At 67.6% G+C, this 56,758-nt stretch carries 56 protein-coding genes and 1 tRNA gene (2 of these 57 only partly in view); 37 read left to right on the top strand and 20 right to left on the bottom strand.

Annotated elements, in window-relative coordinates:
- Positions 1–505, top strand: partial view of a GNAT family N-acetyltransferase gene (locus ABZ004_RS16155; protein WP_355680632.1) — the 3' portion only. The gene continues 47 nt to the left of window position 1, outside the view; the window shows 505 of its 552 coding nt (coding positions 48–552); its start codon lies beyond the left edge, outside the window; it ends in the stop codon at positions 503–505.
- Positions 506–509: 4 nt separating this feature from the next.
- Here ABZ004_RS16155 and ABZ004_RS16150 read toward each other — a convergent pair whose 3' ends face one another.
- Both ABZ004_RS16150 and ABZ004_RS16145 read right to left on the bottom strand, forming a co-directional pair.
- Entirely contained in the window at positions 510–1,139 is a 630-nt protein-coding gene (locus ABZ004_RS16150; protein WP_355680631.1) for a hypothetical protein, read from the bottom strand.
- Between the two features lie 69 nt (positions 1,140–1,208).
- Positions 1,209–1,625, bottom strand: coding sequence for a hypothetical protein (locus ABZ004_RS16145; RefSeq protein WP_355680630.1), 417 nt, complete (start codon positions 1,623–1,625; stop codon positions 1,209–1,211).
- An 8-nt stretch (positions 1,626–1,633) separates the two neighbouring features.
- Between ABZ004_RS16145 and ABZ004_RS16140 the strand changes: the two genes are divergently transcribed.
- Positions 1,634–1,825, top strand: a complete 192-nt coding sequence (locus tag ABZ004_RS16140) for a hypothetical protein (protein WP_355680629.1) — start codon at positions 1,634–1,636, stop codon at positions 1,823–1,825.
- Between the two features lie 190 nt (positions 1,826–2,015).
- Here ABZ004_RS16140 and ABZ004_RS16135 read toward each other — a convergent pair whose 3' ends face one another.
- From ABZ004_RS16135 to ABZ004_RS16120, 4 genes are read right to left on the bottom strand one after another with little or no spacing between them, the layout of a single operon-like run.
- Positions 2,016–3,530, bottom strand: a complete 1,515-nt coding sequence (locus ABZ004_RS16135; protein WP_355680628.1) for a precorrin-2 C(20)-methyltransferase — start codon at positions 3,528–3,530, stop codon at positions 2,016–2,018.
- Positions 3,527–4,159, bottom strand: coding sequence for a precorrin-8X methylmutase (locus ABZ004_RS16130; protein WP_355680627.1), 633 nt, complete (start codon positions 4,157–4,159; stop codon positions 3,527–3,529). The genes ABZ004_RS16135 and ABZ004_RS16130 overlap by 4 nt, the downstream gene beginning before the upstream one ends.
- Positions 4,156–5,382: a precorrin-3B synthase gene (locus ABZ004_RS16125; protein WP_355680626.1), complete on the bottom strand. Its 1,227-nt coding sequence runs from the start codon at positions 5,380–5,382 to the stop codon at positions 4,156–4,158. Before ABZ004_RS16125 ends, ABZ004_RS16130 begins: the two co-directional genes overlap by 4 nt.
- A gap of 45 nt (positions 5,383–5,427) precedes the next feature.
- A complete protein-coding gene (locus tag ABZ004_RS16120; RefSeq protein ID WP_355680625.1) occupies positions 5,428–7,776 on the bottom strand; it encodes an MFS transporter in 2,349 nt (782 codons plus the stop codon).
- Positions 7,777–7,983: 207 nt separating this feature from the next.
- Here ABZ004_RS16120 and ABZ004_RS16115 point away from each other — a divergent pair, with 207 nt between their 5' ends.
- The 4 genes from ABZ004_RS16115 to ABZ004_RS16100 are packed head-to-tail and all read left to right on the top strand — an operon-like array spanning position 7,984 to position 10,926.
- Positions 7,984–8,232 carry a DUF664 domain-containing protein gene (locus tag ABZ004_RS16115; protein WP_355680624.1) on the top strand — a complete coding sequence of 83 codons (249 nt, stop codon included), beginning with the start codon at positions 7,984–7,986 and terminating at the stop codon, positions 8,230–8,232.
- A 59-nt stretch (positions 8,233–8,291) separates the two neighbouring features.
- Positions 8,292–8,774, top strand: coding sequence for a MarR family transcriptional regulator (locus ABZ004_RS16110; protein ID WP_355680623.1), 483 nt, complete (start codon positions 8,292–8,294; stop codon positions 8,772–8,774).
- 48 nt (positions 8,775–8,822) lie between these two features.
- Positions 8,823–10,268 carry an MFS transporter gene (locus ABZ004_RS16105; protein ID WP_355680622.1) on the top strand — a complete coding sequence of 482 codons (1,446 nt, stop codon included), beginning with the start codon at positions 8,823–8,825 and terminating at the stop codon, positions 10,266–10,268.
- A 25-nt stretch (positions 10,269–10,293) separates the two neighbouring features.
- Positions 10,294–10,926, top strand: coding sequence for a TMEM175 family protein (locus tag ABZ004_RS16100; RefSeq protein ID WP_355680700.1), 633 nt, complete (start codon positions 10,294–10,296; stop codon positions 10,924–10,926).
- On the opposite strand, the gene ABZ004_RS16095 is transcribed toward ABZ004_RS16100, so the two are convergent.
- Positions 10,893–12,494, bottom strand: coding sequence for a carboxylesterase family protein (locus tag ABZ004_RS16095; protein ID WP_355680621.1), 1,602 nt, complete (start codon positions 12,492–12,494; stop codon positions 10,893–10,895). The genes ABZ004_RS16100 and ABZ004_RS16095 overlap by 34 nt on opposite strands.
- A 74-nt stretch (positions 12,495–12,568) precedes the next feature.
- Positions 12,569–13,318, bottom strand: a complete 750-nt coding sequence (gene cobF / locus ABZ004_RS16090; protein WP_355680620.1) for a precorrin-6A synthase (deacetylating) — start codon at positions 13,316–13,318, stop codon at positions 12,569–12,571.
- Positions 13,319–13,528: 210 nt separating this feature from the next.
- On the opposite strand from cobF, the gene ABZ004_RS16085 reads away from it, so the two are divergent.
- Positions 13,529–16,804, top strand: coding sequence for a trypsin-like serine protease (locus ABZ004_RS16085; protein WP_355680619.1), 3,276 nt, complete (start codon positions 13,529–13,531; stop codon positions 16,802–16,804).
- A gap of 30 nt (positions 16,805–16,834) precedes the next feature.
- Here ABZ004_RS16085 and ABZ004_RS16080 read toward each other — a convergent pair whose 3' ends face one another.
- Positions 16,835–17,755 carry a helix-turn-helix transcriptional regulator gene (locus ABZ004_RS16080; protein ID WP_355680618.1) on the bottom strand — a complete coding sequence of 307 codons (921 nt, stop codon included), beginning with the start codon at positions 17,753–17,755 and terminating at the stop codon, positions 16,835–16,837.
- 71 nt (positions 17,756–17,826) lie between these two features.
- On the opposite strand from ABZ004_RS16080, the gene ABZ004_RS16075 reads away from it, so the two are divergent.
- The 3 genes from ABZ004_RS16075 (at position 17,827) to ABZ004_RS16065 (ending at position 19,892) form a co-directional block, all read left to right on the top strand.
- Positions 17,827–18,210, top strand: a complete 384-nt coding sequence (locus tag ABZ004_RS16075) for a nuclear transport factor 2 family protein (protein WP_355680617.1) — start codon at positions 17,827–17,829, stop codon at positions 18,208–18,210.
- Positions 18,211–18,241: 31 nt separating this feature from the next.
- Positions 18,242–19,120 (top strand): aminoglycoside phosphotransferase family protein, encoded by an 879-nt coding sequence (locus tag ABZ004_RS16070; protein ID WP_355680616.1) that lies wholly within the window; start codon positions 18,242–18,244, stop codon positions 19,118–19,120.
- A gap of 151 nt (positions 19,121–19,271) precedes the next feature.
- Entirely contained in the window at positions 19,272–19,892 is a 621-nt protein-coding gene (locus ABZ004_RS16065) for a collagen-like protein (protein ID WP_355680615.1), read from the top strand.
- 5 nt (positions 19,893–19,897) lie between these two features.
- On the opposite strand, the gene ABZ004_RS16060 is transcribed toward ABZ004_RS16065, so the two are convergent.
- Entirely contained in the window at positions 19,898–20,071 is a 174-nt protein-coding gene (locus tag ABZ004_RS16060; protein ID WP_355680614.1) for a hypothetical protein, read from the bottom strand.
- Between the two features lie 311 nt (positions 20,072–20,382).
- Here ABZ004_RS16060 and ABZ004_RS16055 point away from each other — a divergent pair, with 311 nt between their 5' ends.
- On the top strand, positions 20,383–21,255 hold the full coding sequence (locus tag ABZ004_RS16055; protein WP_355680613.1) for an LLM class F420-dependent oxidoreductase: 873 nt from the start codon (positions 20,383–20,385) through the stop codon (positions 21,253–21,255).
- Positions 21,256–22,821: 1,566 nt separating this feature from the next.
- Here the strand turns inward: ABZ004_RS16055 and zwf are convergent.
- Both zwf and ABZ004_RS16045 read right to left on the bottom strand, forming a co-directional pair.
- Positions 22,822–24,324 carry a glucose-6-phosphate dehydrogenase gene (gene zwf, locus ABZ004_RS16050; RefSeq protein WP_355680612.1) on the bottom strand — a complete coding sequence of 501 codons (1,503 nt, stop codon included), beginning with the start codon at positions 24,322–24,324 and terminating at the stop codon, positions 22,822–22,824.
- Positions 24,325–24,402: 78 nt separating this feature from the next.
- A complete protein-coding gene (locus tag ABZ004_RS16045) occupies positions 24,403–25,479 on the bottom strand; it encodes a serine hydrolase domain-containing protein (protein ID WP_355680611.1) in 1,077 nt (358 codons plus the stop codon).
- Positions 25,480–25,573: 94 nt separating this feature from the next.
- Here ABZ004_RS16045 and ABZ004_RS16040 point away from each other — a divergent pair, with 94 nt between their 5' ends.
- From ABZ004_RS16040 to ABZ004_RS16025, 4 genes are read left to right on the top strand one after another with little or no spacing between them, the layout of a single operon-like run.
- Complete coding sequence (locus ABZ004_RS16040; RefSeq protein ID WP_355680610.1) at positions 25,574–25,906, top strand: YciI family protein; 333 nt, start codon at positions 25,574–25,576, stop codon at positions 25,904–25,906.
- Positions 25,903–27,075 carry an RNA polymerase sigma factor gene (locus tag ABZ004_RS16035; protein WP_355680609.1) on the top strand — a complete coding sequence of 391 codons (1,173 nt, stop codon included), beginning with the start codon at positions 25,903–25,905 and terminating at the stop codon, positions 27,073–27,075. The genes ABZ004_RS16040 and ABZ004_RS16035 overlap by 4 nt, the downstream gene beginning before the upstream one ends.
- 51 nt (positions 27,076–27,126) lie before the next feature.
- Entirely contained in the window at positions 27,127–27,756 is a 630-nt protein-coding gene (locus tag ABZ004_RS16030; RefSeq protein ID WP_355680608.1) for a maleylpyruvate isomerase family mycothiol-dependent enzyme, read from the top strand.
- Entirely contained in the window at positions 27,753–27,875 is a 123-nt protein-coding gene (locus ABZ004_RS16025; protein WP_355680607.1) for a hypothetical protein, read from the top strand. The genes ABZ004_RS16030 and ABZ004_RS16025 overlap by 4 nt, the downstream gene beginning before the upstream one ends.
- 7 nt (positions 27,876–27,882) lie before the next feature.
- Here the strand turns inward: ABZ004_RS16025 and ABZ004_RS16020 are convergent, their stop codons facing one another.
- Positions 27,883–29,430 (bottom strand): serine hydrolase domain-containing protein, encoded by a 1,548-nt coding sequence (locus ABZ004_RS16020; protein ID WP_355680606.1) that lies wholly within the window; start codon positions 29,428–29,430, stop codon positions 27,883–27,885.
- Positions 29,431–29,533: 103 nt separating this feature from the next.
- On the opposite strand from ABZ004_RS16020, the gene ABZ004_RS16015 reads away from it, so the two are divergent.
- On the top strand, positions 29,534–30,076 hold the full coding sequence (locus ABZ004_RS16015) for a helix-turn-helix domain-containing protein (RefSeq protein ID WP_355680605.1): 543 nt from the start codon (positions 29,534–29,536) through the stop codon (positions 30,074–30,076).
- Positions 30,077–30,128: 52 nt separating this feature from the next.
- Here the strand turns inward: ABZ004_RS16015 and ABZ004_RS16010 are convergent, their stop codons facing one another.
- Entirely contained in the window at positions 30,129–31,142 is a 1,014-nt protein-coding gene (locus ABZ004_RS16010) for an aldo/keto reductase (RefSeq protein WP_355680604.1), read from the bottom strand.
- 116 nt (positions 31,143–31,258) lie between these two features.
- Between ABZ004_RS16010 and ABZ004_RS16005 the strand changes: the two genes are divergently transcribed.
- Positions 31,259–32,122, top strand: coding sequence for an AraC family transcriptional regulator (locus ABZ004_RS16005; RefSeq protein ID WP_355680603.1), 864 nt, complete (start codon positions 31,259–31,261; stop codon positions 32,120–32,122).
- Positions 32,123–32,191: 69 nt separating this feature from the next.
- On the top strand, positions 32,192–33,025 hold the full coding sequence (locus ABZ004_RS16000; RefSeq protein WP_355680602.1) for a hypothetical protein: 834 nt from the start codon (positions 32,192–32,194) through the stop codon (positions 33,023–33,025).
- Here ABZ004_RS16000 and ABZ004_RS15995 read toward each other — a convergent pair.
- On the bottom strand, positions 33,022–33,168 hold the full coding sequence (locus tag ABZ004_RS15995; RefSeq protein WP_355680601.1) for a hypothetical protein: 147 nt from the start codon (positions 33,166–33,168) through the stop codon (positions 33,022–33,024). The two genes, ABZ004_RS16000 and ABZ004_RS15995, sit on opposite strands and share 4 nt — an antisense overlap.
- A 35-nt stretch (positions 33,169–33,203) precedes the next feature.
- Here ABZ004_RS15995 and ABZ004_RS15990 point away from each other — a divergent pair, with 35 nt between their 5' ends.
- The gene (locus ABZ004_RS15990) at positions 33,204–33,677 is read left to right on the top strand and encodes a hypothetical protein (RefSeq protein WP_355680600.1); all 474 of its coding nucleotides are present in this window, start codon (positions 33,204–33,206) and stop codon (positions 33,675–33,677) included.
- Between the two features lie 64 nt (positions 33,678–33,741).
- Here the strand turns inward: ABZ004_RS15990 and ABZ004_RS15985 are convergent, their stop codons facing one another.
- Positions 33,742–33,870, bottom strand: coding sequence for a hypothetical protein (locus tag ABZ004_RS15985; protein ID WP_355680599.1), 129 nt, complete (start codon positions 33,868–33,870; stop codon positions 33,742–33,744).
- A gap of 228 nt (positions 33,871–34,098) precedes the next feature.
- Here ABZ004_RS15985 and ABZ004_RS15980 point away from each other — a divergent pair, with 228 nt between their 5' ends.
- Entirely contained in the window at positions 34,099–34,764 is a 666-nt protein-coding gene (locus ABZ004_RS15980; protein ID WP_355680598.1) for a DUF4097 family beta strand repeat-containing protein, read from the top strand.
- A 255-nt stretch (positions 34,765–35,019) separates the two neighbouring features.
- Here ABZ004_RS15980 and ABZ004_RS15975 read toward each other — a convergent pair.
- A tRNA-Arg gene (locus ABZ004_RS15975) sits at positions 35,020–35,091 on the bottom strand.
- 257 nt (positions 35,092–35,348) lie between these two features.
- On the opposite strand from ABZ004_RS15975, the gene ABZ004_RS15970 reads away from it, so the two are divergent.
- The 13 genes from ABZ004_RS15970 (at position 35,349) to prmC (ending at position 48,865) form a co-directional block, all read left to right on the top strand.
- Positions 35,349–35,534: a PspC domain-containing protein gene (locus ABZ004_RS15970; protein WP_355680597.1), complete on the top strand. Its 186-nt coding sequence runs from the start codon at positions 35,349–35,351 to the stop codon at positions 35,532–35,534.
- 50 nt (positions 35,535–35,584) lie between these two features.
- Positions 35,585–36,127, top strand: a complete 543-nt coding sequence (locus tag ABZ004_RS15965) for a hypothetical protein (RefSeq protein ID WP_355680596.1) — start codon at positions 35,585–35,587, stop codon at positions 36,125–36,127.
- A gap of 82 nt (positions 36,128–36,209) precedes the next feature.
- The gene (locus tag ABZ004_RS15960; RefSeq protein WP_355680595.1) at positions 36,210–36,716 is read left to right on the top strand and encodes a hypothetical protein; all 507 of its coding nucleotides are present in this window, start codon (positions 36,210–36,212) and stop codon (positions 36,714–36,716) included.
- Positions 36,717–36,764: 48 nt separating this feature from the next.
- Positions 36,765–37,178 carry a hypothetical protein gene (locus ABZ004_RS15955; protein WP_355680594.1) on the top strand — a complete coding sequence of 138 codons (414 nt, stop codon included), beginning with the start codon at positions 36,765–36,767 and terminating at the stop codon, positions 37,176–37,178.
- 80 nt (positions 37,179–37,258) lie between these two features.
- Complete coding sequence (gene argS / locus ABZ004_RS15950; RefSeq protein WP_355680593.1) at positions 37,259–38,920, top strand: arginine--tRNA ligase; 1,662 nt, start codon at positions 37,259–37,261, stop codon at positions 38,918–38,920.
- Positions 38,917–40,323, top strand: a complete 1,407-nt coding sequence (gene lysA / locus ABZ004_RS15945) for a diaminopimelate decarboxylase (protein ID WP_355680592.1) — start codon at positions 38,917–38,919, stop codon at positions 40,321–40,323. The genes argS and lysA overlap by 4 nt, the downstream gene beginning before the upstream one ends.
- On the top strand, positions 40,320–41,609 hold the full coding sequence (locus ABZ004_RS15940; protein WP_355680591.1) for a homoserine dehydrogenase: 1,290 nt from the start codon (positions 40,320–40,322) through the stop codon (positions 41,607–41,609). The genes lysA and ABZ004_RS15940 overlap by 4 nt, the downstream gene beginning before the upstream one ends.
- A gap of 3 nt (positions 41,610–41,612) precedes the next feature.
- Positions 41,613–42,701, top strand: a complete 1,089-nt coding sequence (gene thrC, locus ABZ004_RS15935) for a threonine synthase (protein ID WP_355680590.1) — start codon at positions 41,613–41,615, stop codon at positions 42,699–42,701.
- Complete coding sequence (gene thrB, locus ABZ004_RS15930; RefSeq protein WP_355680589.1) at positions 42,698–43,771, top strand: homoserine kinase; 1,074 nt, start codon at positions 42,698–42,700, stop codon at positions 43,769–43,771. The genes thrC and thrB overlap by 4 nt, the downstream gene beginning before the upstream one ends.
- A gap of 321 nt (positions 43,772–44,092) precedes the next feature.
- Complete coding sequence (gene rho / locus ABZ004_RS15925) at positions 44,093–46,408, top strand: transcription termination factor Rho (protein WP_355680588.1); 2,316 nt, start codon at positions 44,093–44,095, stop codon at positions 46,406–46,408.
- Between the two features lie 172 nt (positions 46,409–46,580).
- A complete protein-coding gene (rpmE, locus tag ABZ004_RS15920; RefSeq protein WP_355680587.1) occupies positions 46,581–46,787 on the top strand; it encodes a 50S ribosomal protein L31 in 207 nt (68 codons plus the stop codon).
- Between the two features lie 150 nt (positions 46,788–46,937).
- Complete coding sequence (prfA, locus tag ABZ004_RS15915; RefSeq protein WP_355680586.1) at positions 46,938–48,014, top strand: peptide chain release factor 1; 1,077 nt, start codon at positions 46,938–46,940, stop codon at positions 48,012–48,014.
- The gene (gene prmC / locus ABZ004_RS15910; RefSeq protein WP_355680585.1) at positions 48,011–48,865 is read left to right on the top strand and encodes a peptide chain release factor N(5)-glutamine methyltransferase; all 855 of its coding nucleotides are present in this window, start codon (positions 48,011–48,013) and stop codon (positions 48,863–48,865) included. The genes prfA and prmC overlap by 4 nt, the downstream gene beginning before the upstream one ends.
- On the opposite strand, the gene ABZ004_RS15905 is transcribed toward prmC, so the two are convergent.
- From ABZ004_RS15905 to ABZ004_RS15895, 3 genes are read right to left on the bottom strand one after another with little or no spacing between them, the layout of a single operon-like run.
- Positions 48,856–49,812 carry a hypothetical protein gene (locus ABZ004_RS15905; RefSeq protein WP_355680584.1) on the bottom strand — a complete coding sequence of 319 codons (957 nt, stop codon included), beginning with the start codon at positions 49,810–49,812 and terminating at the stop codon, positions 48,856–48,858. The genes prmC and ABZ004_RS15905 overlap by 10 nt on opposite strands.
- 46 nt (positions 49,813–49,858) lie before the next feature.
- Entirely contained in the window at positions 49,859–52,720 is a 2,862-nt protein-coding gene (locus ABZ004_RS15900) for a BTAD domain-containing putative transcriptional regulator (RefSeq protein ID WP_355680583.1), read from the bottom strand.
- A 42-nt stretch (positions 52,721–52,762) separates the two neighbouring features.
- Complete coding sequence (locus ABZ004_RS15895) at positions 52,763–53,782, bottom strand: adenosine deaminase (protein ID WP_355680582.1); 1,020 nt, start codon at positions 53,780–53,782, stop codon at positions 52,763–52,765.
- Between the two features lie 119 nt (positions 53,783–53,901).
- Between ABZ004_RS15895 and ABZ004_RS15890 the strand changes: the two genes are divergently transcribed.
- The 4 genes from ABZ004_RS15890 to ABZ004_RS15875 all read left to right on the top strand — a co-directional run.
- Complete coding sequence (locus ABZ004_RS15890; RefSeq protein ID WP_355680581.1) at positions 53,902–54,729, top strand: L-threonylcarbamoyladenylate synthase; 828 nt, start codon at positions 53,902–53,904, stop codon at positions 54,727–54,729.
- Positions 54,729–55,847 carry an MraY family glycosyltransferase gene (locus tag ABZ004_RS15885; protein ID WP_355680580.1) on the top strand — a complete coding sequence of 373 codons (1,119 nt, stop codon included), beginning with the start codon at positions 54,729–54,731 and terminating at the stop codon, positions 55,845–55,847. Before ABZ004_RS15890 ends, ABZ004_RS15885 begins: the two co-directional genes overlap by 1 nt.
- Before the next feature lie 282 nt (positions 55,848–56,129).
- Positions 56,130–56,531, top strand: a complete 402-nt coding sequence (locus tag ABZ004_RS15880; protein WP_355680579.1) for a hypothetical protein — start codon at positions 56,130–56,132, stop codon at positions 56,529–56,531.
- Positions 56,532–56,645: 114 nt separating this feature from the next.
- On the top strand, positions 56,646–56,758 hold the 5' portion of the coding sequence (locus ABZ004_RS15875) for a hypothetical protein (protein WP_355680578.1). It continues 103 nt past the right edge of the window; only the first 113 of its 216 coding nucleotides appear in the window; its start codon is at positions 56,646–56,648; its stop codon lies beyond the right edge, outside the window.

Here is a 56,758-nt window from a genome sequence, read left to right as displayed (position 1 = left end):
GATGCTGCACGCGGACAGTTGGCGACGCCACTACCGCGGTGCGTTCGCCGACTCGTTCCTCGATGGAGACCTCGAAACTGAGCGCCGAGCGGTTTGGTCGTCGCGACTTGCCGCGCCCGAAGGTACTGCGACCATCGTTGCCGAGGAAGGCGAGCAATTGGTCGGCTTCGTCCACGTCGAGTTCGACGCGGATCCGAAGTGGGGGAGTCTGGTCGACAACCTGCACGTTCGGCACGACCAGCGCCGTACGGGCGTCGGCAGGCAACTGCTCGCCCGGGCCGGACAGGCGGCCGCCGACCAGGCGAGCAGCGACTCGATCTACCTGTGGGTCCTCCAGCAGAACACCGCTGCGCAGCAGTTCTATCTGGCCGTCGGAGCCACCTGCGTCGAGACCGCGCCGGTGTCACCACCGGGCGGAGACCCGGCCCGCCTCAATGGCGCACCCGACAGCCTCCGCATGGCCTGGTCCGACGTCAACCAGCTGGCCGGGACGTCAGCCGGCTGATCGATCAGTCCCAGCTGTTGTCGATGCGCCGGTGGTACCGCTGTCCAGCCTTGCCGCCGACGATCGCCGCGAGCAGCGTCACCACCAGCAGCGCGGCAGCGGCGATCACGCCACCGGTCGTCAGATCAGCGTCCGAGATCGGCACCGACGGCAGATCCAGGCGATTGACCAAGTCGTACTGCGAATCGGCCAGCACCCCGAGCCCCACGGCGATCAGTACGACGACCAGCCCGATCGCCCACACGCCGAAGGCCTGCCGAGCCCCGTCGAACCGGGCCAGTCGACCGGCGACGTACCCGCCGTTGTAGCAGGCGATCGCGAGCATCACGATGACCACCGCGGCAGTCGCGATCGCGATGACGCCGGCGTGCGCATCGAAGGTGCTCCGCTCGAACGTGACCGCATAGTCGACGGCGGCCGCGACGGCAACGAGGATCCCGGTGATCAGCACGGTCAGCCCGACCGCGATCAGCCATCCGAAGAACGCGGCTCCGCCCTTGAACCCGCGATACGCCGGATCGACCTCGGCCTCGCTGGCGATCTTCACATCCGCCCGGTGTGCAGCGCGCCGCTCTTCTTCCGGCTGGTAGTCCGGTACTGCAGCAACCGGCTCGTGAACTACGGTGCGTTCCATGTCAGCCTCTCCTCACAAGACGGCCCCGTCTTGTAACTCCCTGTACCCCAGGGCACGGCCGCACATGCGTCAGTCGAGCAGAGCGTCGATCTTGTCGTGGTAGCGCTGACCCGTCTTGCCTCCGAGCAATGCGGCGAGTAGGGGCAGCATCAGGACTGCTGCAGCGGTGATGAGCCCGCCGGTGAGCAGACTGTCGTTGGTGAGCGGCACATCCGGCCGATCCACCCGCCCAGCCAGGTCGTACTGACTGTTCAGGAACGCACCAGCGCCGGCAGCGACCATCACCAGCAGTAGCGAGATCATCCAGACCCCGAACCCTTGCCGCGCTCCGTCGAACCGTGCCAGCCGTCCAGCGACGTAGCCGCCGATATAGAAGGCAAGACTCAGCACCAGTACGAAGACAGGCAGCGGCAGTGATGGCTGCTGGGCCTGCCTGCTCCTTGGCGTCGGCTTTGGTGTGGTCCAGAACAGAGCTGGCGCCGGCACCGAGTCCAGTGACGACAAGCGTCAGCAGCACGATCATCGACAGCATGATCAGCCAGCCGAAGAACGCAGCGCCGTACTTGAACCCCCGGTACGCCGGGCGCTCGTCCCCGCTGAGCGTCGTCTCAGTAGGCAACGGCTTGTCCGGGACCAGCGTCACGCTGGTCATCGCCCGATGGGCAGCCGCCCGCGCCTCCTCATAACGCTGAGTACTAGCCACCGGCTCAACACTCGCCACAGGCAAAGCACTCGCTACGGGTATCGAGCTGCTCGCTACCGGCTGCGTCAAGGTGTCACTGTCGCCGTACTGATTCACTGTCATTCTCCTCACGGGGGTGCGCCCGCAGAGGCCCTACCCTGCAAGGCAACAGCTCATGCAGCCGGCCCGCGGATTTAACCGACGCCTTGCCCACCCGGATACCGCCGAGGCGTGAACACCAGCGGCCCCGACGGCCTCCGCACGGTCTGCGTCTGCGACGACCCGATCAACAGCAGGCAGCGCATGTCGACCTGATCGGGCTCCAACTCACCCAACGTGGTGACAGTGACCGTCTCCTCAGCCCCACCGACATTCCGCCCGATCACCACCGGCGTACCAGGCTCCCGGTGCTCGAGCAGAAGCTGCTTGGTAGCAGCGACCTGCCAGGTCCGCGACTTCGAAGCAGGGTTGTAGATAGCGATCGCCAGGTCAGCGGTAGCCGCCGCAGTCAGCCGTGCAGCAATCACGTCCCACGGCTTCAACCGATCCGACAGTGACAACACGCAGTAGTCATGCCCCAGCGGCGCACCCACCCGACTGGCCACCGCCTGCGCAGCAGTCATCCCCGGCAGCACGTTCAAAACGACATCGGCGTACTCCGGTTCGCCCGCCACCTCGGCGACAGCGCTCGCCATCGCGAACACCCCTGGGTCACCAGACGACACCACAACGACCCGCGAACCCTTCCGCGCAAGGTCGAGCGCGAACGCGGCCCGCTCGGACTCGACCTGGTTGTCCGACCCGTGCTTCCGCTGCCGAGCACGGTCCGGCAGACGATCGACGTACGGTCCGTAGCCGATCAGATCGTCAGCGGCGGCGATCGCGGCCCGCACCTCAGGCGTCATCCACTGCGGACCAGCAGGCCCCAGCCCGACCACCGTCACGGACCCCTCGCCGTCCACCCGAGGCGCGGTGGCAGGTGCGACGAAGTTGTTGATCGGACTGGGCAGGAGAGCCAGTGAGAAGTACGGGACCGAGTCCGGATCCACATCGGCCAGCGGAGCGGTCCGCTGCTCGCTAGTGGTCGCGCGTTCGACGTACCAGGCCTCGTCCAGTCGCCCGGAGAGCTCAAAAGCCTCCCGTACGCCGGCGAAGGTGCGCCCGAGCTTCATGACTGCAGCCGCGTCGGTAGTGCGCAGCCGCTCCGCCAGTACGTCGGGAGGCAGCGTCCCTGGCAGCACAGTCAGCACCTCGTCGCGCTCACACAACGGACGACCCAGTACTGCGGCAGCAGCGCTCACCGAGGTCACCCCAGGCACCACCTCGCACTCGTACCGATCCGCGAGCCGCTTGTGCATGTGCATGTAGGACCCGTAGAACAGCGGATCGCCCTCAGCCAGTACGACGACGTCGCGGCCGGCATCGAGATGCGCAGCGAGCCGGGTGGCGCACTCGGCGTAGAAGTCGTCCATCGCGCCCTGGTAACCGCCTGGATGATCAGTGGTCTCAGTGGTCAGCGGATACACGAGGTGTTCCTCGACCTGACCGTCACGCAGGTACGGCGCGGCCACAGAGCGGGCGATGCTGCGCCCGTGCCGCGCACTGTGGAACGCGATCACATCCGCGGCGCCGATCAGCCGGGCAGCCTTCACCGTCATCAGTTCGGGGTCGCCCGGGCCGAGCCCGACGCCCCACAGCCGTCCGGTCATTCTTCCTCGCTCGCTATCGCGTTGATCGCAGCCGCGGTGATCGCGCTGCCGCCCCGCCGGCCCCGGACCACCAGGTATTCCAGTCCGAGGTCGTTGTCGGCCAGGGCTTGCTTGGACTCGGCCGCGCCGATGAACCCCACCGGGATCCCCAGTACTGCGGCCGGCCGCGGCGCGCCGTCGCGGATCAACTCGAGCAACCGGAACAGCGCGGTCGGAGCGTTGCCGATCGCAACCACTGAACCTTCGAGCCGATCGGCCCAAAGATCGAGTGCCGCCGCACTTCTCGTTGTCTGCAAGGCTTCCGCCAGCTCCGGAACCGACGGATCACTCAGCGTGCAGATCACCTCGTTATCGGCCGGCAACCGTCGCCGGGTCACGCCGGCCGCAACCATCGCCGCGTCGCAGAGGATCGGCGCACCGGCCTGCAGCGCGGCCCGGGCCGACTTCACGACCCCTGCAGAATAAGAAATATCCGCGACCAGGTCGGTCATCCCGCAGGCATGAATCATCCGTACGGCGACCTGCGCGACGTCGGCGGGCAGCCCGTCGAGCGCCGCCTCCGCGCGGATCGTCGCGAACGACTGCCGATAGATCTCGGCACCGTCCGTCACGTAGTCGTACCTGCTCACCGTGCTCCTCTCGCGGCCGCAACGGCCTGCGCCAACTCATCGTCCACCGGTACGCCGTCGATCGCATACCCCTTGCCAAGAGCAACCAAATCGACAAATCCACCCGTCGGCTTGCCACACCGCCGCTCACAACCAGACCAGTGCACAGCCTGCCGGCCGGGAATCCGCGGCATCACCTCACGCGCATCCGCGCGGACATCCGCCAACGCCTTGGCACATCCAGGCTTCCCGGCACATGCCGTCACCCCGTTCCACGGCGACTCACTCTCAACCACCAGTCCTGCAGTCACCAACTCCGCCACCGCGTCAGCCCCAACCCCAGCCAGTACTACGGACCGCCAAGGCGTAACCCGCACCTCATCAGCCAGCTTCGACAAGACCGCGGCCTGCTCTTGCGACAGGCTCCCCAGCGGCACGGCAACCACCAGCGCCCGGCCGTGCGAACCAGCAAGCACGACCGACGAACCGGGCTCCACCGACACCGTTGGCGTCAGACCCAGCCGCTTGTAGATGGCCTCAGCGCCACCGGCCAGCTCAGCGATGCGCCAAGCCTCAGAGCCCTGCGCAGCGCGCTCGGCAAGGAACGCCTCGGCGGCTGCGACCATCGCCGACGGCACCTCTTCCAGCTGAACCCGCGACCCGCTTGGCTCGCCGCTCCGCGGCGGGAGATCCCCGCCTTCGCCACGCTGCGGAGCAGCTTGTGCTCCGCCGAGCAGCAGTGTCGCGTGGCTACCGCCGGGGAGCACCCGGACAGCAACGTCTGCTCCTTGAGCTGACATGTCGCCTCGGCCGTCGTCCAGGGCGAAGAGGAAGCGGCCGGGGAGGGCAGCGAGCGCAGGGGTAGTGCACACGAGGCTGTCCAGAGCGGCGGCGAGCGGGAGTACGTCGTACAGGCTGTGCTCGTCCAGGCCCGAGAGTGGTGAGGCGAGGATGTTGCGTACGCGCTCGTGCGTGATCGACGGCAGCAGCCCAGCGGCGTACAGGCGGTCAGAGAGCAGCCGCGGGGCTCCGGGTCGCAGCGCGCGGATCTGGATGTTCCCGCGCGACGTCAACTCCAGGTTGCCGTCACCCAGCTCGCTGGAGGCAGCGGCGAGCACCCGCAGCTGGGCGGAGCTCAGGACCCCACCAGGCAGCCGCACGCGCGCCAGCCCGCCATCTGCTGCCTGATGGACGGCCAGAACCCCCGGACAACGGTCCGGTTGGGTCCTGCCCGAGCTGTTCACAGCCGTGATGCTACGTCCCGGCCACCTGGTGTGTTTCCGGTCACTTCACAGCAGGGCGTGCGGGTACTCCGGGGAGCGGCCCTGGAACGACAGGATGCCCGGGTTCTTGATCCGCCCGTGCTGGATCTCGATGGCCCGGCGGATCGTCTCGTCGGCCTGCCAGGTCTCGGGGCCGCCCAGGACTGGTTCGAGGTACGGCAGGAGGGCTTCGCTGATCTCCCAGCTAGCTGAGTTCCACAGGTACGACGGGGTGTGGTCGACGCCGTAGTACGTGATGTTGTTGCCAACGGTGAAGGTCGGCTCGTTGAAGCCGGTCGGCCGGGCCCAGCTGAAGCCCATCCCCAGGTCACAGGAGACGTCGACAATCAAGCTGCCCGGCTCGAGCAATGCCAGGTCCTCCTCGATCAGGAAGGTCAGCGGTGCGTCCGGGTCCTGCAGCACGCAGTTCACGATGATGTCGTGCTCCGCCAGGAACCCGGCCAGCGGCACGCGCCCGTCCTCCAGCAGCGCATGGCTGCGCCGGGGGTCCAGCCTGGCACCCGGCTCGACCTCGTCCTGGTCGTACTGGACCATCCGCGCCGAGTGGATCGGTGAGCCGACTGCAGCAACGTCACGCCCAGTCAGTACGTCGACGTCGTGGATGCCGTGTGCGCTCAGTGCAGTGACAGCGCCTCGCGCGGTTGCGCCGAACCCGATCACTACGGCTCGTAGCCGACGCCCGTAGACACCGGTCGAACCGATCATCTCCAGAGCGTGCAGCACAGAGCAGTAGCCGGCCAGTTCGTTGTTCTTGTGGAACACATGCAGGTTGAAGCGCCCATCTGCGGTCCAGTGGTTCATCGCCTCGAATGCGATCAGTGTCAGCTCGCGGTCGATCGCCAGCTGGGTGAGCTTCTCGTCCTGCACGCAGTGCGGCCAGCCCCAGAGCACCTGGCCCTGGCGCAGCTCGCCGACGTCTTCGATCTGCGGCTTCGGCAGCAGCATGATGTCGGCCGTCGCGATCAGTTCTTTCCGGTCCAGGATGCCGGCTACCGATCGCGACAGCTGCGCATCGGAGACTCCGAACTGTTCGCCGTACCCGGACTCGAGGTAGATGCGCTGCCGCAGGTCTTCGTCGATCCGCTCGAAATGGTTGGGATGGATCGGCAGTCGATGCTCGTTCTCCTTGCGAGAACGGCCTACGACGCCGAGAGTCAGCTGGTCCACGAGGGCCCCTTTGGTTACTGCCTGTTTAGCACAGATGCCGTGAACCCACCCCTGATCAGTACTGCGGCCACCACCGCCACCAGGGCCTCCGCAGACCATCACAGTCGACACAGAACTGCTGTCCACCACCAGTCCTCCGACCAGGGCGCCGAGCGACAACGTGGCCTGGAACGAAGACGTGAACACCACCGTTGCCGCCTCGCGCGCTTGCGGCGCCGCTTGGGCGAACCAGGTCATCGAGCAGACCGGTACTGCGCCGTACGCGAGTCCCCACACCACCAGCAGTACGACGGCTCCGCCCGTACTGCGTCCGACTACCGGCAGCAGCAGGGTTGCCACTGCTAGGAGCCCAGCACTCGTGGCGAAGGTGGCTCGCAGGCGCGTTGCGGCCGTAGTACCGGCTACTAGGTTGCCCACGAAGCCAGCTGCGCCGTAGATGAGTAGTAGGCCGCTGATGTGGTCCGCGGGGACGCCAGTGACGTCACGCAGGAACGGGCCTACGTAGGTGTAGGTGCTGAAGTGCGCTGTGACTATCAGGCATGTCACGAGCAACCCGGTGCGGGTGCCCCGCAAGGTGAGCAGGTGGCGTAGTACGGAAAGTTGGGTGACCTGCAGCGGCGGTAGCGGAGGTACAGACCAGAGCAGGGCTATCAGTACGCCGACTGTCAGCAAGCCGAGTACTACGAACGATGTCCGCCATCCCGCGTGCTCGCCGAGGAAGGTCCCGGCCGGTACGCCGAGCACTGAGCCGAGCGGTACTGCAGAGAAGATCACTGCCGTCGCCCGGGCGACCCAGCGCTCGGGCACGAGACGTACTGCCAGACCGGCGCCGATCGACCAGAAGCCGCCGATGGTCATGCCGACCATGACGCGAGCGACCAGCTCCAGCCAGTACGCCGGTGCTGCTGCGGCGAGGACGTCGGAGGCGGCCAGCAGGACCATCAAGGCGGTCAGCATGAGCCGCCGGTCGAGCCGGGCGGTCAGCACGGTGATCACCGGAGCCGCGACCGCGGCGACGAGACCGGGGATCGTCATCAGCAAGCCGGTGCGGCCGGGGGAGAGGTCGAAGCTGGGGCCGATCGTGGTGAGGAGTCCGATCGGGAGGATCTCGGTGGTGACGATCGAGAAGATCCCCAGCGTCACAGCGATCACCCCGAGCACCGGCGTACGAGTGGTTTGGACTGCCATGGGAACCAGTCCAGCCGCTGCGACGGCCGCGCACTGGCGAAAATACGACACCCTGATGGGCCCCGACCGCGACGTCGCATTCCTGCTCGCCCTCTCAAGCCCTCACCGCGGTCCACCGCGGTCCACCGCGCGCCTCGAGAGTGGGCTTGCCTCCTGCTGGCGCGCTTGCCCCATTGGTAGAAGAGTGGGGTAAGCACGCCAACAGGAGTGAAGCCCGACTTCGAGTTCCGCGTCGGCGCCGAGGAGACGATCGCGTCGGTGATCGCGGCGTACGACGCCGAGTGGGAACTGACCCAGGAGACGCTCGGGACGGCCGACTGGTCCGCACTGGTTGTCGGCGGCAACGGCCCGGTCCGCGCCGAACGCCTCCTCACCGACGTCCTCCAGGAATCAGCCCGCCACCTCGGCCACCTCGATATCCTCCGAGAACTAATCGACGGCAGCACAGGCGAGTAAGCGGATTGTTCTGGTGTGGGATTATCTTGTAGGAGATGATCTCGCGGTAGGATGAGTTCATGGCGAAGACTCCGCTCCGGAAGGTTCCGGATCTGACCGGGCTGCTCAACCATGCCGGTCATGTGCTCGAGACCCAGCTCACCGCCGCGCTCGCCGAGATCGGCCTGACGCCGCGGATGCAATGCGTGCTGCTCAATGCGCTCGGCGAGGAGCGCACCCAGATCCAGCTCGCCGAGCTCGCGTACCTCGACAAGACCACGATGGTCGTCACCGTGGACGCCTTGGAGAAGGCCGGCTACGCCGAGCGGAAGCCGTCCGCGACCGACCGGCGGGCACGGATCGTCGCCGTCACCGAGGCCGGCGCGGAGATCGTCGCCGAGGGCCAGCGGATCGTCGACAAGGTGCACGCCGACGTGCTCGCCGCCCTGCCGGCCGCACAGCGCAAACCCTTCACCGAGTCGCTCAACGAGCTGGTCGAGGGACACCTCGCGACGCCGGTCGAGGCACAACCGGTACGGCGTACCAGGCAGCGCGCAAACTAATCCACTAAAAGATCGTCTACTACGGAACTATCTGCTAAGGTCGTTTTCATGACGACCGACCTCTTGCCGGACCCCGCGTCCGAAGCGACCGACCAGCGCGCCGAAGCGACCGCGCACCGCGCCAAGGCGCTCGCTGTGCTCTGCGTGATGCAGCTGATGATCATCCTCGACGGGACCGTGGTGACGGTCGCGTTGCCGACGATCCAGAGTGACCTCGGCTTCTCCCAGGCCGGCCTCGCCTGGGTGATGAACTCCTACCTGATCGCCTTCGCCGGCCTGCTGTTGCTGGCCGGCCGGATCGGCGACCTGATCGGCAGCAAGTCCGTCTTCCTCGCCGGGCTCAGTGTCTTCACGGGCGCCTCCCTGCTCTGCGGCCTCGCCACGAGCGCCGAGGTGCTGATCGCCGGCCGCTTCCTCCAAGGCGTCGGTGGCGCGCTCGCCTCGGCCGTGATTCTCGGCATGATCATCGGGCTGTACCCGGCGCCGGGCGAACAGGCCCGGGCACTCGGTGCGTACGGATTCACCTCCGCCAGCGGCGCCTCGATCGGGCTGATCCTCGGCGGCGTGATCACCCAGACCGTCGGCTGGCACTGGTCGTTCCTGATCAACGTCCCGATCGGCCTGGTCGCCCTAGTCTTCGCCGTACGGCTGCTGGCCCGTCACAAAGGCACTGGAAGAGGCGCGGATGTGGTCGGCGCAGTACTGGTGACCGCAGGCCTTTCACTGTCTGTCTACACGATCGTCCAGACCGCAGAGCCCACTGCAGAGCTTCCCCGCACTCTCGTCCTTGCGGTGGTTTCCGTACTTCTCCTTGCAGGCTTCGTACTACGGCAAGCTCTCGCAAGCCAGCCGCTGCTTTCCCTGCACGTCTTCCGCAAGCGTCAGGTGACTGTCTCCAACCTGGTCGTGGTGCTGCTCTTCGCTGCAGGCTTCGGCTTCCAGTTCATGACAGCTCTGTACCTGCAACGAGTGCTCGGCTACGACTCGCTTCAGACCGGCCTGGCCTTCCTGCCCGCACCGATCCTCGGTGCCGTGATGTCCCTGTCGGTGGGCCCACGCCTCACAGAGCGCTTCGGTAGCCGGAAGATCTTGCTGGCCGGCCTGGCAACCTTCCTCGGTGCGGAGCTGATCCTTAGCCAGGCGCCCGTTGGCGGCTCGTACCTGCTCAATGTGGTCCCGGCTCTCCTGCTAGTAGGTGCCGGCACCGGTCTAGGCATCCCCGCAGCGATCATGCTGGCGATGTCCGGCGCTGATCCTTCAGACGCGGGATTGGCGTCCGGGCTGAACAACACAGCACAACAGGCGGGTGCGGCGGTCGGTACTGCGGTGCTGGCGACGTTGGCCGCATCACAGAGCGCAGTACGGATCAGTGCGGGTGCTGGACAGGTGGCTGCGCTCCGGGACGGTTACAGCGTGGCCTTCCTGGCTGCAGCCGGGTTCCTGGTCGTCGCATTGTTGTTGTCGGCAACGCTGCTGCTCAAGTCTCGCCGCTAAGTCCGATACGGTGTCGGCCGTGAGTATGACTAGGGATCCTGACCGGCTCGTCCTGTTCACCGACGCGGTGGTCGCGATCGCCGTCACGCTGCTGATCCTGCCGCTCGTCGAGGTGGTCGCGGAGGTGGCGAAGGAGCAGGGCGATCCCGCGACCGACCCGTTCGCGGTGGTCAGGGAGAACTGGCCGGCGATCATCTCGTTCCTGCTGAGTTTCGCGGTGATCGCAAGGTTCTGGCTGGTCCACCACGGCGTCTTCGAGCACGTGAAGGCGTACAACAACCGGCTGATCCAGCTGAACCTGCTCTGGCTTCTCTGCATCGTGGTGCTGCCCTTCCCGACCGAGATCCTCGGGCACTTCGAGAACGACCGCTTCTCGGCGTCCTTCTACTCCGGCACCCTGCTGGTGCTTGCACTGACCCAGACGGCGCTCACCCTGCTCATCCACAACCACAAGGAACTCGCGGTCGAGGACAGCCCCGTCACCGGCCGCGAGTTGGTCGGCTCGATCTCCTTCGCCGCGTGCGCGACGATCGCCTTCCTTCTCGCGGCCCTGGTGCCGGGGGTCGGCCTCTACGGTTTGCTCGCGCTCATCCCCAGCGGTGGGCTGGCCAGGGTTGTGAGTGGCTACCGCGAGAGAGCTGCCCAGAAGTCGCAGTGATGTTCGGCCTGCAGGTCGACGTTCTTGATCCCACCCTGCTCCGCCGGCGCGAGGGATAGCCCGGTGATGGCGTTCTTCCGAGTGGGTGTCCACTCCGGCCGACCCGGACCGTTCGGGTTGCCGGTGCGGGCGAAGGCCGTCCAGTAGTCGATCATCTGCTCCGACAGCCGCTTCTGCCCGTCGGTCATCGGGAATTCATACCCACCGAGGCTGAACAGGTACGGCAGCTCAGCGGCATGCGAAGCACCGTTCCCTGGCTGGGCGATCGGCGAGTGCTTGTCGGAGAACTCATACGCATAGACAGGCACCTTTCGAGCCGCCTGCTGGTCGTTGGTGACCTGGGTACACGACCAGATCCTGTCCGTCGTCACCACACCCCAGGCGGCGGCCGTAGACCCGTACTTCGCGAGCGGGTACTCGTGCTGCACCTTCTTGGCCTTGGCTGCCCCGACCATGTCGGTCAACAGCCGCGGGTAGTCCGCATCAGTCAGTACGCCGCCGTTGAACGTGGCGACCCAAGGCGTTGCCTCGTCATGGTTGTTGCCGGAAATCACCGGCAGCCGGTGGAACAGGCCGGCCTTCATCGCCTTTGCCGGACTCAACGGAAGCACCGCAGTACCGCCGTACGCGACCTGGGTGAAGTTCAGCGTGTTGTCCACGAGTACGGCGGGATCGGCGTTGCGCAAGCAGGTCAGCATCGCCTGACCGGGCTTGCATCCTAGGTCCTTCTTGCTCGAGGCGGCCCACTCCTTGCCGTTGTTCTGCACAGTGCTCTGCGAGATCCAGGGGGAGTCGGCGGCCTGCGTCGGGTACTGACTGTTGGCTGCCCAGCTGAACGCACAGGACCCGCTCTGCATGACAGCCTTACTGAACAGACCGGTCGACGTCGGTGAGGTTAGTTGGGCGCACACGCTCATGCCACCGGCGGACTCACCTGCCACGGTCACGTTCCGCGGGTCGCCACCGAAGGCCCGGGCGTTCCGCTGCACCCAGCGCAGTGCAGCCTGCTGGTCCTGGATGCCGTAGGTGCCGGAGCCCTGGAGACCCGGATAGCCGAAGAACCCGAAGATCCCCAGCCGGTAGTTCACGGTGACCACGACAACGTTGCCTCGCGCAGCCATCTTCGCTGCCCCGTAGCTGTTCCCAGCGCCCTCGAAGAACCCGCCACCAGGGATCCACACCACGACCGCTCTTGGCTGCGCCGACTTCGCTGCAGGAGTAGTGACGTTCAGGTAGAGACAGTCCTCGTCAGTGGATCCCTCGGGCGCCTCACTGTTGGCTGCCTGGGGACAAGCGCTGGAGAGCTTCAGCGCATCGCGTACGCCGGTCCACGGCTTCACCGGCTGCGGTGCCTTCCAGCGCAACCCGGCAACCGGCGGAGCGGCGTACGGGATGCCGTTGAAGACCCGGGCGTCCCCGGAGACAGCGCCCCGTAGTACACCGGCGTCTGTTTGTACTACGGCCGGCTCTGCTTGAGCAGCGGATGCAGGGTTGATCAGTAGTGCGACTGGCACCAGTGCAAGAGCTGACGCCAGCCACAACTTCTTGCGAGTGATTCGAGTAGTCATGCCACGCAGCCTCGGCCTGAACCGCGTGCTACCGCTTCGGCCGGACGGCCAGGCCACCTACACCTTTAGTCGAATCACCGATTCCGGCGCAGGAGATAGGTATCCATGATCCAGCCTTTGCGGCGGCGGGCCTCGGCGCGGACCTCGACGATCTCGTCGGCCACCTCGGAGAGTTTTCCGGCGACCAGCAGTTCGTCCGGCGTACCGAGGTACGCGCCCCAGTAGATCTCCGCGTCCTGCTCGGTGTGTGCGGTGAACGCGGTCTGCGCGTCGAGCATCACCACCACGTCGTCGACCTCATCGGGCCAGCTCTTCGCGAGCCGGCGCCCGGTGGTGATCTGGATCGGCCGGCCGACCTGGTTCAGTCCGACCTTGTGCCGCGCGGCGAGTGCCGAGACGCTGCTGATGCCGGGGATCACCTCGGTCTCGAAGCTGAGTTCGCCGCGGTCCTGGAGGTCGTCGAGGATCGCCAGCGTGCTGTCGTAGAGGGACGGGTCGCCCCAGACCAGAAATGCGCCCACCTGATCGGCCCGGAGCTCGGCGGCGATCAGATCCGCGCAGACGTCCGCCCGGCGCCGGCGCCAGTCGTCCACCGACTCGACGTACGCGTCGCTGGTCCGGTCCCGCTCCGGATCTCGCCCGACGACCACCCGGTACTCCGTGGCGTGCCGGCGGAGGATCTCCTCGCGCAGGTCGACCAGCTCCTGCTTGACCTCGCCCTTGTCCAAGACGAAGAAGACATCGGCCCGCCCGATCGCCTTCGCCGCCTGCAACGTCAGGTGGTCCGGATCCCCGGCCCCGATCCCGATCACCAAGATCTCCATGCCCAGACCCTAGACGAGCCGCTGCGAAGCCTGACGGTGGCCGTCGGGCTGTGAACAACTGTGACGCTTCAGCGCCGCTGACCTGGTCGAACACCGCCGCCGGCCGGCTCCGCAGTGAACGTCTCGGAACATTCACTTAGCGCGCTCGGACCCCTACGCACGGCCCTACGTTGACGGTCGAACCAAGCACCTTCTGCTCTGGAGGATTGCATGCCCAGATCCCGCCCTGTCGCGAGAACGCTCGCGGCGACCACCTTGCTCGCAGTCATCGCTGCGATGGCGACGGGTCCCGCCGTCGCCCGGACACCCGCTCCCGAACGCGTCCCGCTCGCCGCGCACCACGACCCGACCCCACCCGGCGCGCATCGCCTCGGCAGGCTCGGGGACTATCACAAAGTCGAGGTGGCGGTCGCGCTCCGTCCGTACGACGAGGCGGGCCTCAACGCCTTCGTCAAAGCCGTGAACGATCCTGCTTCACCGCAGTACCGGCATTACCTCAGCAGCCAGGAGTACGCCGAGCGGTTCGCGCCTCGCCCAGCAGAGGTGAAGGCGGCAACGGCCTTCCTGCGATCGAACGGTCTCGAGATCACCTCGGTCTCCGGAAACCGGCAGGTCGTCGACGCGGTCGGTACGCCGAAGCAGCTCAAGGGAGCCTTCGGGTCCGTGATCAGCGAGTACGTCGGCGCGGACGGGAAACGCTTCTACACCAACGATGCGCGTCCGTCGGTCCCCGCGACGCTGGCGAACGTCGTACGGGATGTCGCCGGGCTCGACAACCGGCCGGCTGCGCATCGCGCGAGTGCACCCGCCGGACCAGGTGGACCCGCGGGCGGCTACACCCCGGCACAGTTCCGTACGGCGTACAGCATGAAGACCTTGTCGGGCTCGTACGACGGTAGCGGGCAGACCGTCGGGCTGATCGAGTTCGACGCGTTCAAGCAGTCCGATATCGATGCCTGGACCAAGTACTTCGGTCAGCCGTCCGTGACGCCGAAAGTGGTGCCGGTCGACGGCGGCTCGAGCGTCGGCTCGAACCAGCTGGAGGTGACGCTCGACATCCAGGCAGTCGCCGCGACCGCTCCGAAGGCGGCCCAGATCGTCTACGAAGCGCCGAACTCGGACAAGGCCTGGGTCGACGAGATGGCCCGGATCGCCTCCGACAACGCGATCACTGTGCTGTCCGGCTCCTGGCTGCTCGGTGAGAAGTGCGAGGCCGATCCGATCCAGGCGTCGCACGACTCCTACACGCAGATGGCGGCGCAGGGCATCACGATGCTGTCCGCCTCGGGCGACTGGGGCGCGACCGGCTGCGGGTACAACGGCGACAACTCGACTATCCAGGCCGACTACCCGCCGAGCGACCCGCTGTTCACAGGTGTCGGCGGCACGCAGCTGCGGACCAGTGACACGGCCGGCACCTGGCAGTCGGAGTCCTGCTGGAACCAGGGCGGGTCGGGCAACACCCGCTCGGGCGGTGCCTACTCGGTGATCTACCCGAAGCCTGACTGGCAGGTCGGCAGCAACCAGTACCGGTCGGTGCCCGACGTCGCGCTGGACGCCGACTACGGAGCCGGAGCGCTGTCGGTGTACATGAACGGCGGCTGGCAGGACGTTGGTGGTACCAGCCTGTCGTCGCCGTTGTGGGCCGGCTACATCGCGATGGTCAACCAGAAGGCGAAGGCCGCCGGCAAGGCGAACGTCGGCGGGATCAACCCGACCGTGTACGCCGTGGCGAGGTCGTCGCAGTACTCGTCGACGTTCCACGACGTCACCAGCGGCAGCAACGGCACCTACAGCGCAGGCACCGGCTACGACCTCTGCACCGGCTGGGGTTCACCGCAGGGCGACAACCTGGTCGACCCGCTGATCAACGGCGCCGCACCACCGGTAGCCAACGACTTCTCGATCGCCGCGAGCCCCGCTTCGGTCAGCGTCGATCCCGGCAAGTCGGTGACCTCGACGATCAGCACCAAGGTCACGAAGGGTTCCGCGCAGATGGTGGCGTTGACCGCGGCGGGGTTGCCGGCCGGAGTCACCGCGACCTTCGATCCGGCTTCGGTCACGGCCGGTGACTCGGCGACCTTGACGTTGACTGCCGCTGCCTCTGCATCGCCGGGCAGCAGCACGATCACCGTCACGGGCAGGACCAGCGATGTCAGCCACGACACTTCTGTATCCCTGACAGTGAACGGTTCCGGACCTGGTGACTTCTCGATCAGTGTTGATCCGGGCTCGGCAACCGTTGCCGCTGGCAACTCCGCGACCACAACGGTGAAGACTGCGGCGTCTCAGGCCACCAAGGCTGCTCCTGGTGTGGTCGGTGGTGAGCCGACGACCGTTGCGGCGTACCCGTTCATCATCTCGATGCGACGCGAAGGCAGTGCTTTCCCCGGCAAGCAGTCCTGCACTATGGCGCTGGTCGGACCGCATACGGCGCTCGGTGCCGCGCACTGTCTGCTGGAGAACAGCGGTGAGAAGTGGTTCATCTACGGCGCGACCAACCTGAACGACTCAGGGTTCCGTGCGAACATCGCGTCGTACTGGACCCATCCCGACTACACGGGTTGGCAGACCGGCCATGACGTCGCGGTCGTCACTCTCGACCGCGACGTTCCCGTGCCGGCCGGCATCACCTATCCGATGCTTGCCACCGACACCGGCCTCAACCAGCCGGGCACGATGGGCCGGGGCATCGGCTGGGGCAAGACCGGCGCCAGCACCTACTCCGACGTACTCCGGACAGCCGAGTTCCCGGTCGCCGCAGACTCCGCCTGTGCACAGCAGCCGGTGCTGGGAAGCAACTACAAGTCCGACGGCTCCATGCTCTGCACCGGGTACGCCGATGGTCACAAGGGCGTCTGCGTCGGCGACAGCGGCAGCCCGTATCTCGTCGGCAACCAGATCGTCGGAGTCTTCTCCTGGATGTCGAACAACTGCGACACGTACGGCGTCTACGCGCGGATCACCACGTACGCCGCCGACATCAAGCCGCATCTCCCGGGTACTCCTTCGTCCGGTGACATCGCGTTGTCGGCAACCGGTCTGCCCAGTGGAGCGACAGCGACCTTCGACCCGTCGTCGGTCAGCACTGGTGGCTCCGCGAAGCTGACCATCGCGACTGCCTCGTCGACTCCGGCTGGGACCTACTCGGTGACGATCACCGGGAAGAGTGCGAGCACCACTCGGAACGCCACCTTCGCTCTGACTGTGCAGTCCGCGCCGAGCGGTCCGGTCACAGTCAAGGACCCCGGCTTCCAGTTCATCCAGCACGGCCGAGCTGTCAATCTGCAGCTTCAAGCGAGTGGCGGGACCGGTAGTTACCGCTGGACAGCTACTGGGCTGCCGTCGGGCCTGTCGATCAACAGTACGACGGGGTTGATCAGCGGGACTTCGTCAGCGGCCAACGTGCTCTACCAGTCGAAGGTGACTGCGACGGACACCGCAGGGAAGGCAGGCACGGTTCAGATCGTCTGGTACGTGAGTTGACGTAGTACGGGACTGACCGGTGGCCGCCGGTCAGTCCCACTGCCAGCTGAGACCGATGATGCCCGGGCGGGGGTCGACGACGACCAGGTGTGCGGTCTCCGACGCACCGATCCACAGTGGCGGGTCGAGCTGCCGCGGGGACTCCATCGTCAGTTGCCGGAACGGCACACAATTGGCAGGCACGTCACCGGCGAACTCGACCTGCAGCACGAACTGCCGGCTCGGCCTGGTGAAGCGGCGGTGGTAGAACGTCAGCTCCGGCCCGGGCGGAAAGATCCACTCGAACTCCACCACGGACCGCTCTCCCACCGCCAGCCGCTGATCGAGCATCAGCTCGGTGACCACCGCACCGGACTCCTCATCGGACCTGCTCCGGCCGAACCGGCAGTAACGCAGCCCGGTCAGCTGAGGCTTCGACGGCTCCTCGGTCCACAGGTAGATCACACAACGGTCGACACGATCGGCCCTGGCCTCCACCACCAGCCGGGTCCGTACAGCGGCCAGCTGGCGGTTCTCGTCGACCAGGACATGCTCATGGATGTCCAGATAGGCCAGCTGACCGTCCGGTGGCGCGTCCATTGCGGCCAGCAGGGAACTGTGCGCCGGCCACAACCGGCGTCGATCCAGGGCACCCGCCGGCCGCACGGCACGTCCCCGCGGCCGCGGTGGACCAAGCATCGACACCAGCGTCTCGGGCGGAAGGTCCAGAACCTCTTCCAGTGCACGGACGGCACGCAGGGACTCGGCTCGCTCCGGTCGGCTCCGGCCGTGCCGCCAGTAGCTCAGCGCTGCTCTGCTCACGCGTACATCGCGCTCGGCCAGGTGATGCTGGACCCGCTCCAGGCTGAGACCACGGACGTTCAGCGCGTGGTGGAGGGCTTCGGCGAACGTGCCGTGCCGCAGTAGACGGCGCAGTTCGCGGTCCACCGGTAACGAAGTCCGTCCAGCCATCGCACCTCCAGCCCGAGGTTGTCGGTAAGCCAAGGTAGTTTCGGAGTGTCCCCTTCTGGAAGGTGTTCTCGATGACGATTCCGACTCCGCCGGACCCGGCTGCCGCCGAGACGGTGAAGCACCTGCCGCACGCGATCACGACGTACCTGCGTGAGGCCGACCCGCAGCACAAGGCGAACGCGCACGACCTGCTGTCCGCATTCGCGCCGGATGCGACGGTCGTGGACGAGGAGAAGACTTACGTCGGTCACGACGAGATCCATCGCTGGCGGGAAGGCGCCGCGAGCCAGTACACGTACACGGTCGAGATCACCCACGCCGAGAAGCTCGACGACACCCACTACGTCGTCACCACCCATCTGGAAGGCAACTTCCCCGGCGGCGTCGTCGACCTCATCTACCGCTTCACGCTGGGCGAGGACGAGCTGATCAGCCACCTGGAGATCGCTCCTTAGTCGCCCCGTCGGGCATGAGAAAGTCTCTCGGGTGGAGATTCTCGAGATCAGCAAGAGCCTGGTGCAGTCGCTGCTGGACCAACAGCACCCCGATCTTGCCTCTCTGGACCTTCGGCTGGTCGACGGCGGCTGGGACAACCAGCAATGGCGACTCGGTGACGAACTCGCCGTACGGATGCCCCGTACGCCGCGCGCGCCCGGCCTCCTGCGCACCGAGCAACGGTGGTTGCCGGTGCTCGCGCCTCGGTTGCCGCTGCCGGTCCCGACTCCCGTGCGAATCGGCGAACCGTCGGAGAATTTCCCGCGGACCTGGACGATCACGACCTGGGTTGCCGGCGAACCCGCCGACCGCGCGCCCATCACCAGCCGCGCCGATGCCGAGGTGCTGGCCGGCTTCCTCAAGGCACTCCACCAGGAGGCGCCTCTCGATGCACCGACCAGTTCCTCGCGAGGTGCGTCGCTGAAGACTGCGAGCGGGTTCGACGAATGGATCTCGTTCGCTCCGGTCGAGCAGGCCGGGCGACTCCGCGAGATCTGGGCGGCTGCTGTCGCGGAACCGGACTGGGATCGCCCGCCGGTCTGGGTCCACGGCGACCTGCACCCGGCGAACATCGTCACCTCGAACGGTCGTCTCGCCGGCGTCATCGACTTCGGTGACCTCTCCACCGGCGACCCGGCGACAGACCTCGCCGCCGCCTGGGTACTCCTCCCCGAAGGCGCCGCGGAACCCTTCCTGTGGGCCTACGGCGCCGACGAGCCGACCATCCGCCGCGCCCGAGGCTGGGCCGCCCTCCGCTCCCTCATGCTCCTGTCCATCGGCGAAGCCGGGCGCAAGAACCTCCCCGGCGGCAAACCCACCTGGCACCCCGCCGGCACAGCCACCCTCACCCGCCTCCTAGCCGCCACCTAACCCTCCACCACCCACTCTGCGTTTGCTCACCTCGACCGGTGCTCCTGTGTGGCGGTGACTGGAGTGGTTGCCCGATGGTGAAGAGCGGAGTGCTCGCGGGGTGGCGTGATCGGAGCTGTTGCCGGGGGCATCGGGTTCGTAGCGTCCTGCTATGACCGCTCAAACTGGAAATCGTTCGCTGCGCCGGTCGCGGCTGACGGCGATGGCGCTCGGGGTGATGGTCGCCGGTGGCGGCAGCATGCTGGTCGCGTCCGCCGCCGAGCCGGAACCGGCCGCCATCAACGCATGTGTCGACAAGTACTTCGGCGACCTCCGGGTGATCAACCCGGCCAAGGGTGAAACCTGCCGGTTCTACGAAGTCGCAACCTCTTGGAACAAGCAGGGCCCCAAGGGCGACCCGGGCCTCCCAGGTGCGCCTGGTGCACCCGGCGCCAAGGGAGACAAAGGCGACAAGGGTGACCAAGGCCCGAAGGGTGACCCGGCCGACAGCACCGGCGTCGCCGTCTCGGCACCGATCCTCGTGAAGCAGGCCTTCAGGCCCGGCGAGGTACACAGCTGGGAGGCGAAGTGCCCGGCCGGCCAGATCGTCCTCAGCGGCGGCTACTCCGGCGACTTCAACGAGGGTGACGGACTCATCTACTCCACCTCGGAGCCGCTCTACTTCGCCCAAGGCTGGCGAGTCCAAGCGAAATACACCGGCACCGACCCGAGCGTCCAGGGCTACGCCTTCGCCCTCTGCGCCCCCGGCCACAGCACCGCCCAAGGCGGCTGACCCCATCAGACCAACAGCCGCACCCGCGTACGCCGTACGCAGGTGCACCCGTCGGACCGAATCCCCAACTGCCGTCGGACCAGGTCGCCAACGACCGTCGGACCGGGACGCGATCCGCTGGTGGCGGCGACCTCGATCCTGACCGCGGTCACCGGCATGCTCCAAGCCACCGACCGCATCAGCTACCTCGAGATCGCCCTCCACCCCCTCCACCGCCCACCCTCCCCCTCCCCATGCCGGCGCCCCGCCTGCCCGACTTCCGTGCCGTCGAACGCCGTTATTTCCCCCGATGTCGGGGAATAACCGGGCCATCGAGCGAAAGAACAGTGTTCGGCGGGGTTGGAGCGGGCGGGCAGAAGGAGCGGAGGGGTGGGGGCGGCGAAAAATAGTCGGAGGAAACTCCGGTTAGCGGGACTAGATCGGCAGGGTCGGTCGTTGGTGATGCTTAACGGGCTCACCAAATCGGCTGTTGTCTTGGAGGACATCCCTGATGGAAATCGGTCTGCAGGTTCCTGACTTCACCTGGCCGAACGGCGCGACGGCGCTCGGTCCTGAACTCGCGGAGGTGGCCCGGACCGCCGACCGGGTCGGCTTCGGCTACCTGGCGGTGATGGACCACTTCTTCCAGATCCGCGCCGTCGGTCCCGCGGAGAACGACATGCTGGAGGCGTACACCACCCTCGGATTCCTGGCGGCGCACACCGAGCGCGCGAAGCTGCTCACCGTCATCAGCGGCGTGCACTATCGCGAGCCGGCACTGCTGGCGAAGGCGGTCACCACCCTCGACGTACTGTCCGGCGGTCGTGCGCTGCTCGGCATCGGCGCGGGCTGGAACGAGGAGGAGTCACGTGGTCTCGGCTTCCCCTTCCCGCCGGTCGCCGAGCGGTTCGAACGGCTGGAGGAGACGCTCCAGTACGTGCTCAAGATGTGGTCCGACGACGACGGGCCGTTCGAGGGCAAGCACTACCAGGCCGAGCGGTTGCTGAACGTACCGCAGCCACTGAGCAAGCCGCACCCGCCGATCATGATCGGTGGTGGCGGCGAGAAGAAGACTCTGCGGTTCGTCGCGAAGTACGGCGATGCGTGCAACCTGTTCAACACGCCCGATCTCGAGCACAAGCTCAACGTCCTCAAGCAACACTGTGAGAACGAGGGCCGCGACTACGACGAGATCACCAAGACCGTCTACCAGACCCTCGACACCGGCGAGAACGGCGAGAAGACCGCCGAACTCGTCGACGAACTCGGTCGCCTGCACAATCTCGGCTTCGCCGCCGCCATCGGTGGCGTCCCGTCCGTCGAGAACCTGGAAGGCCTCGAGCGCCTCGGCGCCGACGTCATCCCAGCAGCCGCCAAGTTCTGATCCCCGCTTCGCGGGGCAATGTGCCGACGGACAGGAGGTAGCCGAGGGCAACTAGTGCACCCGAGCGCAAATCGGCCCCGGATGTACGCCGTACCCAGGTGCACTACCTGTCCGCCGGCACGCGGAGCACCCCGCGAACGGGCAGCCCCGTACCGGGCAAGCGGAGGAACGCCGCACCCGGGCAAGCGGAGGAACGCCGCACCCGGGGAGCGGAAAACGGCGTACCCGGGGTACGGGGAAGCGGGGGAACGCCGCATCCGGGGAAGCGGGGAACGCCGCATCCGGGGAAGCGGGGAACGCCGCATCCGGGGAAGCGGGGAACGCCGCATCCGGGGAAGCGGAGGAACGCCGCACCCGGGGAGCGGGGTACAAGCGGTCGGCGTACCGACGTACCCGGTGAGCCGGGAACGGCGTATCCGGGGTCGGCATACCGACGGACGCCGCGACCCGGCGTACCGGCGTGCGGAGCCCAACGGGTCAGTTCGCCGTCTTCGAAGCTTCCGGCCGGCTGCTCTGCCCGGGTGACCCCGGATCGGGCCTGGACGCACCTTCGCTTCTTCGGGTGTGTGTGGGCTCAACTCTTCCCGGCGGGGTTCGCCCCCTGTTCTGCCAAGGGGGTAACCAGCAGAAGGGGAGCTAAGCCCACACATGGCGTGCCGAAGCGGATGCTGGGGCGGGCTGTGGGGCTGGGATGCCGGATCGAGGTGAATTGGATCGGGGTGTTCGGGAGGGTTGTTCCGATGGACAGGAAGTAGCCGAGGGCAACTAGTGCACTCGAGCGCGAACTGGCAGCGGGTATACGCCGTACGGAGGTGCACTACCTGTCCGACGGAACACTCTCGCCGGATTGTGCGGAGAAGGCCCAACGAGCCAGTACGCCGTACGCCGGGCGCCGGGTTGTGCGGAGATGGCCGAGGAGCCAGTACGCCGTAGGCCGGATGCACGTGGATCGTCGTACCCGCGGACCGGTTTGCCTGGGGATGGGCGTGCCCGCGACCGGTTTGCCGATCGGCGTACCCAGAGGCCGAGTTGCCGACCGACGTACCGGGGGACCGGATTGCCGGGGGAGCGGCGTACCGAGGAGTCGGTTTGCCAGCCGGCGGACCGAGGACCGGCGTACCGGGGTTGCCGCGGATCGGCGTACCGGAGGACCGGTTCGCCGAAGGGCGGTCGCGAGGGTCGGAGATCCGTTTGCTGGGGATCGGCGACCCGGGTGCTGCGGGAGCGGAGGAGCGGCACCCGATGGGTCGGCCTAACGGGGTCGGCGCACCGCGCATGCCGGGGGAGCTGGGGCGGCAAGCGTCGGCTACCAGGGATCGGCCTACCCGCCGTACCGGCGTCGGCCTACCCGCCGTACCGGCGTCGGCGTACCCGCCGTACCGGGGACCGGATTGCCCGGGGGAGCGGGGGACCGGCGTACCGGGGGTCGGCGTACCCGCCGTACCCGGGCGTCGGCGTACCCGCCGTACCGGGGGAGAGGTGTACCGGCGTACGGGGGGTCGGCGTACCCGGCCTACCGGGGGTCGGCGTACCCGCTGTACCAGGGGGTCGGCGTATTCGAGGGATCTAGCGGGGTTTGCCTTCTCGCCATTCTCTTTCGAAGGGGAGGCGCCAGGCTCGGGGGGCGATGAGTTGGTGGATGGCGTTGGGGCCCCAGGTGCCGGGGGCGTAGGGCTTGACCGGGGGCGGGTCTTCGAGGAGGAGGGTCGAGTTCTCCCAGAGGGACTCGATGCCCTCGGCGGTGGTGAAGAGGGTGTGGTCGCCTCGCATGGCGTCGAGGATGAGGCGTTCGTACGCCTCCAGGACGTCACCGGCGGTCTCGGTTTCCTGGGTGGAGAACTGCATCGAGAGCTTCTCCAGCCGCATCCCCGGTCCGGGCCGCTTGCCGTAGAAGGACAGCGACACCCGCGACGAGTCGGCGAGATCGAACGTCAGGTGATCCGGTCCCTGCGACCCCACACCGGAACCGGTCGGGAACATCGTCTTCGGCGCCTCCTTGAAGGCGATCGAGATGATCCGCATGCCCTCGGCCATCTTCTTGCCGGTCCGCAGGTAGAACGGCACGCCGGCCCAGCGCCAGTTGTCGATCCCGACCTTGAGTGCGATGAAGGTCTCGGTGTCGGAGTCCGGCGCGACACCTTCCTCGGTCCGGTACCCGCCGTACTGCCCGCGGACCACCTCACCAGGCTGGATCGGCAGCATCGACCGGAAGACCTTGTTCTTCTCCTCCGAGATCGCCCGCGGCTCCAGCGCGGTCGGCGGCTCCATCGCAACGAACGCGAGAACCTGCATCAGGTGCGTGACCACCATGTCCTTGAACGCACCGGTCGGTTCGTAGAAGGTCGCCCGCTGATCCAGCCCGAGCGACTCCGGAATGTCGATCTGCACGTGGTCGATGAAGTTGCGGTTCCAGATCGGCTCGAACAGCCCGTTGGCGAACCGGAAGGCGAGGATGTTCTGCGCCGCCTCCTTGCCGAGGAAGTGGTCGATCCGGAAGATCTGCGACTCGTCGAACGTCTCGTGCACGAAGTCGTTCAGCTCGATCGCGGTCTGCAGGTTGCTGCCGAACGGCTTCTCCATCACCACCCGCGCCCGCTCGACCAGCTTGGCGTCGCGGAGCATCTGGATCACCGAGTGCGCGGCCTTCGGCGGCACGGACAGGTAATGCAGCCGCCGGGTATCCGGACCGAGCAGAGCCTCGGCATCCGCGACGGCAGCAGCGAGCGCCTCGGGCCCGGCAGTCGTCGGCACATAGGTGAGCCGCCCGCAGAACTGCTCCCACTCCTCGTCGGTGATCTTGTGCGTGCCGAACGTGTCGACGGCCTTCCGCGCGCGGGCCCGGAACTCGTCAGTGGTCAGCTCCTCGGTGGCAGTACCGATGATCCGTACGTCGGGCGCGAACCGGGATTGCTGCAGGTACGCCAGTCCCGGCAGCAGTTTGCGCTTCGCCAGGTCACCGGTCGCGCCGAACAGCACGATCACGTGCGGCGCGAGCGGCTCCAGATCCCGTCGGGACGGTCGCGAGCCGGGAGCTGGATAGGCGATCGTCTGGGTACGGGAGTCGGGCATTCTCGGTCCTCCTACGGATCACACCACAGGCACAAACGGCTTCAGTGTAGGCATGTCGACCGCCCCGAGGGCCTGCGCTCAGGCCGCGTTCATCAGACCGTCATAGGCGGCCATCAGGATCTCCAGGCCGCGCTCGTCACCGATCGGGCCTTCCTCCAGCATCTGATTCATCACGTACGCGACCGTGAGCTTGGTGTCGAGGTCGACCAGTACTAGCGATCCGCCCCAGCCGCCCCACGAACAGGACCGGCCTTGCAGGCTGTACCCCATTCCGTAGCGGAGCTGACGGCCCAGTACTTCGTCCACGCCGGCGAACTGCTGCTCGAGCACCCGTTCGGCGCCGGCCTTCGAGAGCAGGCGACTGGAGACCAGTGCTGACTGCACGGCCACGACCGATCGGGCGTTGCCGAATCCACCCGCCGATGGGATGTCGGCCCGCCGCCAGGCCTCGGTGTTGGCGAGCTCGGCCGGGATCGGCGGATTCGCGTCACCCGCAGCCAGGAACTCGGCTGCGCGGGTCGGCGGCGGGATGATCTCGGCGACCCGGTGGTCGTCGTCGGGCCGCACTCGCATCTGGAAGTCGGCGCCGAGCGGGCCGGCGACTTCCTCGGCGAAGAAGGTGCCGAACTCACGGCCGGTCACGCGGCGGACGATCTCGCCGAGCAGGTATCCCTGGGTGATCGAGTGGTACGCGCCGACCGTGCCGGGTTTCGTCGCCGGTGCTTGTTCGGCGAGCAGCCGGGTCATCGTCGGCCAGTCGAAGAGCTGCTCGGTCCGCAACGGTTGCTGCCAGGTCGGCAGGCCGGACGTATGCCCGAGCACGTGTCGCACCAGAACACTTTCCTTGCCTGCGGCACCGAATTCAGGCCAGTACTGCGCGACGGGGGCATCCAGATCGAGTACGCCGCGATCGGCGAGGACCAATGCGGTGAGGGCGGTCATCGTCTTGGTGGTGGACCAGACGCAGGTGATCGTGTCGCGCTCCCACGCCCGCGTGCGCTGCGCATCGGCGTACCCGCCCCAGAGGTCGACCACCAGCTCGTCTCCCACAGACACGGCGACGGACGCCCCGACGTCCTTCCCCTCCAAAGACGCGGCGAGCGCCAGCCACACCGCGTCAAAACGCCCGTCCCAGCTCCCCTGAATATCAGCCACAACCTCATCAAACCGCGCCTCCCACCCGCAAACCAATCAATTACTGTCTGGATCGTGGGTTGCCGTTCGTCGGTGTGGTGAGAGGAGGGATCGGATGAAGTACCTGTTGATGATCTGTGGGGACGAGAGTGCCGAGGAGTATGCCGACGCCGGGTGTGGCGGGTGGTCGGAGGAGATGGAGGCGCGTGGGGTCGTCGAGGGTGGCGCCGGGCTGCGGCCGCCGCATGAGGCGACGACGGTGCGGGTCCGGGATCACGAGCTGTTGCTGACCGACGGGCCGTTCGCGGAAACCAAGGAGCAGATCGGGGGCTTCGTTCTGATCAACTGCGCTGATCTGGACGAGGCGATCGAGATCGCGGCCAAGCATCCGGCAGCGGGGTACGGCACGATCGAGATCCGCCCGGTGCTGGAGTTTCCGCCGGCGTGACGTTCGAGGAGGTCTATCGGCAGGAGTGGGGCCAGGTGGTCGCCACGCTGATCCGCCTGACCGGGGACTGGGAGCTGGCCGAGGAGTGCGCGCAGGAGGCGTTCGCGGCGGCCCTGGAGCGCTGGCCGCGGGACGGCGTACCGCGGAAGCCGGGTGCCTGGCTCACCACCGCGGCACGCAACCGTGCGATCGACTGGATGCGCCGGGAGGCAGTCGGTGCCGCCAAGCTGCGAGAGGTGGCTGCCATGGAGAACGATGAGCCCGCGTACGACGTACCGGATGATCGGCTGCGGCTGATGTTCACCTGTTGCCACCCGGCCTTGGCGATGGAAGCCCGGGTCGCACTGACGCTGCGGACCTTGGCAGGACTTAGTACTGCGGACATCGCGCGGGCATTCCTCGTCCCCGAAGCCACCATGTCGAAGCGGCTCACCAGAGCCAAGCAGAAGATCCAGTACGCCGGTATCCCGTACCGCGTGCCGCCAGCGCACCTGCTGCCCGAGCGGACGCCCGCAGTACTGGCTGTGCTCTACCTGCTGTTCAACGAGGGCTACTCGGATGCTCGGTCCAGCCTGAGTGATGAGGCGATCCGGCTAGCCAGACTCCTAACCCAGCTCATGCCCGACGAGCCTGAGGCTGCTGGGCTACTAGCGCTCATGCTGCTGCATGACTCTCGGCGGGAGACGAGAGTGAGTGCTGACGGTGTACTGGTCACGCTTGAGGACCAGGACCGAACGCGGTGGGATCATGCACAGATCACCGAGGGCGAGCAGTTGCTCGACGCGACGCTACGGCTTGGCAACCCAGGTCCGTACCAAGTGCAGGCCGCTATAGCCGCCTGTCATGCGACAGCGCGGACTGCAGCCGACACCGACTGGCCACAGATCGCCGCGCTGTACGGGCAGCTCAAGCAAACTCCGGTGGTCGCACTGAACCGTGCTGTCGCGATCGGCATGGCTGACGGACCAGCAGTCGGGCTGAAGCTCGTGGATGAGTTGGCGGCGGGACCGCTGGCCGGCTATCACCTGCTGCCTGCGACCCGCGCGGACTTCCTCCGGCGTCTCGGGCGCTCGGTTGAGGCGGCGGATGCCTACCGAGAGGCGCTCGAGTTGGCGGCAACCGAAGCCGAGCGCCTCTATCTCAGCAACCGGCTCGCCCAGATCAGCTGAGAAACGAAGGAGAAGGTGTCCGTCCGGCGGTTTCCCGTTCGTCGGTGGGGTATGACGGAGATCAGAACTGCGGTGACGGGGGAGCGGGCCGACCTCGCCGTACTGCTGGAAGAGCTGCCCGCTGCGGACTGGGACCGGCCGACGCTGTGCGAAGGCTGGCGAGTGCGGGAACTGGTGGCGCACATCGTGATGCCGTACCGGTTGTCGACGGCCGGCTTCGTGCTGGGGGTGCTGCGGAACGGTGGGAGGTTCAACCGGTTCGCCGATCGGCATGCGCGACGCGAGGCGGCGGCTTTGTCGCCCGCCGAGTTGACCGAGACGCTGAAGAAGAACATCGACCATCCCTGGAAGCCGCCGGGTGGTGGAGACCAGGGTGCCTTGTCCCACGACGTGATCCACGGCCTCGACCTGACTGTTGCCCTGGGCATCGATCGACAGGTGCCGCCGGAACGCCTGCACCACATCCTCGACGACATGGATCCGCGCGGAGTCAAGTTCTTCGGCGTGGATCTCGACGGCATCCAGCTCCGGGCCACCGACCTCGACTGGACCTACGGCACCGGCGAACCTCTCACCGGCACCGCGCAGGACCTGCTCCTGGTGATCAGCGGCCGCCGGCTCCCACCAGGTCATCTGAACGGAGCCGACGCCGCCCGCTTCACAACTGGAGGCCCCCGATGATCATCAGCCTTCCAACCGAAAACCGGCGGCGCTCCTACACCTTCTATCAGGAGGCATTCGCCTTCGAGCCAGAAGCTGCCGTTGATGCGCTGGCGGTGAAGGCGGTCGACACCGCCTAGATACCGCCTAGAGCAGCCAGGGGCGCAGGGTGGTCGTCGGGCGGGCGGCGGTCCTGGCAGCGGTTCGCGCGGTGCCGGCCGGGTGGTGGCGGAACAGGCGCCCGCCGTACCGGAGCCAAGCCACCTTGCCGTCGGTGCCGCGGACGAAACTGGCCCTGGTGTGGGTCGGCTCGCCGGCAGGAGTGAGAGCGAGGACGTAATCCTTGCGGTAGAAGGGCAACCGGAGTGCAGGCTGCCCGTCCAGCGAGGCGAGCAGCTCGCCGTCGTCCGCCTTCAGCTCGAGCCCGAACTCACTCGGTTCGCCGTCGAAGCCGATCTGTTGCGACACATACGAGCCTTCGTACTCCGCCAGTCGGCGCGCCGGCAGTTCTCGCGGTACGGCGGGCAGGTTGCTCACACCGGCGAATTCGCGCAGCGCCCAGTCGTCGGCGAACAACTCGGCCACCAGCGCCGGCCCGCTCTCCGAGTTCGTCAGCAGCGTGATCGCGAAGTCGCGCTTCGGCACCATCAGGAATCCGGAGTGCTGCCCCGACCAGTCGCCGCCGTGCTGAACGACAGTCGGCCCCTCGGCGGTCGGCCGCAGCATCCAGCTCACCCCGACCCCGTTGAGCTCGACGAACAACGTGCCGCCCGGCCCAGGGTTCGACTGCATCGCGACCCGCGTGCGATCGCCGAGGAGCCTCGGGAGCCCCGGGTGGCCCAGCTGGAACCGTGCGTAGCGGAGTTGGTCGCGAGCGCTCGAGATCAGCCCGCCGGCCGCGTGCAACCCGCGCGGGACCCGGTCGAACGACGGCTCGACGACCGGCTTGCCGTCGACGATGTTGTGCGACGCGGCCACGCTGAAGCCGCCGAGTTCGCTCCGGAAGAACCGGCTGTGCCGAAGGCCGAGCGGGTCGATCAGCAGCTCGCGAACGGCGGTTTCGTAGGGCTTCCCGGTGACGACTTCGAGAATCCGCCCGGCGACCCCGATCGCCGCGTTGTTGTACGAGAAGACCCGGCCGAGCGGGGTCAGCTGCGGCACCTTCGTCATGTCGGCGACGTACCGCTCCAGCGCATCGGCCTCGTCGCCGGTGTCCTCGAAGTAGTCGCCCTGCCAGCCGGCCGTGTGGTTGAGCAGTTGGCGGACGGTGACCCGGGCCGAAACCGCCGGATCCTGGGTCCGGAAGTCCGGCAGGTACGCACGGACCGGGCGGTCGAGGCTGATCCGGCCGCGCTCGGCCAGTCGCATGATCGCGGTGGCGGTGAAGGTCTTGGTGGTCGAGCCGATCCGGAACACGGTGTCGGCGGTGACCGGCGACGGCTGGTCGACGTTGGTGATGCCGAAGCCGCGGGTGTATTCGCGACCGCGGTACCAGAGGCCGAGGCCGACACCGGGGATCGCGTACTTCGCCATCCCGGCCTCGATCTTCTCGGCCAGCCGCGCGATCGAGGCGGACTCCCGGGCAACGGTAGGCCTGGTGGCGATCGGGCTTGCGGTGGCAGACAGAGTGGGAAGAGCGGCGACCGGTACGGCGACCGCGGCGGAGCGGAGCAGGGTACGGCGGGTGAGCGACACAGCGACTTCTCCTCGAGTGGCGGGGAAATTGCTTCCGTTCACGCTATTATTACCAAACTTGGGACCAATGGGGACCCTGAAAGAACCCTGACGGAGCACCCCTGTGACGAGTGAGACCGAGTCGCCGACGCCGATGTCGGACGTGCTGCTGCACCCGATTCGGTGGCGGATCGTGCAGCGGGTGCTCGGCCGGGAGCTGACCACGACCGAGCTCAAGCGCGACCTGCCCGACGTGCCGAGCACAACCCTCTACCGGCACGTCGCCGTCCTGATCGATGCCGGCATCCTCAGCGTCGTCCGCGAGCGCAAGGTCCGCGGTACGACGGAACGCACGCTGACACTCGACCAGACCAAGGCCGGCCGGATCGACGAGGCCGAGGCGCGCGCGATGACGCCGGAACAGCACCGGCAGGGCTTCCTGCTGATGCTCACCCGGCTCGCAGCGGACTTCGAGCGCGCCGTCGAGCGCGGCGACCTCACCTCACGACTGACTCAACTCGGCTACGGCCAACTCGCCCTGTACGTCGACGCCGCCGACCTGGAAACCGTCCGCCAAGGTATCAACGCCGTCGTCGAGCCCTACCTCCAACAATCCCCAGCCAAGGACCGAGTCTCCCTCTCCCTCATCGCCCTCCCCGACATCTGATGAGGCGGAGGGGCGGCGGGCTCGTTCGCCCTCCCCTCCGCTTTCCCTTGTCTTACCGGCGCCGCAGTTCGGCGTTGGCTATGGCTGGCGGGGTTGCGTTGTAGTTGTCTGCGGGGTCCAGCTCGGTGCCTGGTGGAACGATCTCGTCAATGCGGTCGAGGATGTCTGCGGAGAGATCGAACTCGGCGGCAGGCAGCAGACTGTCGAGCTGCTCCTGGGTCCGCGGACCGATCAGCACCGACGTCACTGCCGGATGCGCCCGCACGAACGCGACCGCCAGCTGCGGCAACGTCATACCGGCTTCGTCAGCAAGCGCACTGAGCTTGCCCACCGCGGCCGCCTTCAACGCACCCGTCGAGGTCGTCGGGTCGTAGTGATCCGGCCGCGTCGACGCCCGATGCGACGACAACAGGTCCGCCCGCCCGGACAACCACCCGCCGTTCAACGGACTGAACGTCAGTACGCCGAGGTCGTACCGCTGCGCGACCGGAAATACGCTGCCCTCCGGCCGCCGCGTGAAGATCGAGTACATCAACTGCTCAGTCAAGAACCGATGCGTACTACGCCGCTCCGCGGCCCACTGCCCCTCGACGATCGTCTCCGCCGGGAACATCGACGACCCGAACGCCCGGATCTTCCCCGCCTGGACCAGATCCGACAGCGCGGCCAAGGTCTCGCCGACCTCCGTCTCGTGATCCGGCCGGTGCAGCTGGTAGAGGTCGAGGTGATCGGTGCCGAGCCGGCGCAGGCTGTTCTCGACCGACTGGATGATCCATCGCCGGGAGGCGCCGCGCTGATTCGGATCGGTGCCCATCGGCAGCCCGAACTTGCTGGCCAGGACGACGTCGTCGCGCCGGCCTTTGAGCGCCGTACCGACGATCTCTTCGGACTCGCCGGCCGAGTACACGTCGGCGGTGTCGATCAGGTTGATGCCGGCGTCGAGGGCCCGGTGGATGATCCGGACCGAGTCCTCGTGATCCGGGTTGCCCATCGCGCCGAACATCATCGCGCCGAGGGAGATGTCGCTGACCGAGATGCCGGTCGCGCCGAGGATTCTGCGGTGCATGGTGGTGCCTTTCTCTTGGTTCTTCGATCACAGCACCGCCGGGCGCCGAAGCGTGAGCCTGATGCTGGCACCGGCTTGCGCGATCCTGCTCGGTTGGGAGCTGGCACACTGGAGAGGTGGACCTGCTCGACGAACTCCGCACGCTGATCATCCGGCATGCCGTCGGCCAGCGCGGGCACAGCAAGGAGCTGCTGGACGGCGTACAGATCAGTCGCGTCGACGAACCGACCGGACCTAGCGCCGGCGTCGCCCAGCCGTCGGTGGCGATCGTTGCCTCTGGCATCAAGCAGACGCTGCTCAACGGGGTTTCCTACGAATACCAGGCCGGGCAGTTTCTGGTAGCGTCGCTGGATCTGCCGGTGATCGGTCAGGCGCTCAAGGCGAGTCCGGACGAGCCGTTCCTGGTGGTCAGCCTCCGGCTCGACCCGGTCGAGATCGCACCGCTGCTGCTCGAGACGCCGGCGCGCCCACCGCAGTACGGGGGTCTGGTGGTCAGTGACGCGACGCCGGAGTTGCTCGATCCCGTCGTTCGGCTGCTGCGGATCGCCGACCGGCCCGACGATGTACGGGTGCTCGCGCCGGGGATCCGGCGGGAGATCCTGTGGCGGTTGCTGACCGGTGAGCAGGGCGCATTGGTTCGGCAGATCGGGCTGGCCGACGGGATGCTCGCGCACATCTCGGAGGCGATCCGGTGGATCCGCCGGCATCACAACGAACCGTTGCTGGTCGCCGATCTGGCTGAGCTGGCCGGGATGAGCCCGTCGACCTTCCACCGGCATTTCCTCGCCGCGACCTCGATGACGCCGATCCAGTTCCAGAAGCAGATCCGGATGCAGGAGGCCAGGATTCTGCTGCGTACGCAGGCGCTGACGGCGGCCGAGGTCGCATTCCAGGTCGGCTACACCAGCCCGGCGCACTTCACCCGGACCTACCGCCAGGCCTTCGGCGTGACGCCAGGCGAAGACCGGGCCTCTTCCTGAGCTAGGCAAAGATCGGGCAGTTTCCTGCCACTTCATCACTGGGACCGCACGGGCTGCTACAACCAGTGAATGCGCAAACTCGGGATCATCTTCGCGGCGGCGCTGACCGCCCTGCTCCTTCCTCTGCAAGCCCAGGCCGTCACCGGTTGGCGGATCGTCGGCTCCGACAACGCCCGGCCGCTGGACGAAGGTCAAGGACTCGCCACGGTGACTAGGAACGGCAGTACGGCGTACCGGTACACCGGGTCGGCGACCGTCCCACTTGACCTCTTGATCCAGGGCTGGAATCACGTCGGCGATCCGGGCGCCGCCGGCGGCTGGTACGTCGAGCCGTATCAGCGGGACGACCGGGGCGCCAAGCTGTTCCGGGTGCAGTCGCCGGCCGGCAAGTGGGTCAGCTACAAGCACGCGCTGGAGTCCTGGGAAGCCAGCAACAACAGCTTCGCTGCCGTCTCGCCGAACCAGCAGTGGATGGTGAGCGGTGAGTGGGGAACGATGGACCGTCTCCTGGTGATGCCGATGCCGGGAGTTGCCGCTACCGATCCGACGAAGAACCTGCCGATCGTCTCGGCGATCCGGTTGAACCATCAGGTCCGTGACGTCCAGGGCTGCGACTTCGTCACCGCCACGCAGTTGCTCTGCTCCTCCGACGACCCGGACGGAACACTCTTCGGTACGACGAAGCCGCTGCTGCAGGTCGATCTCTCGGCACCGGTCGGCACCTCCGACGTCACCGGAACGGTCACCTCACTCGGCCAACTCCCACTGCAAAGCAGTTGCACCGGCAACTTCGAGGTCGAAGGCATCGACTACTACGAACCCGACGCCACCCTCCGCGTCGTCGTACTGTCACCAGGCGCCTGCATAGCCCTAGACAGCAAGACCTACCGCTTCCAGCGCTAATTGCAGTCGCTCCGGCCGGGGGATTCCCCGACCGGAGCTTTCAGCGGGGCGGCCAGCAGTTCGCGGACGATCAGCGTCGTCCACTTGCCGTCGAGCACCTGGAGCGTCCGGGCGACGCCACACGACGTACCGGGATGACTCAAACTGGCGGAGCTGATCGGCCGCCTGGGTGCATAGGATGCGCGCAGGCCGGGGGATCGGTGCGGACTGGGGGCTTGGTGTGGAGAAGGCGAAGAGTGTGGTCGGCGGGCTCGTCGTCGTGCTGGTGCTGGTGGTGGGGATCTCGTGGCTGGTGCGGAGTTGCCAGGCGAAGATCCACGCCGATGCCGCGCCGATCGAGGCGTACTTCGCCGCCATCCGGACCGGTGATTCAGCGGCCGCTTGCGCGCTTCTCACCGACGGAGCCCGCGCGAAACTGATGACCGAACAACAAGCCCCGACCTGCGAAGCTGCCGCCGGTGCTCTCGCCGAGGGGCTGACGGCGGAGGATCGCGATCAGCTCGCGAAGCCGGTCAAGGTCCGGCAGTACGCCGTCAGCCAGTCGCGCAAGGAATTCGAGCTCGCCAAGGCCCCGCTCGGCACCGACGTCTACATCATCACCAACAACCAGATCACCGACTGGGGCTGGAACGCCCACAAACTCCTCGACTAACGAGCGGCGGGCGAAATGACTTCGACCGCGCGGCGGCGGGTCGAATCGGGGAGAGGGATGCCGCCTATCGAACCGCGGCGTCGTGGTCGGGCTCGCTCACCGGGACCTCGCTGACCTGCAGATCCAGCCCGCCGCGGCGCAGCGGGCCGAGCTGGTCGTTGAACTGGATCTCCTGGACCACGGTGGCCCCCACCCGGCCAGCCTGTTACCAGCCGCATCACCGCTGCGCGGGTGCCGATCTGCAGAGCAGAGCGTCGTCGGCTCGGTGGCGCCGTGTCAGGGGCCGCGTCAGCACCGTGGCTGTCCGCTGTCAGGCCGGCCCCCGATCGTGGTGGTCGTGATCAGGTCATCGATCGCCCCCGTATCCGGCACCCGCGTCCCCGCGGGTGCCGACGCCTCGACGAACACTCAGGAGAGCACCATGCACACCTTTGACACCCCCGCCCCGATCTCCGCCGTCCTGAACCTTCCCGCCGGACGTGTCCAGCTGGTCGCCGCCGAGCGGGCCGACACCACGGTCGAGGTGCTGCCCGCGGACGCCTCGAAGGGTCGCGACGTGCGGGCAGCGCAGCAGACCACGGTCAGCTACGCCGACGGCGTCCTGCGCATCGACACGTCCGAGTCCAAGAACCAGTACTTCGGCCCTTCCGGGGCCATCGAGGTGAACGTCCAGCTACCGGCCGGCTCCCGCCTCGAGGCCAAGGCCGGCGCCGCCGAGCTGCGCGGCGTGGGACGCCTCGGCGCGGTCACCTTCGACGGCGCGTACCGCCAGATCACACTGGACGAGACCGATAGCCTGCACCTCACCGCCGCCGACGGCGACGTCCAGATCGGTCGGCTCGGCGGCCCCGCGCAGATCAGCACCGCCAGGGGCGACATCCGGATCACCGAGGCGGTGCCCGGCTTGGTCACGTTGCGCACCCAGGCCGGCTCGATCACGATCGGCGCGGCCGCCGGGGTCTCCGCTCGCCTGGACGCCGGCACCTCACACGGCCGCATCAGCAACGCGCTGAAGAACAACGGCACCGCCGAGCTCGACATCCACGCGACCACGGCCGACGGCGACATCACCGCCCACAGCCTCTGAACTCTGCCGGGACCCGGTCCGCCACCCTTCTGTCCCGTCAGTGGATCACGGTCTACCAGGCCACTGACGACTGACACCGCACCCGCGGAAAGGGCCCGCCGAGGATGAAGTCCGCTCGGTGGGCCCTGACCAGCACGGCGCTCGGCTGCGTGTCGCGGTCCTCGCACTGCTGCTGGACTGACAGAAAGGTCCTCGCATTGCTGCTGGACTGACAGGAAAAGCCCGTGACCTGTGGTCACGGGCTTGATCTTCGCGCGCCCCCGGCAGGATTCGAACCTGCGCACCCGCCTCCGGAGGGCGGTGCTCTATCCCCTGAGCTACGGGGGCTCAGGAACGAGCAGAACATTAGCAGGAAATCTGGCGTGCTCTGACCACCGGGGGGTGGCCGTGGCGGCGTACGGCGTACCAGTTGCTGCAGTGGGTACCGGGAAGCTGCTGACGTAGAAGGAGGTCAGGGTCGGCTGCAGGGAGTTTCACCGGGGGAGACCCTGAACGGGCCCTGGGACTTGTGCGCGGCGGGATCTGGTGGGCCGGGCGGGGAGTCATAGTGGTCGTAAGCCCAACAGCCGAAAGGAAATCTCATCATGGCTAGCGCACTGGTTCGTCCGCGGAACGACCGTTGGATCGGCGGTGTCTGTTCGGGTCTGGCACGGCGGTTCGGCATCTCCTCGAACGTGATGCGGCTGATCTTCGTCGTCAGCATCCTGCTGCCCGGTCCGCAGGTACTGATCTACATCATCCTCTGGATGCTGATGCCCGCCGAGCGCTGACCAGGCCCCGGTTCGCTCATGCCGGGAGCAGGCGTGAAAACCTGCTCCGCATGAGAGCCAGCGACTCGGGAGGCCGGCGCCGTACGAGGCTGCTGGCCGCTGCCGGCGTACTGAGCCTGCTGCCGATGACCACCGGCTGCCAGGTCGGGCCGGCGCCGGCCGCGCCCGCGGAGTTCCGGGTCACTGCACCGCCATGGGATGCGCCGCGCGACGCGGTGTCGTACATCGATAAGGCCGGCTTCGAGCGACTGCCGCTCGACTTCAGCGGGCCCGCGCCGTACACGTTGAAGATCGCCGTCAACGTCGACGGGAAGTCGGTGCAGCTCCCGCCGGACATTGGTGTCGACCGGCGCCGCGCCGAGCAGGCGGCGGTCCACACGCACGGCACCGATGGCACCGTCTGGGTCGAGGCGAAGACGACCGCGGAACGGCCGACGCTGAAGCAGTTCTTCGAGCTGTGGGGTGTGCGGTACGACGGCAAGTGCGTAGGCGACGCATGCGGGGGAGTCACGGTCCTGGTGAACACCCGACCGGCGCCCTGGGACACCCCGCTCGTCCGTGACAGCAAGATCCAGGTGACCGCCAGACGCTGATTGGCAGGAACCGGGCAAACGCCTTTGCTCCGGTACTACGTGAGCTTGGCTGGACCTAGTAGCCGAACTTCACGGAGGTCAGATGTTTCGCACGGCAGCAACCGTCGCCGCAGTACTCGTCCTGCTGACTGCGTGCGGCGGCAAGGACGACACCGGTACGCCGGCGCCCGGTACTCCGACTGCCCCGAGCACACCGGTTTCAAGCGAGCCCCTGTCCAGCACACCTGTGCCCAGCGAGCCGACTCCGACCACTAGCCAGCCGACTACTGCCAAGCCGCCAGCACCGACCAAGCCGCCTGCACCGAAGGCTGCGGACGGGAACAATCTCAAGGCCTGTGCGGATGCGATCTGCGAGGTCTACGTGAAGACCGGTACCCGGATCCCGGTCAAGCGCAGTGTGCTCGGCTTCAGCACGCTGACGGTCAGCCGGGTGAGCGGCGGCAGCGTCGACTTCGGCGCCAAGAGCGGCTGCTGCAGCCTCGGCGCCGGTGGTCAGCAGACCGGCAGCATCTTCCGCATGAACGACCTCAAGGTCACCACCGTCGTAGTCATCGGCCCCACCGCCATCCTTCGCCTTCACCCTGCGTGACCAACTGATCCCTTGCTGCCGGAGACGGCCAGCACTACGTTTCGCTCCATGATTCGCACGGTCGCGGCCATTGCCGCCGTCGTCGCCCTGGTGGCGGCATGTTCCAGCAACGACGACAAAGGCACCCCGGCGCCGACGACAGCTCCAGTCAGTACACCCGCCAAGCTGCCCGTCACCAAGGCGGCCGACGGCAACAACCTGAAGGCGTGCACCGACGCGGTCTGCGAGGTCTCCGTGAAGACCGGCAGCCGGATCCCGGTCAAAGCCAGCATCTTCGGCTTCTCCACCCTGATCGTCACCAAGGTCTCCGCCAAGGGCGTCGACTTCGGCGCCAAGAGTTCCTGCTGCAGCGTCAGCGCCACCCAGCAACAACCCGGCAAAACCGTCCGCCTCAACAAGATGGACATCACCACCGTCACCATCACCGCCCCCACCGCCATCCTCCGCCTCAAACCCGCCTGAGCCCGCCGCCCGGGCGGGCGACGTACCGGGCTGTGGATGGTGGGGCCAAGGAATGGGGCGGGGGCCATTAGGCTGAGGCGGTGACTCCGGAACAGCTCGCTGAGAAGATCCTGCAGGCCCTGACCGCGCTCGTCGACGACGGCAGCATCACCGTTGACGGCGGGTTGCCGGGTGAGCTGAAGGTCGAGCGGCCCAAGAACCCCGAGCACGGGGACTACGCGACCAACGTCGCCATGCAGCTGGGGAAGCGGTCGAGTCTGGGAAATCCGCGCAAGCTGGCCGAGGTGCTGGCCGCCAAGCTGCAGGGTGACGAGGCGATCACCGCGGTCGAGATCGCGGGGCCGGGTTTCATCAACATCCGGGTCGCGGCCGATGCCCAGGGCAAGATCGCCGCGCAGATCCTGGAGGCGGGTCCGGCGTACGGCGGAAGCGACTCGCTCAAGGGTCAGCCGATCAACCTGGAGTTCATCTCCGCCAACCCGACCGGTCCGCTGCACCTCGGGCACACCCGCTGGGCCGCCGTCGGTGACGCGCTCGCCCGGGTGCTGACCGCGGCCGGCGCGAAGGTCACCCGCGAGTTCTACGTGAACGACCGCGGCGCCCAGATGGACAAGTTCGGCGCCTCGCTGAAGGCGGCCGCGCACGGTCTGCCGGTCCCCGAGGACGGCTACCACGGCGAATACATCAACGACCTGGCCCAGCAGATCGTCGACGAGAACCCGTCGATCATGATGCTGCCCGACTCCGAGCAGATGGTCGCGTTCCGCGAGGCCGGCTACGAGCGCCAGCTCAAGGAGCAGCAGGACCAGCTCGCCCACTTCCGGACCAAGTTCGACGTCTGGACGTCCGAGCGCAGCCTGCACGAGCAGGACGGCGTCGGGCACGCGATCGAGAAGCTCCGTGAGCAAGGTCACCTCTATGAGGCGGACGACGCGCTCTGGATGCGCACCACCGACTTCACCGACGACAAGGACCGGGTGCTGATCCGCACCAACGGCGACCCGACCTACTTCGCCTCCGACGCCGCGTACTACGTGAACAAGCGCGAGCGCGGCTTCGAGGTCTGTATGTACCTGCTCGGCGCCGACCACCACGGCTACGTCAACCGCCTCAAGGCGATCGCGGCCTGCGCCGGTGACGACCCCGAGCACAACATCGAGATCCTGATCGGCCAGCTGGTGAAGATCCTCAAGGGCGGCGAGGAGATGAAGCTGTCCAAGCGGGCCGGCACCATCGTCACGCTGGCCGAGCTGGTCGAGGAGGGCGGCGTCGACCCGCTGCGGTACACGCTGTGCCGCTACCCGGTCGACTCCCCGCTGACGCTGGACATCGAAGAGATGACCCGGCAGGTCAGCGAGAACCCGGTGTACTACGTGCAGTACGCGCACGCCCGGCTCGCCTCGATCCTGCGCAACGCCGACGAGCTCGGGATCAAGCTGGACGAGTTCGAGCCCGGCCTGCTCAGCCACGAACGCGAGGGCGACCTGCTCCGCGCACTGGCCGAGTTCCCGCGGGTAGTCGCCACCGCCGCCGAGCTGCGCGAGCCGCACCGCGTCGCGCGGTACCTGGAGGACACCGCCTCCGCGTTCCACAAGTTCTACGACAGCTGCCGGGTGCTCCCGCGCGGCGACGAGGAGGTCGAGCCGGTGCACAAGGCGCGGCTCACCCTGGTCGGCGCCACCCGGACCGTTCTCGCCAACGGGCTCGACCTGCTCGGCGTCTCCGCCCCGGAGCGGATGTGAGGGCGCACGAGGCGGGCACCCTGCACGCCGACATCGGGCACAAGGCACCGCCGTGGCTGCGGGCGCCGGGCAACGTCAACGACCTGGTCACCCAGCTCTGGTCCACGAACTCCAAGAAGAACGCCGAAGGAGCCCTCGAGGTCGGCGGCGTCGACGTACGGGACCTGCTCGCGGAGCACGGCAGCCCGGCGTACGTGCTGGACGAAGCAGACTTCCGCTCCCGGGCCCGTGCTTTCAAAGAGGGTTTCAAGGACTTCGACGTCTACTACGCGGGCAAGGCGTTCCTCTGTACGACGGTCGTCCGCTGGGTGATGGAAGAGGGTCTCAACCTCGACATCTGCTCCGGCGGTGAGCTCGCGGTGGCGTTGAGAGCGGGTGCGGACCCGGCGCGCCTCGGGTTCCACGGCAACAACAAGTCCGTCTCCGAGCTGACCCGCGCTCTCGAGGCCGGGGTCGGCCGGATCATCGTCGACTCCCAGGACGAGATCACCCGGCTGATCGAGCTGGCCGCGGAAAGAGACCTGGTCGCGCCGGTGATGGTCCGGGTGACGGCTGGCGTCGAGGCGCACACTCACGAGTACATCGCGACCGCGCACGAGGACCAGAAGTTCGGCTTCTCGATCACCTCCGGAGCGGCGTACGAGGCCGTTGCCCGGGTCAACGAAGCGCCGGAGCTGCGGCTGCTCGGGCTGCACTCGCACATCGGCTCGCAGATCTTCGACTCGTCCGGGTTCGAGGTCGCCGCGAAGCGCGTGATCGCCTTGCACGCAAGGGTTTCCGACGAGCTCGGCGTGACCATGCCGGAGCTCGACCTCGGCGGCGGTTTCGGCATCGCGTACACCACCCAGGACGATCCGGCCGATCCCGCGCAGCTCGCGACCGAGATGGGCAAGATCGTCGAGCACGAGTGCCGCGGGTTCGGCGTCGACGTACCGAAGGTCTCGATCGAGCCCGGTCGCGCGATCGTCGGGCCGGCCATGTGCACGGTCTACTCGGTCGGCACGGTGAAGGACGTCGCACTCGACGCCGGCGCATCGCGCACCTACGTCTCCGTCGACGGCGGGATGAGCGACAACATCCGCACCGCCCTGTACGACGCCGACTATTCCTGCACGCTCGCCAACCGGTACTCCGATGCGGCGCCGACGCTGGCCCGGGTCGTCGGCAAGCACTGTGAGTCGGGCGACATCATCGTGAAGGACGAGTTCCTGCCGTCGGACGTGCAGGCGGGCGACCTGGTCGCCGTACCGGGGACTGGTGCTTACTGCCGGTCGATGGCGAGCAACTACAACCATGTACCGCGGCCGCCGGTGATCGCGGTCAAGGACGGTCAGACCCGCGTGGTCGTCCGCCGGGAGACCGAGGACGACCTGCTGATACTCGACATGGGGGCGGCCGAATGACCAAGGCCTTGAAAGTCGGACTCCTCGGCTGCGGGGTGGTCGGTACCGAGGTGGTGCGGATCCTCACCGAGCGCGCCGACGACCTCGCCGCGCGGGTCGGCGCGCCGCTGGAGCTGGCCGGCATCGCGGTACGCCGGGCCGGCCGCGCGCGCGACATCGCGGTCGACTCCGCGCTCGTCACCACCGATGCCCAGGCGCTGGTCTCCCGCGGTGACCTGGACCTGGTGATCGAGGTGATCGGCGGCCTCGAACCGGCCCGCGGGCTCATCCTCACCGCGCTCGAGAACGGCGCCTCGGTGATCACCGCCAACAAGGCGCTGCTCGCCGAGGACGGCCCGACGCTGTTCGCCGCCGCCGAGAAGTACGAGCGGGACCTGTACTTCGAGGCGGCCGTCGCCGGGGCGATCCCGATCCTCCGCCCGCTGCGCGAATCCTTGGCCGGCGACGACGTGACCCGGGTGATGGGCATCGTCAACGGCACCACGAACTACATCCTGGACAAGATGGACTCCACCGGCGCCGGCTTCGACGAGGCACTCGAAGAGGCCCAGGCTCTTGGGTACGCCGAGGCTGATCCGACCGCGGACATCGAGGGGTTCGATGCGGCCGCGAAGGCTGCGCTGCTTGCGAGTTTGGCCTTCCACACCAGGGTTTCCATCGCCGACGTGCATCGCGAAGGCATCACCGAGGTGTCCGCGACGGACATCGCCTCGGCCCGCGAGATGGGCTGCGTGGTGAAGTCGCTGGCGATCTGTGAGCTGGACGAGGCGACCGATTCGGTCAGCGCCCGGGTCTATCCGGCGATGATCCCGCTGAACCACCCGCTGGCCTCGGTCCGGGACGCGTACAACGCCGTTTTCGTGGAATCCAAAGCGGCCGGCGAGCTGATGTTCTATGGTCGTGGTGCCGGCGGCGCCCCGACGGCCAGTGCTGTCCTCGGGGATCTGGTGTCCGCCGCGCGCAACCGGCTCAAGGGCGTGCCGGGGGTCGGCGAGTCGTCGTACACCCAGCGGGCCGTCCGGCCGATGGGGGATGCGCTGACTCGCTATCACGTGTCGCTGGACGTGGCCGACAAGGCCGGCGTGCTGGCGGCGGTGGCGACTGCGTTCTCCGACCACGGAGTGTCGATCCAGACCGTCCGGCAGGAAGGCCGCGGCGGGGAGGCTCAGCTCGTCGTGGTCACCCACACCGCCACCGACGCCGCTCTCTCCGCAACCGTGGAGGCCCTGCGCGACATGGACATCGTGCGAGAAGTCAGCAGTGTGATGCGGGTCGAAGGGGATTAAGAGATGATCCAACAGAGGCCGCAGCAGCGGCCTGTTCTCTGGCGAGGCGTGATCGAGGAATACCGCGACCGGTTGCCGGTCTCGGCGGACACTCCGGTGGTCACGCTCGGCGAAGGCGGTACGCCGCTGGTGGCCGCGCAATGGCTCAGTGAGCAGACCAACTGCGAGGTCTGGCTCAAGGTCGAGGGGAACAACCCGACCGGCTCGTTCAAGGACCGCGGGATGACGGTCGCGATCTCGCTCGCTGCGCAGGCGGGGGACAAGGCCGTGGTGTGTGCGTCGACGGGGAACACTTCCGCGTCGGCTGCCGCGTACGCCGTACGGGCTGGGCTGTTGCCGCTGGTGCTGATTCCTGCTGGGCGGATCGCCAAGGGCAAATTGGCTCAGGCGATCGTGCATGGGGCTCAGTTGGTGACTGTTGACGGCGGCTTTGATGACTGTCTGCGGATCGTGCGGGAGTTGGGGAAGCACTATCCGGTCGCGCTGGTGAATTCGGTGAATCCGGTGCGCCTCGAGGGACAGAAGACGGCTGCTTTCGAGGTGTGTGATGCGCTGGGGGATGCGCCGGATCTGCATGTTCTGCCGGTGGGGAACGCGGGGAACATCGCGGCGTACTGGAAGGGCTACCTGGAGTACAAGAAGGACAAGATTTCGTCGAAAGCTCCGCAGATGTGGGGTTTCCAGGCGGAGGGTGCAGCGCCGATCGTGCGGGGTGCGATCGTGGAGAAGCCGGATACCGCGGCGACGGCGATCCGGGTCGGCAATCCTGCCTCCTGGATCCTGGCCGAGAACGCCCGGGACGAATCGGGTGGGCGGATCGAGGCCGTCTCCGATGAGCAGATCCTCACCGCCCAGCACGATCTCGCCGCCCGCGAAGGTGTCTTCGTCGAACCCGCCTCCGCCGCTGGCGTCGCAGGCCTCCTCGCCACCAAGTCCGCCGGTCGCCTCGACGGAGGCCAAACCATCGTCATCACCGTCACCGGCCACGGCCTCAAAGACATCGACACAGCCCTCTCCCACATCCACCTCCCAGAACCCCCAGTAACCCCCGCAGACACCGACGCCGTCGCCCGCGTCGCCGGCCTGGTGTGAATTTGAGCGGCTCTGTTCGGGTTCGGGTGCCGGCTACTAGTGCGAACTTGGGGCCTGGGTTTGATGCGTTTGGGTTGGCGTTGGGGTTGTATGACGAGCTGACGGTGACGCCGGGGGATTCTGGCGTGACCGTTCAGGTGGATGGGTCGGGCGCTGGGGAGGTGGCGCTCGATGAATCGCATCTGGTGGTGCGGGCGATTCGGGCGGGGCTGGAGTCGCTGGGCGCAGTCGTACCAGGGTTTGCGTTGCGGTGTGTGAATCGGATTCCGCATGGGCGGGGGCTTGGGTCGTCGTCGGCGGCGATCGTGGGTGGGATCGCGGCGGCGTACGGGATGACCGGTACGCCGTTGGATCGCGGCCGGATTGTCGATTTGGCGAACGAGATCGAGGGGCATCCGGACAACGTGGCGGCTGCTGCGTTGGGTGGGTTCACGATCGCGTGGACCGAGGGTGACAAGGGTCGTGCGGTGCGGTTGGAGCCGGTGAGTGGGTTGGCGGCGGTGGCGTATGTGCCGGGGACCCGGGTGCTGACGAAGGCGGCGCGTGGGTTGCTGCCGGGGGTCGTACCGCATGGTGATGCTGCGGCGAACGCGGGTCGGGCGGCGTTGCTGGTGGCGGCGTTGACCTCGCGTCCTGAACTGCTGATGACGGCGACGGAGGATCGGCTGCACCAGGAGTACCGCGAGCCGGCGATGCCGGAGAGCCTTGCCCTCGTGCACAAGCTTCGGGGCAGCGGGCTTCCCACAGTCATCAGCGGCGCCGGGCCCACCGTCCTAGTCCTCACCATCACCCCCGAAACAACCCACACATCCGAAGCAGAGCAGGCCGCCGGTGCAGCCGGAGCGGAGCGTGCCGCCGGTGCAGCCGGAGCGGAGCCTGCATTTGAAGTGGGGCAGGGACAGTGGGGGTGGGGAGAGGGCGAGGGGGTGCCGCTTGCGCACTCGGATGGTGCGGGTGTTTGGCCGGCTGCGCCGGATGGGTGGGAGCGGTTGGAGTTGGGGATTGATCCAGTCGGCGTACAGGTCTGGTCCGAAAAGGGCGGAGTCGTGACTACGGGTGTGGGGGAATGAACAGAACCGGACACGCGTTGTACATCCCGAGTCGTCAGATGCCCCCTCAGTGGTGCTAGTCTCGACTCACCCGATCCCCTCCAGGTGATCGGCGAACTCTCTCGTCGCATCCGGGCTTAGCTCCCGACATCTTGATGTATGTGGCGACCTCCCAGTGAAGGACTTGCGCCGCCTGCGTCGGATAACTCCGGGGGGAACCGGATTCAGCGAGAGCCTCTATAACCACGTCGCCACGCCGTCAATCGAGACTGCGTCGGTCGTGGTGATGATTCCGGGCGATGAACCTGAGGACATCGTCCATCCGTGTGGGAAGGACCTCACGTGACAGAAACTGTTGAAGCCTCCAGCGGGGCCGGCACCACGCGCCGGCGCAAGGCTGGCGGCGGCCTCGAAGGCATGCTGCTCCCCGAGCTCAAGCAGCTCGCCGGGACGCTCGGCATCAAGGGCACCGGCGCGCTGCGCAAGGGCCAGCTGATCGAGGCGATCAAGGCTGCCCAGTCGGGTGGCGGTTCAACGGGCGCCGCGCGCTCCCGGGCGAGCCAGCCGACCCTGGACGAGGCAGCCGCGGAGCCGGCCGCGCCGAGCACCAAGGGTGCGCTGAGCGCCAAGGTTGCCAAGGCCGACGCTCCGGCGCGGGTAGGCACTCGCCGCGCCCGTGCAGCCGCTGCCGACACCAGCGCGGCCGAGAAGACTCCCGCCGTCGAGGCGCCCGCCGCCAAGGCGACCCAGAACGGCAGCGCCGCTCCGGTCGAGACGGCCGTGGCCGCTGCGCCGGTCGTCGAGAAGCAGGTCGTCGAGCGGCCGGCCGTTGAGCGTCCGGCGGTCGAGCGGTCGGTGGACTCCGGCGGCGACGTCGAGAGCCGGGACGACCGTTCCGCGAACCGCGAGAGCGGCCGGGACCGTGGCCGTGGCCGCGAGAACCAGCGCGACGGCGCCCAGAACCGCGACGCCCAGAACCGGGACAGCCAGAACCGCGAGGGCCAGAACCGGGACGGCCGCGAGGGCCAGAACCGGGACGGCCGCGAGGGCCAGACCCGCGACGGCCGCGAGAGCCAGCTCCGCGACAACCGTGACGGTCGCAGCGACAGCCGCGACCGCAACGAGAACCGCGACCGAAACGACAACCGGGGCGAGCAGAACCGCGACAGCCGCGGCGACCAGCGCACCGACGCCGGCCGCTCTGACGCAGGCCGTACCGACCAGCGCACCGACCGCAGCCAAGGCGACCGCAGCCAGGGCGACCGCGGCCAGGGCGACCGCGGCCAGAGCGATCGGGGCCAGGTCGACCGGAACCAGAACGACCGCAATCAGGTCGACCGGGGTGAGGACGGCGACGGACGTCGCCGTCGCCGCCGCGGGCGCGACCGTGACCGCGGTCAGACCGGTGGGCGTACCGACACCGGCCGGGACAACACCCGCGGCAACCGCGGCCGGGGCGACCGCTTCGACCCGGAGCCGACCATCACCGAGGACGACGTCCTGGTGCCGGCCGCCGGCATCCTCGACGTACTCGACAACTACGCGTTCGTCCGGACCAGCGGCTACCTGCCCGGCCCGAACGACGTGTACGTCGCGCTGTCGATGGTGAAGCGCTACGGCCTGCGCAAGGGCGACGCGATCACCGGCGCGGTGAAGCAGCCGTCGGACGGCGAGCGCAAGGAGAAGTTCAACCCGCTGGTCCGGATCGACACCGTGAACGGGTCGGACCCGGAGGTCGCCAAGCAGCGGCAGGACTTCAACAAGCTCACCCCGCTGTACGCGACCGAGCGGCTCCGGCTCGAGACCGAGCCGAACATCCTCACCACCCGGATCGTCGACATCGTCAGCCCGATCGGCAAGGGTCAGCGCGGTCTGATCGTCTCGCCGCCGAAGGCCGGTAAGACGATGGTGCTGCAGGCGCTCGCGAACGCGATCACCACGAACAATCCCGAAGTACACCTGATGGTCGTGCTGGTGGACGAGCGGCCCGAAGAGGTCACCGACATGCAGCGCACGGTCAAGGGTGAGGTCATCGCCTCGACCTTCGACCGGCCGGCCGACGACCACACCACGGTCGCCGAACTGGCGATCGAGCGGGCCAAGCGGCTCGTCGAGCTCGGCCATGACGTCGTCGTGCTGCTGGACTCGATCACCCGCCTGGGCCGGGCGTACAACATCGCGGCACCGGCCAGCGGCCGGATCCTGTCCGGTGGCGTCGACTCGTCGGCGCTGTACCCGCCGAAGCGGTTCTTCGGCGCGGCCCGCAACATCGAGGACGGCGGCTCGCTGACCATCCTCGCGACGGCGCTGATCGAGACCGGCTCCAAGATGGACGAGGTCATCTTCGAGGAGTTCAAGGGCACCGGCAACATGGAGCTCCGGCTCCGCCGCGAGTTCGCCGACCGCCGGATCTTCCCGGCGATCGACGTGGTCGCCTCCGGTACCCGCCGCGAAGAGCTGTTGATGAGCAAGGACGAGACCCAGGTCGTCTGGAAGCTGCGCCGGGTGCTGTCCGCACTCGACGGCCAGGCCGCGCTGGAGCTGTTGATCGGCAAGCTCAAGGAGAGCAAGTCGAACATCGAGTTCCTGCTCCAGGTCAACAAGACCACCCCGTCGACCGGCGGCACGGGTGGCCGCAGCACGGACGACGGCAACTAGTACTACGGGTCGCCGGGCAACCCCCGGCGGCCCGCCCCAAGCTGACTGGATCGCCCCGGAATACCGGGGCGATTCGTCAGGTTAGGGGCGCTGATGGCAGAATTGCTCGTTGGTTCCGGTTCACGTGCGCACCAAGCGGACGACCCGGGACGCCTTTGACTCGAGGAGACCCATGAAGAGCGACATCCACCCGAACTACGTGGCGACCAAGGTGACCTGCACCTGTGGCGCTCAGTTCGAGACGCACTCGACCGCGGAGAGCGGCAGCATCCACGCCGACGTCTGCTCGCAGTGCCACCCGTTCTACACCGGCAAGCAGAAGATTCTCGACACCGGTGGCCGCGTCGCCCGCTTCGAGAAGCGGTACGCGAAGAAGTAGCGACGAAAGCTCTGGGCGAGGTGTGCCTGCGGACAGCGCAGGCCGCCTCGCTTTCGTGTGTTGTGCGGCTTCGCCGCAGGCGGGGGCTTCGCCACCCGCACCCCCCTTGCGCGGGGTTGGCGCTTGTTCGTACCCGAGAGGAGTGCAGCCATGTTCGAGGCAGTGCAGTCGCTGAAGGCGGAGTACGCCGAGCTGGAGCGACGGATGTCCGATCCCGAGCTGCACTCCGACCAGGCGGTGGCGCGGCAGGTCGGCAAGCGGTATGCCGCGCTGGCGCCCGTCGTACGGACGTATGACGAGTGGTTGCAGACCGCGGACGACATCGAGGCGGCCAAGGAATTGGCGCACGAGGATCCCGCGTTCGCCGAGGAGGCGACCAAGCTCGAGCACCGGCGTGACGAGCTGGCCGAGAAGCTGCAGGTGCTGCTCGTGCCGCGCGACCCGAGTGACGACAAGGACGCGATCCTCGAGATCAAGGCCGGTGAGGGTGGCGACGAGTCGGCGCTGTTCGCCGGCGACCTGCTGAAGATGTACCTGAAGTACGCCGAGTCGCAGAACTGGAAGACCGAGGTCCTCGACGCGGCCGAGTCGGATCTGGGTGGCTACAAGTCGATCACGGTCGCCGTGAAGGCCAAGGGCACGCCCGAGCCCGGCGAAGCGCCGTACGCGAAGCTGAAGTTCGAAGGCGGTGTGCACCGGGTCCAGCGGGTGCCGGTGACCGAGTCGCAGGGGCGTATCCACACGTCCGCGGCCGGTGTCCTGGTGCTGCCCGAGGCCGAGGACGTGGACGTCGAGATCGACCAGAACGATCTGCGGATCGACGTGTTCCGGTCGTCCGGTCCTGGTGGCCAGAGCGTCAACACGACCGACTCCGCGGTCCGGATCACCCACCTCCCGACCGGGATCGTGGTCTCGATGCAGAACGAGAAGTCCCAGCTGCAGAACCGTGAGCAGGCGATGCGCGTACTGCGTTCGCGGTTGCTGGCCGCGGCGCAAGAGGCCGCCGACCAGGAAGCCAGCGACGCCCGCCGGCTGCAGATCCGCACGGTCGACCGCTCCGAGCGCGTCCGCACCTACAACTTCCCGGAGAACCGGTTCTCCGACCACCGGGTCGGCTACAAGGCGCACAACCTGGACCAGGTCCTCGGCGGCGATCTCGCCCCGGTGATCCAGGCGCTCACCGAGGCCGACCTGACCGCCCGTCTCGAGGCCGTCGAATCCCAGTGAGCACGAGCGCAGCGAGCACCCGAGCCCTCCTCGCCGAGGCGACTGGCCGGTTGCAGGCGGCCGGGGTCGCCTCACCGGACTTCGACGCGGCCGAACTCCTCTCTCATGTCGCGGGCGTCAGCCGCTTGCAGCTCAGCTCGACCGAGATCACAAACGAGCAGATTGCCCGGTACGACGAGTTGGTGGCTCGCCGTGCCGCTCGCGAACCGCTCCAGCACCTCACCGGTACGGCGGCGTTCCGCTATCGGGAACTGGTCATCGGCCCCGGTGCGTTCGTGCCGCGACCGGAGACCGAAGTACTGGTCGGCTGGATCCTCGATCGGATCGCCGCCGTGAAGAACCCCTTGGTGGTCGATCTGTGCAGCGGCTCGGGCGCGATCGCCGGAGCAGTGGCGACGGAACGACCGGACAGCACGGTGCACGCTGTGGAGCTGTCACCGGAGGCGTGTGTCTGGGCCCGGCGCAATCTCGCCGGTACCGGGGCGACCTTGCACGAGGGCGACATCGACGGCTGCCTGCCCGAGCTGGACGGCCAGGTCGACGCGGTGATCGCCAACCCGCCGTACATCCCGTTGACTGCTTGGGAATCCGTGACGGCCGAGGTGCGCGATCACGACCCGGCGCTGGCGTTGTGGTCGGGTGACGACGGGCTCGACGAAATCAAGGTGGTTGCGGCGACAGCCGGCCGGCTGCTGAAGCCGGGCGGCTGGTTCGGCTGCGAACACGCTGATGTGCAAGGCGAATCGGCGCCCGCGGTCTTCGCGGCGACCGGTCTGTTCACCGAGGTTCGCGACCAGCTGGACCTCGCCGGGCGGCATCGTTTCGCGACCGGCCGCCGCGTCTATTCGTAGACGACGAACTCGGGGCGCGGTTTGAGAGCCATCACCTGACTCGGCGTCATCAGGGTGCCGTGCCGGGTGTCTTCCTTGTAGAAGAGCTTGAATCCGGCATGGACGCCCGGCGCCATCGTCGGGGTGAGCTTCCGCCAGGTGGATTCCTTGTCCGTACGGTTGCCGATCCCGTCGACCGACTTGATGATCTGCACGCCCGGATGCTGCTTCAGCGCCTTCTCGCTGCTGAGGATCCGGGTCGAGAGCTGGTGGAAGACGAACACCTTCTCCGGCAGGTCGTACTGCGTGACCAGGCCGGCCAGGTAACCCGCGATCGAGTCGAGCTCCGCGCCGGTCGTGTGCCCGAAAACCTTGCCGGGCACCTGACCGGGACCGACCGCCCACTCGGGATCGAAGGCGAGCCCGACGTCGGGCTCCTTCAGCCAGTGTTCCAGCACCTTGACCTCACTGAGGATGTCGGCGCGACCCGGCTGGATGTCGAGCAACAGCAGCATCCGGTGCTTGCGGGCGACCGTCAGGTAGTTCTGGATCTTCGCGTCGGGGAGCCGACTGCGGTACTTGCCGTCTTTGCCGGCATGCCCGTTCGCGACCACCGTGATGAGTTCCATCACCGGCTGCGGAGTGCGCCCACCGGCGTACGCCTTGGACAACGTCTCCAGCCGGTTCGCCTTCGTCTCCAGGTCCTTGTCGAGCGGTCCGAGCGCGGGGGAGCCCGGCAGACCGACGTACCCGACCAGCTGGTACTTCGGGAAGACCTGCCGCCCGCCTCGCGGCAGCTCGCCTTCTTTGGGTGCGGCAGGCACCGGCTCGGTGCTCGGTTTGGCCGAGGGAGTGGGCTTGGTCGACGGCGCCGGCGACTTCGCATCGGCCCTGTCGTCGGAACACCCCGCGAGCAACAGCATCAACGCCGCAACAACGACGGCAGAACGCTTCGGCGAAAGACCCACGCCACCACCCAACCACGCCCCTCCGACACATCCACCCCGCGGCGTGTCACCGACCCCCGACTTCGCTACACACCGTGAGACCGGTGACAGCGCGGTCGACCATCGCGTCCTGGCTCTCGTCGAGACCGAGTTCGAGCGCGCGATGGAAATGCGCCCGAGCCCTATCCGGCTCCCCGTGCGCCAGCAAAGTCTCGGCGAGCCTGAGCCGGGCGGTGAGTTCGGCCAGCGGAGCACCGCTGTCCACCGCCAGATCGAGTGATCTGCGACCGGCCTCGAGAGCTGCCGGCCAGTCGCCGCGCCGCGCGTACGCCGTACTGAGGAACGCTTCGGAGTTGAGCAGCGTGTAGTCGGCGCCGCGTTCGATCGCGAGCTCACGTGCGGTGAGCAGGGCCGAAACCGCCTCGTCGTCGCGGTCCAGCTCGATCAGGCACTCCCCGATGCCGTTCAGGGTCTCGCCCTGTACTGCGAGGTCGCCGGCCTTCCTGGCGATCCGCAGCGACTCCTCGTACGCCGCCAGGGCCTCGGCGAACTCGGTCCGGTCTCCGTAGGTGACGCCGAGAAACGCCAGGACCCGGGCGACCAGGTTGAGGTCTCCGGAGGCCTGCGCGAGCTCGAGTGCTTCCTGGAGCAGCTGGATCGCCTTCTCGTCAGGGTGGAGCTTCGCTTCGCTGTAGCCGATCGAGGCGAGCAAGCGCGCCCGTAGTACGAGGTCTGAAGTCGCAGGGAGGCGTCGGCGGGCCTCGTGCAGTACACGAAGGCTCTCCTCAGCACCGCGTCGGTGGCGGCCCAGGCTGCCGATGGAGATCAGCACCCGAGCAACTGCTTCGCCGTTGTCCGCCGCGTCCCGCTCGGCGGCCTGCAACGCTACGTCGAGGAGTTCGTCCATCTCGTCGAAGCGGCTGCGCTGGAAGAAGTACGACGCTGCGGTGATCCCCAGGCGCCAGGCAGGTTCGTCCAAGCCGAGCGTGAGGGCTTTGTGGATGGTGGTGAGGAGGTTGGCGCCCTCGGCGTCGCCCCAGGCGAGACCGTCAGCCGGTGTACCGAACTGGGGCAGGACCAGCGGTGGTGCCGTCGGCAGGACTGCCAAGCGACTGGAGAAGATCGCCTCGACGGCGTCGGCGGCAGCGTAGGTGTAGTAGCTCACCAGGCGACGGACTGCTTGGTCACCTTCCGGCTCGACCAGACTTGCCGCGTACTGGCGGAGCAGGTCGTGGAACTGGAACCGGCCTGGCTGCGGTTGCTGTAGCAGGTTGGCGTCGACTAGAGCCTCTAGCAAGTCTTCTGCTTGGGCAGGGCTGAGCTCTGCGAGGTTGGCAGCGGCGTACTGCTCGATGTCCTGCCCTGTCATCAGCCCGAGTAGCCGGAACAGCCGCTGCTGGTCGCTAGGCAGGTGTTCGTAGGACAGCGCGAAGGCGGGGGAGACACCGCCGCCATCGACGCTCAGCTCGGCCAGGAGGCGGTCCTGTGCGCTCAGTCGCTTGCTGAGGTGTTCCACGGTCCACGCGGGTCGATGCCGCAGCCGTGAACCCGCTACCCGGATCGCCAGCGGCAGGTAGCCGCATTGCTCAACTACCGCTTCAGCAGCAGCCGTGTCGGCGACACGGTCGGCACCGACGATCTCTTGGAGCAACTCAGCAGCATCAGCAGCCTGCAGTACGTCGAGTGCGATCCGCGTAGTCGCGTCCAGAGCACCTAGCTGGCGACGACTCGTGACCACGACGCCACAGGTCGGACTGCCCGCCAGCAACGGCCGGACAGCCGCACTGTCAGGCGCGTTGTCCAGTACTACGAGGATCCGTCGCCCCGCGAGCTCTGATCGCCACAGGGCGGCACGCTCCTCCAACCCGACCGGGATCCGATCCGCAGGAACCGACAAGCTGCGGAGCAACCGGTCGAGAGCCGCTGCTGGAGTCACCGGCTCTCGGCCAGGTGTGTAGCCGTGCAGGTCGATGAACAACCTGCCGTCCGGGTAGGTGCTTGTGAGGCGCCGAGCAGCACGGACGGCCAACGCTGTCTTCCCGACGCCCGCCATGCCGTCGATGGCGACTACCCGTGGCGCGGCGACCGGCTCTGGGGTGAGAGCAGCCACCACTGCTGCCAGCTCATCGGAGCGGCCGACGAACGAGGCACCGTCGTACGGGAGTTCGTCTGGGACCTTTGTGGTGACAGGTGTGTCGTTGGCGAGGATCTGCCCGTGAATGGCGCGGAGGCCGGGGCCTGGTTCGACGCCGAGCTGGTCGACGAGCTCCTTGCGTGCCCGGCTGTAGATCTCCAGGGCTTCGGACACGCGGCCACTGCGCCAGTAGGCGAGCATCAGCTGGCCGGCGAACTGCTCCCGGAGGCGGTCTTCCTCAACCAGGGCGACTAGTTCCGGCACAAGATCGCCGTACCGGCCACGTTCGAGATCCAGATCGATGCGCTCGGCAAGGACCTTCAGGCGGCGTTCGGTGAGCCGGTGGCGCTGCACGTTGAGGTAGTGCCCGGCCAGTCCGGCCAGTGGCTCCCCGGAGTACAGGCTGAGCGCTGCCGCGAGACTGGCCGCTGCTTGGTCGAGATCGCCGGCTGCGCGAGCTGCATAGCCAGCGGAGACGAGGGATTCGAAGCGTGACAGGTCCAGAGCATCCGGAGCGAGCTGGAGGCAGTAACCCTCGCGAGTGGAGCTGACCGCGCCGTCTGGAAGCAGCTTGCGGAGGCGATAGACGTACGTCGGGACGATCTTGCTGCCGGTCGCCGGTGGCGCGTCACTCCAGACCAACTCGACCAGCTCATCGGCTCCCACCACCTGGTTGGCTCGCAACGCCAGCACAGCCAGCAAGGACTGCTGCCGGCTCGGTCCGAGGTCGAGCGCCTGCTCGCCGTACCAACCGCGCATCGGGCCGAGGAGGTCGATGCGGAGTTGGGTGGTCACAGTCCGCAGTCTCCTGTGAATCAGGGGCCAGCGGCAAACTTGTCAGGCGTTCTTGGTGACGTAGTCTTCGATCTCGGTGAGCAGGGTGGTCTTGGTGGTGTCGTCGGCGAAGGAGACGCGGACGGCGGTGCGGGCGAATTCGGCGATGCCCTGTGCGTCCAGGTCGAGCAGGTCGGCGACCACGGCGTACTCGTCGACCAGGGTGGTGCCGAACATCGGTGGGTCGTCGGAGTTGATCGTGACGACCAGGCCGGCCTCGACCATCGCGCGGATCGGGTGCTCGTCGTACGAGCGGACCGCCTGGGTGGCGAGGTTCGAGGTCGGGCTGACCTCGAGCGGGATCCGGTGCTCGCCGAGGTAGTCGACCAGCGCGGGGTCCTGGGTCGCGGAGGTGCCGTGGCCGATCCGCTCCGCCTTCAGCACCCGCAGCGAGTCCCAGATCGTCTCCGGTCCGGTCGTCTCACCCGCGTGCGGGACGCTGTGCAGACCGGCCGCGCGGGCCTCGTCGAAGAACGGTGCGAACTGCGGCCGCGGTACGCCGATCTCCGGGCCGCCGAGGCCGAACCCGACCAGCCCGTCCGGCCGGATCCCGGTGGCGATCTTCAGCGTCTCGGCCGCTCCCTCGATCCCGAGCTCGCCCGGGATGTCGAAGATCCAGCGCAGCGTCACGCCGAGTTCCTTCTCGGCCGCGGTCCGGGCGTCCTCTATCGCCTCGCAGAACGCCTCCGGGGCGACACCGCGCAGGACCGACGTGTACGGCGTGACGGTGAGCTCGGAGTACCGGATGTTCTGCGCGGCCATCTCGCGGGCCACCTCGTAGGTGAGGAAGCGGACGTCGTCCGGCGTGCTGACCAGGTCGACCACGGTCAGGTAGACCTCGATGAACTTTGCGAAGTCGGTGAAGGTGAAGTACTCGGCCAGCGCGGCCGGGTCGGCCGGGACCGGCGAGCCGGGGTGCCGGGCGGCGAGCTCGGCGACGATGCGCGGCGTGGCGGAGCCGACGTGGTGGACGTGCAGTTCGGCTTTGGGCAGTCCGGCAAGGAATTCACGCGTCACGGTCATGGCCGGGATCCTATGCACGCGGCGGGTGGCGGCGCCCGGAAGCTGACAATCATTTGTCAGGAGTGGTTGCGGGCGGCCCGGCTAGGGCCTTCGGCCAGGTCAGTGGCACGATTCACTCCGTGAGCGAGCGCTTTGACTTCACCGGTGACGAGCTGATGCCGGCCTACCGTGCGGCCGTGGACGCGATCGAGGCCGGTGATCTGGTCGTGTTGCCGACCGACACCGTGTACGGGATCGCCGCGGATGCCTTCAAGGCCGACGCGGTGCAACGGCTGCTGGACGCCAAGGGCCGCGGCCGCGACATGCCGCCGCCGGTGCTGATCTCGGTGGTCGAGTCGCTGGACGCGCTGGCGACCGACGTACCGGAGGCCGGGCGGAAGCTGGCCGAGGCGTTCTGGCCGGGGCCGTTGACGGTGATCTGCCACGCGCAGGGTTCGCTGATGTGGGACCTGGGGGAGACCCACGGGACCGTCGCGCTGCGGGTGCCGGACCACGAGAACACTCGCGAGCTGCTGTCCCGGACCGGACCGCTGGCGGTCTCCTCGGCGAACAAGAGCGGGCGGCCTGCGGCGCTGGACGTGTACGACGCGGAGGAGCAGCTGGCCGAGTCGGTCGCCGTCTACCTCGACGGTGGCGAGGTCACCGGCGGGCAGCCGTCGACGATCGTGGATCTGACCGGCGAGGTGCCGCACGTCGTACGGATCGGTGCGCTGACGATGGCCCAGATCCGCGAGGTCGTCCCGGACGCGACCACCGACCTCGAGCCCGACGTGCCGGTGGCCGACGAGCCGGCCCAGGAGCCGGTCCAGGACGAGGTGCCAACCGAAGAGCCGGTGGCGGCGTCCAACCAGGAGCAGGCCGACGAGGCCAAGCCCGACGAGACCGTCGCGGCCGAAGGGGAGACCACTGTGGACGGCGACGCGGCTGATGTGAGGCCGGCGGACTAGTGCGCGAGTATCTGCTCGTCCTGTTCGTGGCGATGGCCACGACCTTCCTGCTGACCGGTATCGCCCGCAAGATCGCCCTCCGGTACGGCGCCGTCGCCAAGGTCCGCTCCCGGGACGTGCACAAGGTCCCGATCCCGTACTTCGGCGGCATCTCCATCCTCGGTGGGCTGGTGGCCGGCTTCGCGGTCGCCTCCAGCCTGCCGTTCCTCGGTGACAGCCTGCAGATCGCACACGACGCCCGGGCGATCCTGGTCGGCGGCGTGGTGATCTGCGCGGTCGGCGTGATCGACGACCTGGTCGAGCTCGACCCGATCACCAAGCTGGCCGGCATGGTGCTGGCCGTCGGCGTGATGATCGTGCAGGGCATCCAGCTGTACTGGATCCCGCTGCCCGGCGGCATCTTCTCGCCGCCGGCGTCCCAGCTGGCCGTGCTGACCGCCGGCATCCTGCTGGTCTCGACCAACGCGGTGAACTTCGTCGACGGCCTGGACGGACTGGCCGCCGGGGTGACCGCGATCGGCGCGGCCGCGTTCTTCACCTACTCGTACGTGCTGAACGTCGAGCAGAACCTCGACCGCGCGACCACTTCGACGATGATCACCGTCGCGCTGGCCGGTGCCTGTCTGGGCTTCCTGCCGCACAACTTCTTCCCAGCAAGGGTTTTCATGGGCGACTCGGGCGCCCTGCTGATCGGGTTGATGCTGGCCGCGTCGACGATCAGCCTGACCGGCCAGATGGATCCCAACGCCGTCCCGTACGAGGTGGGCGGCTCGAGTCTGCTGCCCGCGCTGCTGCCGTTGATCCTGCCGATCGCGGTGCTCGCGATCCCTGCTGTGGATCTCACGATGGCCTACATCCGGCGTACGAAGGCAGGGCGTTCTCCGTTCGCCGCGGACAAGTTGCACCTGCATCACCGGCTGATGCAGCGGGGCCACTCACACCGTCGTGCGGTGCTGCTGATGTACCTGTGGACGGCCTTGATCGCCTTCGGTGTCGTGGTGCTCGGCCTGCTGCTGTCGGTGTGGACGGTGATTCTTGTGCTGGCCGTGACGGTGACCGCGATCCTGCTCACGACCGGCCTTCCGCGTCGCGCCGCAAAGCCGCTCGCGAAGGTCTGAGAGCGGCGCTGTAGTTCTGGCAAAGGAAGACCAGACCAGTGCGTGTCGTGGCCTACCGATAGGGTGTTCGTGTACAGCGGCAGGGGTGCCCGTTTTGCTGACCGTGCAGACTTTGTGCTAGTTTTCACAAGCACCAGCTAAGAACAGTTTCACCCCTGACCCCGCCCACCCGACGACCGAGGGCAAGAATCCCGGTCGCCAGCAGGACGGAACCACCAGATGGCTCCCTCAGACAGAGGTCCGAAAGTCGCCGGCCAGGCTACGAGGCACCCGGCGTTGGTAATGCTGCGCGGCGCTCTCATCGCAGGCCTGGTCGTCGGCGTGAATGCCGCCGCGATCTCCGCGGTCGCCGCCGGAGTCAAAGGCTTGTGGGGCGCACTGCTCGGCCTGTTGATGGTCATCGTCTTCTCCGGTGCCGGCCTGTTCGTCCTGCACCTGTCCCGGCGCAGTACGCCGACCATGCAGCTCGCCCTCGCGATGGCCTCCTACACCGGCCGGATCGCGATCTTCGGCGGCCTGCTCGCGCTCGCGCTGAACTCCGACAGCCTGGCCCGTAACGTCAACCTGACCGCGCTCGGCGTCAGTGCCATCGTGGTCGTGATGGGCTGGATGGCCGGCGAGATCTGGGCCTGGTCGCACCTGCGCATCCCGATCTACGACCTCGACAACGAGGTAATGGCGTGATCACCCGCGGTAGCGCTCCGGTAAGGCGTTTCCCAACTGTGACAAGAGATGTGGTGCAGTGCACGGACGTCAATGTGACCGCACGTCTCGCCGACTGGTACCTTTCGGGTGCTCATGAGTCAGCAACCAGATCCGAAGCCGACACCGAATACCTCGGGCGACGGCTGGCGGGTCCTGTCCTACTTGATCGGCGGAATCCTCGTCTACGGGGGTATCGGGTTCGGGTT

Source organism: Kribbella sp. NPDC006257 (genome assembly GCF_040613535.1).
GTDB lineage: Bacteria > Actinomycetota > Actinomycetes > Propionibacteriales > Kribbellaceae > Kribbella.
The sequence above is the reverse complement of the archived record's forward strand: the minus strand, read 5'-3'. Positions and strand labels throughout refer to the sequence as shown.

Coding starts and splice junctions, on each gene's coding strand:
- ABZ004_RS15960 (WP_355680595.1), top strand. CDS start 36,210: ATGTTTCGCACGGCAGCAACCGTCGCCGCAGTACTCGTCCTGCTGACT.
- rpmE (WP_355680587.1), top strand. CDS start 46,581: ATGAAGAGCGACATCCACCCGAACTACGTGGCGACCAAGGTGACCTGC.
- ABZ004_RS16080 (WP_355680618.1), bottom strand. CDS start 17,755: ATGGCTGGACGGACTTCGTTACCGGTGGACCGCGAACTGCGCCGTCTA.
- ABZ004_RS15940 (WP_355680591.1), top strand. CDS start 40,320: ATGACCAAGGCCTTGAAAGTCGGACTCCTCGGCTGCGGGGTGGTCGGT.
- ABZ004_RS15990 (WP_355680600.1), top strand. CDS start 33,204: ATGCGCGCAGGCCGGGGGATCGGTGCGGACTGGGGGCTTGGTGTGGAG.
- ABZ004_RS16095 (WP_355680621.1), bottom strand. CDS start 12,494: ATGACTACTCGAATCACTCGCAAGAAGTTGTGGCTGGCGTCAGCTCTT.
- ABZ004_RS16000 (WP_355680602.1), top strand. CDS start 32,192: ATGCGCAAACTCGGGATCATCTTCGCGGCGGCGCTGACCGCCCTGCTC.
- cobF (WP_355680620.1), bottom strand. CDS start 13,318: ATGGAGATCTTGGTGATCGGGATCGGGGCCGGGGATCCGGACCACCTG.
- zwf (WP_355680612.1), bottom strand. CDS start 24,324: ATGCCCGACTCCCGTACCCAGACGATCGCCTATCCAGCTCCCGGCTCG.
- ABZ004_RS16120 (WP_355680625.1), bottom strand. CDS start 7,776: ATGGCAGTCCAAACCACTCGTACGCCGGTGCTCGGGGTGATCGCTGTG.
- ABZ004_RS16085 (WP_355680619.1), top strand. CDS start 13,529: ATGCCCAGATCCCGCCCTGTCGCGAGAACGCTCGCGGCGACCACCTTG.
- ABZ004_RS15965 (WP_355680596.1), top strand. CDS start 35,585: ATGAGAGCCAGCGACTCGGGAGGCCGGCGCCGTACGAGGCTGCTGGCC.
- ABZ004_RS16055 (WP_355680613.1), top strand. CDS start 20,383: ATGGAAATCGGTCTGCAGGTTCCTGACTTCACCTGGCCGAACGGCGCG.
- ABZ004_RS16065 (WP_355680615.1), top strand. CDS start 19,272: ATGACCGCTCAAACTGGAAATCGTTCGCTGCGCCGGTCGCGGCTGACG.
- ABZ004_RS16040 (WP_355680610.1), top strand. CDS start 25,574: ATGAAGTACCTGTTGATGATCTGTGGGGACGAGAGTGCCGAGGAGTAT.
- ABZ004_RS15955 (WP_355680594.1), top strand. CDS start 36,765: ATGATTCGCACGGTCGCGGCCATTGCCGCCGTCGTCGCCCTGGTGGCG.
- ABZ004_RS16030 (WP_355680608.1), top strand. CDS start 27,127: ATGACGGAGATCAGAACTGCGGTGACGGGGGAGCGGGCCGACCTCGCC.
- ABZ004_RS16105 (WP_355680622.1), top strand. CDS start 8,823: ATGACGACCGACCTCTTGCCGGACCCCGCGTCCGAAGCGACCGACCAG.
- ABZ004_RS15970 (WP_355680597.1), top strand. CDS start 35,349: ATGGCTAGCGCACTGGTTCGTCCGCGGAACGACCGTTGGATCGGCGGT.
- ABZ004_RS16075 (WP_355680617.1), top strand. CDS start 17,827: ATGACGATTCCGACTCCGCCGGACCCGGCTGCCGCCGAGACGGTGAAG.
- ABZ004_RS16100 (WP_355680700.1), top strand. CDS start 10,294: ATGACTAGGGATCCTGACCGGCTCGTCCTGTTCACCGACGCGGTGGTC.
- ABZ004_RS16010 (WP_355680604.1), bottom strand. CDS start 31,142: ATGCACCGCAGAATCCTCGGCGCGACCGGCATCTCGGTCAGCGACATC.
- prfA (WP_355680586.1), top strand. CDS start 46,938: ATGTTCGAGGCAGTGCAGTCGCTGAAGGCGGAGTACGCCGAGCTGGAG.
- ABZ004_RS16025 (WP_355680607.1), top strand. CDS start 27,753: ATGATCATCAGCCTTCCAACCGAAAACCGGCGGCGCTCCTACACCTTC.
- thrC (WP_355680590.1), top strand. CDS start 41,613: ATGATCCAACAGAGGCCGCAGCAGCGGCCTGTTCTCTGGCGAGGCGTG.
- ABZ004_RS15880 (WP_355680579.1), top strand. CDS start 56,130: ATGCTGCGCGGCGCTCTCATCGCAGGCCTGGTCGTCGGCGTGAATGCC.
- ABZ004_RS16135 (WP_355680628.1), bottom strand. CDS start 3,530: ATGACCGGACGGCTGTGGGGCGTCGGGCTCGGCCCGGGCGACCCCGAA.
- ABZ004_RS16060 (WP_355680614.1), bottom strand. CDS start 20,071: ATGCGGTCGGTGGCTTGGAGCATGCCGGTGACCGCGGTCAGGATCGAG.
- ABZ004_RS15980 (WP_355680598.1), top strand. CDS start 34,099: ATGCACACCTTTGACACCCCCGCCCCGATCTCCGCCGTCCTGAACCTT.
- ABZ004_RS15895 (WP_355680582.1), bottom strand. CDS start 53,782: ATGACCGTGACGCGTGAATTCCTTGCCGGACTGCCCAAAGCCGAACTG.
- ABZ004_RS16110 (WP_355680623.1), top strand. CDS start 8,292: ATGGCGAAGACTCCGCTCCGGAAGGTTCCGGATCTGACCGGGCTGCTC.
- ABZ004_RS16150 (WP_355680631.1), bottom strand. CDS start 1,139: ATGGAACGCACCGTAGTTCACGAGCCGGTTGCTGCAGTACCGGACTAC.